Source organism: Phenylobacterium sp., from assembly GCF_037968635.1.
Classification (GTDB): Bacteria; Pseudomonadota; Alphaproteobacteria; order Caulobacterales; family Caulobacteraceae; genus Phenylobacterium.
The window spans coordinates 1-55,485 of sequence record NZ_JBBKVV010000120.1 but is presented as its reverse complement, the minus strand read 5'-3'; the positions used below and the strand labels follow the sequence as shown (position 1 = coordinate 55,485).

Genomic DNA, 55,485 nt, shown 5'->3' with positions numbered 1-55,485 from the left:
GGTCCTCCAGGGCCAACCGCCCCTCCTGCAGCATCGTCATGGCCGCGGCCGAGACGATGGGCTTGGACATCGAGGCGATGCGGAAGATGGAGTCCCGCTGCATCGGCAGACCGGCCTCAAGGTCGCGCCAGCCCACGGCGGCGACCTTCGCCGCCCCGTCCCGCCAGACCAGGGTCACCACTCCGGCCAGTTCCCCGGCGTCCACCACAGCGCTCAGCGCCTTTTCGATCGCGTCCATGCGCCCCGACTCCATAAAATAGGACTCCTATAAAATAGACTTCCTATTAATTGGCAACGCCCTAGATTCCCTACCATGACCGAAGAGATCCTCCGCAAGCCCAAGGGCGACAAGCGCGCCCGCACCCGCGCCGCCCTGATGCAGGCGGCCCGCCAGCTCGCCCGCGAGAAGGGCTTTGACGCCGTCACGATGGAGGACGTGGCCCGCCGTGCCGGCATGACCAGCGGGGCGATCTACGGCAATTTCAAGAACCGCCAGGACCTGTTCATGGCCATCGCCCAGACCGACTGGGCGGCCATCACGCCGGAGATCGCGCCGGGCTCGACCTTCCCACAGATCATGCACGCCTTCGCCCAGGCCACCCTGGCCGCCCTCCCCGACCGCCGCCTCGCCGCCGCAGCCCGCCTCCGGGGCATGGCCCACACCCTGACCGACGAAGCCGCCCGCGCCGAGGTGCGCGCGATCACCGCTGGGAGCTATGCCGGCGGCGCGGCCTGGCTAGCCGGCGTGCTGCGGGAGGGCGACAGCCCCATGCCGCCCGACGTGCTGGTGGTGGTCATCCACGCCCTGACCGAGGGCCTGGTCTTCCAGCGCCTGATGACGCCGGAACTGGTCCCGGACGAGGTGTTCTACGCAGCCTTCGCGGCCCTGGCGTCGAAGCCTTAGGTCCTATCGGATTCAGCGCGGCGCTCGGTTGACGCCTCCCCTACCCCTTACGGTGACGGCTGGAAGATCCTCCCCCAGGCGCGCAGCGCCGATGTGGGGGAGGTGGGCCGCCGTGAAGCGGCGGGTCGGAGGGGGATCGACGTCGTCGACACCTACCTCCCCAAAACAAGGGTCAAAGTCCCCCTCAGGCGCTTCGCGCCAGCTCCCCCGGAGGGGAGCATCCGCCTCAGTAGTCCAGCTTCGGATACCAGTCGCCGCCGCGCCCCTCGGGCGTCTGGTCCAGCACCGCCCACATCGGGCCGGGGTCGGGCGCGCCGCGCGGGTCCTGGCCGGGATCGGCGGTGGCTCCGGTCATCTCGCCCGACCAGAAGTGCCGGATCGTCCCGTCGCGCCGCGTGAAGACGTTGAAGGCCGGAATCTCCGACCCGTCCGCCAGCAGGCCGAAATAGTCGGTCGAATAGGCGTCGTTGAGGTCGGTATAGAGCCGCAGGTTCTTCCAACCGCGCTCCTGCTTCCAGGCGTTCAGCTTCTCGATCGGCGAGCGCGCCACCACCACCAGAGACATCCGCTGGTCCAGGTCGGCGGCGTTGCCCTCCCACGATCCCAGCAGGTTGGTGCACATGGGGCAGGGCCGCTCGCGCTGCGGCCCGAACATGTAGCTGTAGATCCCCAGGGTCGCCTTGTCCTTGAACAGGCCCTCGAAGCCCGTCTCGGCGCCGTCCTCGCCCCGGAACCGGTAGTCGCCCTTCACCGGCCCGCCCGGCGGCAGGGCGCGGCGCTCGGCGGCGACGCGCTCCAGCTGCCGGCGCAGGTCGATCTCATGCTCCAGCAGCACCCGGCGCGCGGCCCGGTACTCGGCGCTCTCATTGGGAAAACGGACGGGATTTTCGGCGGCCAGCTTGGCGGCCGGGATAAGGGTCTCGGTCTTGGCGTCCATCGGATGTCTCCGCTTTGGCTCACTCCCCGGCCCTCAGGATGGAACCGCGACCTGCCGAAAAACAAGCTGGGCGGGCGGAATTCTTTTTCTTCGACCCCCTGTCGGGCGCGGGCATACTCGTTCGTCCTAGCCTCGATCAGGGACGCCGAAATGCTCTACGCCATCCTCTGCTACAACTCCGAAGAGATCGTCTATTCCTGGAGCCAGGAGGAGGACGACAAGGTCATGGCCGACCTCGACGTGGTCCACCAGAAGCTGCACAGCCAGGGACGCCTTGGCCCCGCCCTGCGCCTGCTCCCCACCACCGCGGCCACCAGCCTGCACCGCGAGGGCGGCCTGATCACCGATGGCCCCTTCGTGGAGACCAAGGAGCAGTTGCTCGGCTTCTACGTCGTGGAGTGCAAGGACCTGGAGGAAGCCATCGAGACCGCCAAGGACCTGACCAAGGCCAACCCCGGCTCGGGCGGCGGCTATGAAATCCGTCCGGTTCGCCTGTTCCTGCCCGGTGGCGACGTGGCATGAGCGACCTGGCCTGGATCGAGCAGGCGATCACCGCCGCCCGGCCCCAGGCCGTGGGCGCCCTGCTGCGCTATTTCCGCAATCTCGACACCGCCGAGGAGGCCTTCCAGAACGCCTGTCTGCGGGCGCTGAAGAACTGGCCGGAGAACGGCCCGCCCCGCGATCCGGCCGCCTGGCTGATCATGGTCGGCCGCAACGCCGCCATCGACCAGGTCCGCCGCCAGGCCAGGCAGACGGCCCTGCCGCCCGAGGACCAGATCTCCGACCTCGACGACGTGGAGACCCCCCTGGCCGACCGGCTGGACGGCGCCCACTACCGCGACGACATCCTGCGGCTGTTGTTCATCTGCTGTCACCCCGACCTCCAGCCCACCCAGCAGATCGCTGTGGCTCTGCGGATCGTGTCGGGCCTCACCGTCAAGCAGATCGCCCGCGCCTTCCTGGTGGGCGAGAGCGCCATGGAGCAGCGGATCACGCGGGCCAAGGCCAAGATCGCCCGCGCCGACGTGCCCTTCGAAACCCCCGGCCCGGTGGAGCGGTCCGAGCGCCTGGGGTCCGTGGCGGCCATGGTCTACCTGGTGTTCAACGAGGGCTATTCCGCCGGGGCTAAGGAGCTCGCCGCCCGCAGCCCGCTGTGCGAGGAGGCCATCCGCCTGGCCCGCCTGCTGCTGCGCCTCTTCCAGGCCGAGCCGGAGATCATGGGCCTCACCGCCCTGCTCCTGCTGCAGCACGCCCGCGCCGCCGCCCGCTTCGATGCGGCCGGCGAGGTCATCCTGCTCGAGGACCAGGACCGCAGCCTCTGGAGCGCCCGCGACATCGGCGAGGGCCTGGCCCTGATGGACAAGGCCATGCGCCACCGCCGGCCCGGCCCCTACCAGGTCCAGGCCGCCATCGCCGCCCTGCATGCGCGGGCCGCCCGGTTCGAGGACACCGACTGGGCCCAGATCGACCACCTCTATGCGACCCTGGAAATCATGACCCCCTCCCCGGTCATCACGCTGAACCGCGCCGTGGCGGTGTCGAAGGTGCGCGGTCCCCAGGCGGCCCTGGACATGATCGAGCCCTTGGCCAACCGGCTGGGCGGCTACTTCTACTTCTTCGGCGCCCGCGGCGCCCTGCTGCTGCAGCTCGACCGCAACGACGAAGCCCGCGAGAGCTTCAACCAGGCCATAGCCCTGGCCAACACGCCGGCCGAAGCCGCCCACATTCGCATGCACCTGGACCGCCTGCAGCAGGACAACGCCAAGAGCGCCTGACGCCACAAAATCTCCGCGCCTCTGTCGGCCTGACCCCGGCCCCTTCGTCCTAGGACCAGCGCGCCACCCCGGCGCGAACCTGGAGAGCCGATATGAGCCAAGCCATCGACCCGGTGTTCAAGGGCGTCATCCCCTATCTCAACGTCGAGGGCGCCGGCGCGGCCTCCGAATTCTACCAGGCGGCCTTCGCCGCCAAGGAACTGCGCCGCATGCCCGCCGACGACGGCAAGCGGTTCATGCACATCCACCTGGAGATCAACGGCGGCTCCCTGATGCTCAGCGACGCCTTCCCCGAGAGCGGCTACGCCCATCAGCCCTCCCACAGCTTCACCATGCAGTTGGTGGTGCCCGACCTCGACGTCTGGTGGAAACGCGCCATCGCGGCTGGTGGCAAGGCGACCACCGAGCCCCAGGTGATGTTCTGGGGCGACTACTGGGGCGCCCTGGTCGACCCCTTCGGCGTCCATTGGGCCTTCAATCAGCCCGCCGAACAACCGGTCTGAAGCGCCCCTCCTCCCCTGGGAAACTCCAGGTCAGCACCCCCTCTCCCACGTGTGGGAGAGGGTAGGGTGAGGGCTCTTTCTGAGGCTCAGTGACCGCTCGGGGTCGGCTAGTGGCGCCCGCCGCCCCGCACGCGTTGCGCCAGATGCAGCACGCCCACGATCACCGCGCCAACAACCAGACCCACCACCGCTGAACCCGCCGCGAAGGCCAGCCAGCCGGTGATGGCGCCGACGCCGGGCACGCCGGCCGCCCAGTGGGACAGGCCCTCCACCAGGTGGGGAACCGCCATCCAGCCGTAGTGCTCCAGGCCGTGGACCAGGATGCCGCCCCCGACCCACAGCATGGCCGCCGTGCCGATGGTGGCCAGACCGCCCAGCACCGAGGGCATGGCGACCACCATCCCCCGCCCCAGCGCCCGCCCGGCGCGTGTTCCGCTCTTGGCCAGGTGCAGTCCGATGTCGTCCATCTTCACCAGCAGGCCGACCACGCCGTAGACCCCGATGGTGATTCCCAGGCCCACCACCGCCAGGGCCGCGGCCTGGATGGCGAAGGGGCGCTCGGCCACGTCGGCCAGGGCGATGAACATGATCTCGGCTGAGAGGATCAGGTCGGTGCGGATGGCGCCGGCCACCTTCTGGTCCTCCAGCTCCGTGGAGCTGAGCGCCAGTTCATCCAGCTCCCGGCCGGCCTCGTGCGGCAGGAAGACTTCCAGGATCTTCTCGCTGGCCTCGAAGGCGAGATAGGTCCCGCCGATCATCAGCAGCGGCGTCACCAGCCAGGGCGCGAAGGCGCTCATCGCCAGGGCGCCGGGCAGCAGGAAGATGAACTTGTTGCGCAGGGAGCCCAGCGCGATCTTCCAGACGATGGGCAGTTCCCGGTCGGGGGTGAAGCCCATGGCGTAGCCCGGCGTCACCGCCGCGTCGTCCACCACCACGCCCACGGCCTTGGACCCGGCCTTGCCCGCCGCCCCGGCCACATCGTCCATCGAGGCCGCCGCGATCTTGGCGATCGCCGCCACGTCGTCCAGCAGTGCGGCAAGGCCGGAAGCCATCTGTCAGTCCCTTCAGATCTCAGTCCGCCTCCAATCGGTGAAAACAGTCGCGGTTCCAAGCCCAAACCCCGCCCCTGACCCATGATCTGCCAGGTAATGGCGCCGCTTCCGCGCACGCCCTAGTCTGCGACCAGGCGAAACGGGAGGAAAATCCATGTCGGCGTTCTGGCGCAACTGGTTGACGGTCTGGGGCTGGGCGGTCGCCCTGTTCGGCCTGGTCCTGGCCGGCGCGGGGCTCGAGGCCACCGACGGTCCGACCCGCCTGCTGTTCGGATTGCTGAAGGGCCCCGAGGATCTGGTCCTCGATCCTCCGATGCGGTTCGCCATCGCCCTGATGGGCGCCGTCACCCTGGGCTGGGCCATCACCCTGCTGGTGACCTTCGACGCCGCCCACAAGCTGGGCGCGCAGGGCGGCGCGACCTGGCGGGGGGTGATGATCAGCGCCGCGGCCTGGTACGTGATCGACAGCGGGCTCTCCATCGCCACCGGCTTTGGCCTCAACGCGGTCCCCAACACCCTGCTGCTGGCGGGCCTTCTGCTTCCCTTGCTGGCGAGCGGCGTGCTCCGGAAGACATAGGACGCTTCCCCGTCCAGCCGGGCCGTAACGAACCGGGGCGGCGTCCCGGCGCTACGCGTCCTTCCAGCCGCGCGGCCCCTGGCCGGTCCACCGCTTGAAGGCCCGTGAGAAAGCACTGCGGTCGGAAAAGCCCAGCAGATACGCCGTCTCGTTCACCGACAGCCGGGCGAGGTAGGTCTTGGCCAATTCGCGGCGCAGCTCGTCCAGCACCTGGTCAAAACTCACCCCCTCGGCCTTCAGCCGGCGATAGAGAGTTGGGCGACTGAGGTTCATCATCCCGGCCGTGACCGCCATGCTCGCGGCCCCCAGGTGGAGGCGCGGCATCAGCAGGCGCTCCACCTCCCCGCGCACCGTGCGCGCGGCCTCCAGCCTCGCCAGCAAGGCGTCGGCCCGGTCATTGAAGATGCCGAACACATACTGGTTGGCGCCGTGGGTCTTCAGCGACAGCCAGGAGGGCTCGATCCGCAGGGCGTTGCGCGCCGCGCCGAACACCACGGGAGCCTTGAGCACCGCCGCGTAGGCGGCGGCGTGGTCGGGCCGGGCATGGGTCACCTCCACCGCGGTCACGAAGGCGACGTCCCCGTAGCTGCGCGCCACCTCGCACACGAAGCGGGCGAAGGTCTCCTCGGTAAGCTCGGGGAAGGCGTTCGGGTCGGGCCGCCGGTCCTCCAGCCACAGGTCGCCGTCCCGCGAGACGAGTTCGAACCGCTCCCCGCCCCCCAGGTCCACCTCGGCGATCAGCCGCCGGTAGCGGTTCAACTGCTGCAACGCCTCGCCCATGGTGCCGGCGGCGCGGCAGATCAGCCCCACCAGCGACACCTCCTCGAAGTTGGTGCCCGCGCCGAACCGCAGACCCAGGTCGGGGACGTCACAGATCACCTTGGCCGACCGCATAAGGGCGACGTAGTTCGCCAATGGCACGCGGTTGTCCCGGTCGCTCAGCACCTCCGGCGCGATCCCCGACCGCGCCAGCAGCTCCGCCCGCCCGGCCCCCTGCGCCACCGCGAAGTCCAGCAGGGCCTGGGCGTAGCCCGCCGAGACGGTGGGCCGGTCGGTACGGTTGATCCCTGCGGTCACAAGTCTGGCTCCTGCGGTCATCGACGCTGCGGCGCGCCAGCCTAGATTCCACCAGGGAATTCGTCGCGACCGGGAGAGTAGAGTCATGTCCACCGCGCCGAAAGCCGAACGGCTGCTGCGGGCCTCTGCGGTGCTCTGGTACGGGGTCGCGGCAGCCGGTCTCTGGGCCTTTGGAATCTACATCGCCGCCCTCTATGGCGTGGGCCTGCTCGGGGGCGACCTCAGCCGGTGGAACCGGGTGCTTCCGGACGGCCACGGCTATGTCGCCGGCGACCTGAGGGGAAACCTGGCCCTGGGCGCCCACCTCACCTTGGCTTTCATCGTCACCATCGGCGGGGCGCTGCAACTGGTTCCCCAGGTCCGCGCCCGCGCGCCTTGGCTGCACCGGTGGAATGGACGCCTCTTCGTCGTCGCTGCGGTCGTGGCGGCCGCGAGCGGCCTCTTCATCGCCCTCACCCGCGGCGCCGTGGCCGGGACCTATATGACCATCGGCAACGCCCTCAACGCCGCCCTGGTGGTGACCTTCGCCACCCTGGCCTGGCGCAGGGCGCGGGCTCGCGCCTTCATCAGCCACCGCCGCTGGGCCCTGCGCCTCTTCGTGGTGATCAACGCCGTCTGGTTCTACCGCCTGGGCATGATGCTGTGGTTCGCCGTCCACCGGGCGCCGGTGGGGCACACCGCGGCCTTCGACGGACCCTTCGACATCTTCCTGGCCTTCGCCCATGTGCTCCTGCCGCTGGCGGTCCTGGAGCTCTACCTCGCCGCCGGCGCGCGGAGCGGCGCGCGCGCCAAGGGCGCCATGGCCGCGCTTATGCTCGTTCTTAGTCTGGCGACCGCCGCGGGCGTCCTCCTGGTGGTGATGGGGATGTGGCTGCCACGCTTCTAGCGCCTTCACCGCGATGGCCACATGCTCGACCGCCGCCGCCCGTCTTCCTGCCCCTGGCGCTCGCCAAGGCGGTGGCGGCTAGCCGCTGATCCGTGCGGAGGCCAGGATCGATTCCACCTCCGGCAAGCTGGCCTGGAAATAGTGCTCCGCCGGCGCCAGATAGAGCATCAGGTAGAGCTTGCCCGAAACCTCGGCCACCACCCCCGTGCCCTTGATCTCCAGACCTTCACTGGTGGCGGCGTCCAAGTCGAAGCGGACTCCGGGGGCCGCCCCCAACTTGGCCGCGCGGAGATGGTTCAGGTCGACCCGCTGGTAGCCCATGGCCGCGATGCTGTCGGACATGAACTCCAGCCGCTCACTGGTCGACATCCCGGCCCGCACCAGCGGGGTCGGATGCTCCTTCACATAGGAGCGGATGAGGTTGTCACCGGGGACCAGGCCGCTGCCCACATAGAGGGCGTTGAGCACCGGGCCGTCGATCGACAGCACCCGGACCTTCTTGCCCCGGCTGACCATGATGGGACTGATGTCCGACCACATCCGGCCAAGGGTCACTTCCTGCCCGCCGCCGGCCTTGAAGGGGCCGGCCGGCGCGGCGGTCACGCTCGCGCAGCCTGTGACGACAAGCGCGACGAGCGCGGCGGCCAGGGGCCGAGTTCCGAGACGCATGGTCATTTCCCCGATGTCAGGCTGTTCAGGCTGTCTTGCACGATCCAGGCGTCCTCAGCGGTGGACGCCTTGGCGAGATAGGTTTCGTAAGCGGCCTTGGCGCCCGCCGCGTCGCTCGCCTTGCGCCGCAGGTCACCAAGCTCGCGCCAGACCGCGACCGGCGCATCGGGGTAGGCTGCGGCTGCCAGATAGGCATCTCGCGCCGAGGTGAGATCCCCCTCCCCGCGCCGCTGCCGATGGGCCTCGCCGCGATAGAAGTTCAACACCCCGAGGTCCTCTCCATCGGCGGCCAGCCGGCCGATCAGGTGCAGGGTCTGGCCGAAGTCGCGGCGGCGCAGGTCGTCACGCAGCCATGTGGCGAGGTGCGGCCGTATCGCGGCGCGGTGCCGCGCCCTGCCCGTCTCTCCCGTGTTGGGCAGGGACTTGAGATTTTCCTGCAGCGCCGCGATCCGCTCGGCGTCCAAGGGGTGGCTGGCGAAGATGTTGGTGCGGGTCCCAGAGGTGCGGACCCGCTTGAAGTCCGAGGCCTGGGTCTCCCCCATCTGCGCTCGCCAAAGCTCCGTCCCGGCGCTCGGGGCGTACCCGGCATGCGCCGCCCGGTCGAGGCCCAGACGATCAGCCTCCGACTCGTTCTCGCGACCGTACGCGAACAGCGACGCCATCCCGGTGAGGTAGACAACGTCGATCAGGCTACGGGTCGCGTCCAGGATTGAGCTCGCCCCGTCATAGGTCGTCGCGCTGCTGGCGGCTGCGACACCAACCACAGCCACGCCCGCCGAGAGCACCATCATGGCGTTGGAGGTCGACTTCTTGCGGCGCCAGGAAAGCAAGGAATGATTGCGGTCGAAGTGGCTGACCTCGTGGCCCAGAACGAAGGCGAGTTGGGCCTCGTCGGCGGCCCTCAGGAGGGTGCCCGACCAGACCTCCGTATAGCCGTTAGGGGCCATGGTGGCGTTGAAGAACGGCCGGTCCATGACATAGACCCGAATGTCGGCGCAGTGGTCACGCGCCACCTTGCACGCCACATCGCGCACATAGGCGTTGAGCGCCGGATCGCGGTCCAACTCGGCCGACTGTCGGGCCGAACCTTCGGTCTTGTCCGACACCGCCCACAGCCCACCCTCGTCGCTGGCGACATCAGGTCGAACGCCGGCCAACCGCTGCGCCTGGGCGGGCGCGCACAGAACCAGGCTTGCTACGGCGGCGAGGATCAGGGTTCGCATGGGCCGCTCAGAGCGGCGCGTCCTTCAGCATGGCCGCGACAAGGCTCTTGGCGCCCTGCGGCTGCCGCATGTCGGCGTTCGGGCCGGCCAGCGCGGTATTGTACCAGACGATGCGCCCTGTCCTGAGGTCCACCAGCGACGCCATGGCGTACTGGTTTCCAAGCGGCACGCTGACCCCCAGGGCCGCGAAGCCGATCATGGCCACCACGCGCCCACCGCTGGCGTAACTTCCACGCGCGGTGACGAACAAGGCGTAGTCGGCGTCATAGGCGCTTCCCAGCGCCTGAGCCCCGTCGCCGATCGTCCAGTCGAACGACCCCTTCTTGGTGGGGATGTAGCCATAGGGGATGGACTTCGTGACAGCCTCGTTGAGCCGCAGAAGTTGGCCGGTCCGGCCCTCCATCGCGCCTTCCGGATTGATCATCCGAAACTGGTGAGCGCGCGCCTGCAACGACGACGACATCTCGGCGGTGAGGTTGTCCTTGCCCTGCTGGCTCCAGTCCGCGCGAGGATCCTGAAGACCTGACGCGGTCAGGACAGCCAGATGCACATCGGGCTGGATCAGGATGATCCGCGCGCCGGCCGCCGGCTTGGGTCCATCCTTTACCGCGAGCTGTGTGCTGGTGGTGGTGCAGGCGGCCAGGAACAGGCAAGCGGCCATGGCCGCCAAAACGCGTCTCATTGAATGAAGCCCCCCGGCGTTTTACGAGCGACGCACTTGCCGCTGACGCAACCTAGACGCTTATCTCGGCGCCTGTCGATAGCGCCTCGACCGCCGCCTGCATAACTTCCTCCCCGAACAGCCGCAGCGCCAAACCAGCGCTTCACCCGATACGGCTCCGCAGCGTGATTTGACACGCCGTACCGCCCTGGGTACTTGCTCTTGCGACTCGTTATCGTTTGCAAGAAAGACCTGCCATGACCTCCTCCACCCGCGCCCTGCTGCTGGCTGGCGCCGCCCTCGCGGCCTTCTCGACTGGCGGCTCAGCCTGGGCCGATGACGACGCCGCGGCAGCCGCCGGCGGCACGCAGGTTGAAGCCCTGGTGGTCACCGGCGCGCGCACCCGCACCTCGGCGGTCACCGGCCTGGATATGAGCCTGAAGGAAACCCCGCAGTCGGTGACCGTCATCAACCAGGACCGCATCCGCGACTTCGGTCTGACCAACGTCAACGACCTGCTGGCCCAGGTCACCGGGGTCAATGTCGAGAAGGTCGAGACCGACCGCACCTATTATAACTCTCGCGGCTTCGACATCACCAACTTCCAGGTGGATGGCATCGGCCTGCCGCTGATCTGGGGCATCCAGTTCGGCGACCTGGACACCGTGCTGTTCGAGCGGGTCGAGACGGTGCGCGGCGCCAACAGCATGATGACCGGAACCGGCAATCCCTCGGCCACCGTCAACTATGTGCGCAAGCGCCCCACCGCCGCCTTCCAGGCGGGCGGCGCCCTGCAGGTCGGCGCCTGGGAGGACCACCGCCTGGAGGCCGACGTCGGCGGCCCGCTGAACGCCAGCGGAACGGTGCGCGGCCGGCTGATCTACGCCAACCAGGACAAGGCCTCCTATCTCGACTTCAACCACGTCAACCGGAACGTCTATTCGGGCATGCTGGCCTGGGACGTGACCCCCAGGCTCACCGCCACCACCGGCTATTCCCTGCAGGACAACCGGTCGCGCGGCGTGCTGTGGGGCGCCCTGCCGCTCACCTATTCGGACGGGACGCGGGTGAACTATCCCAACGCGGCCAGCACCTCGGCCGACTGGACCTATTGGAACGTCAAGGACCAGACCGCCTTCGGCGAACTGGACTACCGGCTCGACAACGGCTCGCGGATCAAGACGATCGCCACCTACAAGCGCTTCGACGAGCAGGCCAGGCTGCTCTACGCCTATGGCGCCCCGGACCCGGTCACCGGCCTGGGCGTGGCGGGCATGAGCGGCATCTATCCGTCGCAGTACGAGAGCTACATCCTCGACGCCTACGCCTCAGGCCCATTCGAGCTGCTTGGCCGCGCCCATGACCTGGTGGTCGGCGGCCAGGTCTCCCGCTCCACCGGCAAGGAGATCGAAGACTTCTCCACCGACACCATCGTCTTCCCGGCGGTCGGACAGTGGGGCCGCGTCCAGGTGGCCCAGCCCACCTATCCCGGCCCCTATGTCGCCGCCGAAACCACCGACCGCCTGGCCCGCGTCTACGCCGCCGCCCATCTCAACCTCACCGACGGCCTCAAGGCCGTGGTCGGGTTCAACGCCCTGAAGTTGACCTCCAAGGGCTACTCGTACGGCGCCGATCAGCACCGCGACGACTCCGAGATCAGCCCCTATGTCGGCGTGGTCTGGGACCTGACGCCCAATATCTCGGCCTATGCCAGCTACACCGACATCTTCAATCCGCAGTCCGAAGTGGATGTAAGCCACGCCACCCTGGCGCCCGCCCACGGCAAGGCCTACGAGGCCGGCCTGAAGAGCGACTGGTTCGACCACCGCCTGTACGTGACCGGCGCCATCTTCAGGTCCGAGCAGTCCAACCTGGCCGCCTATGCCGGCAGCTTCCCGGACGGCAAGAGTTACCATGAAGGGGTCGACACCACGGTCACCGGCTACGAGCTGGAGGCCTCGGGCGCGCTGACCGACCAGTGGACGCTCAGCGCCGGCTGGACCGACCTGAAGATCGAGGACGCCACCGGCGCCGACACCCGCACCTATGTGCCGCGCAAGACCTTCAAGGCCACCACCACCTACACCTTCCCCGAGCTGCGCAACCTGACCCTGGGGGCCGCCGTGCGCTGGCAGGATGAGGTCTCGGTGCGGGACATCGTGCTGATCGAGCAGAAGGCCTACGGGCTGGTGGACCTGGTGGCCGGGGTCGACGTCACCGACCAGATGCGCGCCACGCTCAACATCAAGAACGCCGCCGACAGGAAGCACCTCACCAGCCTGCAGTGGAACCAGTCCTACTACGCCGCCCCGCGCAGCGTGTCCCTGCGCCTCGACTACAGCTTCTAGAGGTCAGCCCGATGGACGCGCGCACGCCGGATTCCGAGATCGCCACCGCCGCCGCGCCCGCGTGGGGAACGGCGCGGATCGCCCCGCCGGCCCTGCGCCCGGCCCTGACCTGGGTTCACCGCTGGGTAGGTCTGATTATCGCGGGCTTCCTGTTCATCTCCGGCGTCACCGGGGCGGTTATCTCCTGGGACCACGAGCTGGACGACCTGCTCAACCCCCACCTGATGTACGCGACCTCCAAGACCGGGACCGCCCTGCCCGCCCTGGACCTGGCCAAGGCCATCGAAGCGCGCGACCCGCGGGTTCAGGTCACCTTCGTTCCCCTGGCGCCCGAGCCCGGCGGGACCTTCGCCTTCGGGGTCTCGCCCCGTCAGAATCCGGCCACGCGGAAGCTGTTCGAGCCTGGCTACAACCAGGTCTTCGTCGACCCGGTCACCGGCGCCGAGCAGGGCCGGCGAGAATGGGGCGCGGTCTGGCCGATCACCAGCGAGACCTTCGTCTCCTTCCTCTACGTCCTGCACTACACCCTCCACATCCCGGAGTTCTGGGGCATCGACAGGTGGGGCCTGTGGCTGCTGGGCGGGATCGCCATCCTCTGGACGATCGACTGCTTCGTCGGCTTCTACCTGACCCTTCCGCCGCGCCGGAAGGCCACCGAGGCGGCCAAGGCCGGTCGCGGCTTCTGGGCACGCTGGAAGCCGGCCTGGCTGATCAAGACCTCGGCCAGCGCCTACCGCATCAACTTCGATATCCACCGCGCCTTCGGCCTGTGGCTGTGGGGCGTGCTGTTCACGGTGGCCTTCACCGCCTTCTCCCTGAACCTCTATTCCGAGGTCTTCTATCCGGTGATGTCCAAGGTCAGCCAGGTGACGCCTGGCCCCTTCGACCTACGCAAGCCGGTGGACCACGACAGCCCGATCATCCCGGCCCGCAGCTATCAGCAGATCCTGACCACCGCCTCGACCGACGCCAGGTCGCGCGGCTGGGACGACCCGGCCGGCGGGGTCTTCTACAGCCCCGACTTCGGCATCTACGGAGTCGCCTTCCATGAGCCGGGCGGCGATCATGGCGCCGGCGGCGTCGGCCCGCCCTATCTCTATTACGACGGCGCGACCGGCGCCTTCCTGGGCCAGCGCGAGCCCTGGGTCGGAACTGCCGCCGACATCTTCCTCCAGGCCCAGTTCCCCCTGCACTCGGGCCGCATCCTGGGCCTGCCCGGCCGCATCCTGATCTCCATCACCGGCCTCGTGGTGGCCGCGCTCAGCGTCACCGGCGTGGTGATCTGGCAACGCAAGCGCGCGGGACGGGTGAAGCGGCGTGGGCTCAGGGCCGCCGCCTAGACCCTCGACGTCGGCGCCGGCCGCACTAAGCTGCCCCTCGCGTCTTGGGGAGCGGCGGCGGCATGAACGGTACGAAGTCCCGCGACGTCTTCCGCCTGCCGGGCTACCTCGCCTTCTGGAGCGCCGAGACCGTCTCGGAGTTCGGAACCTACATCACCACCCTGGCCCTCCAGGTGATGGTCGTGGTCACCCTGCAGGGCGGCGCCACCGATGTCGGCCTGCTGAACGCCTCGCGCTGGGCGCCCTACCTGGTGCTGGGTCTGGTGGTCGGCGCCCTCGTGGATCGCTGGCGGCGAAAGCCGCTGCTGGTGGGGACCGACCTCGGCCGCGCCCTGCTGCTGATCGCGATCCCGGCGCTGTGGTGGATGGGCGCGCTCAGCCTGCCGCTGCTGATGCTGTTCGTCGCCCTCTTCGGGGTGCTGACCCTGCTGAACGACGCGGCCTCGCAGTCCTTCGTCCCGCGCCTGGTTCCCGCCCCCCAGCTACTGGCCGCCAATGCGCGCCTCGATCAGGGCGCCACCGTCGCCCAGACCTCCGGCCCGGCGGTGGCCGGCGCCCTGGTCAGCGCGGTGGGCGCCCCCATCGCCGTCCTGGTGGACGCCGCCTCCTACCTGTTCTCGGCCCTGGTGATCGCCCGCATTCCGGTGGAGGAGCCCCGCCGCGACGCCGCCGCACCGCGTCCGCATCTGCGCCGGGAGATCGGCGAGGGCCTGGCCTTTGTCTACCGCCACCGCGTGCTGGCCCCCTTCGCGGTGGGAACCCACGGCTGGTTCCTGTTCAATTCCATGCTGGTGACGGTCTTCGTCCCCTTCGTCCTGCTGGAGCTGAAGTTCACGCCCTTCCAGCTCGGCGTCGCACTGGCCGCCGCTGGGGTGACCGGCTTCGTCGGCAGCCTGCTGGCCGCCCGCATCGGTCGGGCCTGGGGCGCCGGCTGGGCGGTCATCGCCTGCCGCGCGCTGATGCCGGGGGCCTGGGCGGTCATCGCCCTCGCTCCGGCCGCCGGCGTCTGGACCCTGGTGGCCCTGGCGGTCGGCCAAGGCCTCTACGGCCTGGCCATGGGCGCGTCGAACGCCAACGAGATGGGCTACCGCCAGGCCGTCACACCCGATGTCCTGCAGGCCCGCATGAACACCACCATGCGTTCGATCAACCGCGCCATGATCGTCGTGGGGGCGCCGCTGGGCGGCTGGCTGGCCGACACCATCGGCTACCGGCCCACCCTCTGGATCGCCATCGCGGGCTTCGTCGCCGTCACCCTCTATCTCGCCGCCAGCCCCTTCCGGACCGCAAGGCACGGGGACACCGCTTAGGCTGGCTCACCTCGATCAAGGCTCACCCCCAGCGCACCGCCGCCTCGTCCCGGAGTTGCCGCTTCAGGATCTTCCCAGACGCGATGCGCGGCAAGGGTTCGCTGGCGAAATGGAAAAACCTGGGGATCTCGAACCGCGCCAAACGCGGCCCCAGGAATTCCCGCAGCTCGGCCTCGTCGATGGGCGCGCGCGCATAGATCGTGGCCCCCACCTCCTCGCCCAGCCGCTCATCGGGCACGCCGTAGACGCTGGCCTCGATCACCTCCGGGTGCTCCAGCAACGCCGCCTCCACCGACCCGCAGCCGATGTTCTCCCCACCCCGGATCACCAGGTCCTTGATGCGGTCGACGATGTAGACGAAGCCCTCGTCGTCCACATAGGCCACGTCCCCGGTGCGCATCCAGCCGTCCACGAAGGTGTCGGCGTTGGCGTCGGGGCGGTTCCAGTAGCCGCGCATGATCGAGGCGCCACGGATCTGCAGCTCGCCCCGGGTACCCGCCGGCTGGGCCACGCCCGCCTCGTCGACGATGCGGATATCCAGCACGCCGGACACCCGCCCCGAGCTGGCCGGATGGGCCAGGTAGTCGGCGCCGGCGATGCTGGTGCCGATGGCGTTGGTCTCGGTCATGCCCCAGCCGGTGTTGGGGGCGGCGTTGGGGAAGGCCTTGTCGATGGCCCGCACCTGTTCCGGGGCGCGCGACGCCCCGCCGCCGCCCACGGCGATCAGCGAGCTCAGGTCGCGGCCCTCGCGCCTTGCGATCTCCACCAGGTCGCCGGTCACCGCCGGCGGGCCGTTGAAGCCGGTGATGTGCTCGCGCTCGATGATCTCGACAGCCTGGGCCGGGTCCCACTTGTACATGCAGACTAGCCGCCGCTGGGCCCGGAAGCTCTGCAGCAGGCTGACGTGCAGGCCCGAGACGTGGAACAGCGGGATCGACAGCAGCGCCGCCGGCTGCGGTCCGCCCACCACGGGCGCGAACCCGGCCAGCATCCCGGCCTGGGCGTCCAGCTCCCACGACAGCAGCGCCGAGAGGATGTTGCGGTGGGTCGAGACCGCCCCCTTCGGATGCCCCGTCGAGCCGGAGGTGTAGAGCATGATGGCGTCGTCGTCGGGCCCGACCGCGCGCTCCGGCGGCGCGGCGTCGCCCGCCCCGGCCATCACCTCGTCATAGCTCCGCACGCCCGCCGCCAGCGGCTTGGTGGCCCGCACCGCGATGACCGAAAGCCCGGCGGGCGCGTCCTCGCAGGCGGCCAGGCGGTCCAGGCGCTCCTGGTCGGCCAGCAGCAGCTTGGCGCCGCTATCCTTCAGCCCGTATTCCATCTCGTGCGGCTGCCACAGCGCGTTCATCGCCACCGCGATCGCCCCGATGGAGGTGGCCGCCATGAAGCCGAGAATCCATTCGGGATAGTTGCGCATGGAGATCGCGACCCGGTCGCCCTTGGCCACGCCATAGTCGGCGACCATCACCGCCGCCAGCCGCTGAGACCGCGCCCAGGCCGCCTCAAAGCTCAGCCGCTCGTCCTCGTAGACGATGAACGGCAGGTCGCTGCGGCCCGCCTCGAACAGGGCGCGCAGGTTCACGGGCGCATTCCTGAACGCCCGCACGCGCCGCCCCAGGGCCTCGGTCTCCACCAGCTCATAGGGCAAGCCCTCGCCGGTCAGCTGCGCCAGCGCCTCAATCCTGTTCACGTGTCTCAAATCCCCAAACTGCGCGCCCGGACTTGCGCCGGGCTGACGGGGCGTAAGCGCCAGAATTCGGGCGGGATGTCCAGCCGCCGCGGTCGGGGACGACGCGGGGACCCCACCCGGACACCTGGCGAAATATCCCTGGACAATGTCGATTTCGCCACTTCCGAGACGGCCGGCGCCCGGCGATCTTTCCGGCATGAACACACATCACACCCTGGGCCGATGCGCCTGCCATCGCCACGCCCGCCCCGGCGTCCTGACCATCTCCAATGGCGCGGCCTCCATGGGCGGCGCCGCCACCGTCCCGCGCGACGGCGCCCTGCCCGACACCCCGGCGGCCCGGGCGGCGGAGGCCTATCTGGCCGAGGTCTCCAACCTGACCATGGTGCGCCACTGCAAGCGCACCTTCCGCTTCGGCCAGGCCCTGGCCGAAAAGGCCGGCGCCAGGCCCGACCTGGAGATGCTCTATGTCGGCGCCCTGTTCCACGACCTGGGTCTTGAGCCGCTGTTCGCCGGCCCCGACGAGTTCGAATCCCTCGGCGCCCGCGAAGCCGAGCGCTTCCTCAACGCCCAAGGCTACGCCCGCATCGCCCAGCAGGTGGCCGCCGCCATCGAGCTCCACACCTCGCCGGACACCGCCAACGACCCCCGCCCGGAGGTCGCCTATCTCTGCATGGGCGCCCTGTGCGACGTGGTCGGCGCCCGCCTCGACCAGCTGGAACCGCGCCTCATCCAGCAGGTGGTCGCCGAATACCCCCGCGAAGGGACCAAGGCCCTGCTCACCGCCCTGCTGAAGATCCAGATCGACACCAAGCCGGCTTCCCGGATCGCCGTCGCCCAGGCCCGCATGGGCGTCCTGCAACGCATCGCCGACGCCCCCTTCAGCGGGTGACGGGCGGCCGAGGCGGGCGCCCAGGCAAACGCCCCGCCGGCGCCGCCGACGTCGTCTCGACCCTCACCCTGCCTCCGGATGGGCCTCGTCCAGGTGGCGCAGGCGGGAGAAGACCGCGACCGCGCCGACGATCACCAGCATCCCGAGCCCCGGAAACAGGATGGAGGCATGGGGCCCGATGGCGTGGGCCAGGACGCCGTAGAGCACCGCCCCCGCGGGCGCCCCGCCCATCATGCCCAGGGTGAAGATCGAGAGCACGCGGGCCACCTTGTCCGGCGGCGCATACTGCTGGACCAGGCTGCGGCCCAGGGTCATCGCCACCCCGCCCCCCAGACCCCAGACGAAGTTCAGGACGCACAGCAACCAGAACGGCATGGGAATGCTGCACAACACCAGGACGGCGGCGCCCACCAGCAGCGAGGCCAGATAGGCCATGCCCTTGCGGCGGATGTGCCCGAACCGGACCAGGACGGTGGCCGATATCATCGACCCCACCCAGAAGGTCAGGCTGAACACCCCCAGGGCGGTGGCGATCTGCGTCCGCGCGGGACCGACCAGGTCGGGGGGGAAGTAATCCTGCACGATCAGCGGCAGCAGCACCGCAAAGGCGCCCATGAAACACAGGCCCATCCCGATGCTGCACAGGATCACCGGGCCGATCACCGGCGAGGCGATCGCCGCGCGAAAACCGCCGCCGATCTCCCCGGCCATGAACCGCAGGACGCCGGTCGCCCGGATCCGGCGCTCACCACCAGGACGGGGCCGTATCCGGGTGGCCGAGACCGCCGCGGCGGCCATCAGGCCCGCCTGTCCAAACAGCAGCGCCGGAATGCCCAGCAGGGGCGCGGCCGTGGCCAGGGCCATGCCCAGGATCTGGCCTCCGAACTGCGCCAGGGAGGCGAAAGCCACGCCCCGGTGCAGGTCGCCGGGCGCGACACGGCTCAGCAACGCGTCCCGCGCCGGGGTCACGAAGGCGCCGATGGTCCCGATGATCAGGGCGTAGGCGATCAGGGCGCCATAGGTCAGTCGACCGCCCGCCACAAACAGCCCCAGCCCCGCGAAGCTCACCGCGCAGAGGCCGCAGCCCAGCAGCACCGTGCGCCGGATATCGGTGCGGTCGGCCACAAAGCCCCCCAGCAGGATCAACAGCACGGTCGGCGCCTGCATCGACATCTGGGCGAGACCAAAACGGATCTCGTTCTCCTGCAGCACCACCCGCACCAGATAGGGAAACAGCACCATCTGCAGCCCGAAGGCCAGGAACCAGGCCCCCTGGGTGAACAGGTAGCTGGAAAACCCGGTGGGCGCGGCGGCGGCGGCGGCGGCGGGCGCGCCCGGCGATGTGTCGATGGCCATGGCGGCTGTGCTGTCCCGGGTGGCTGTGAGAAACCGCCGAACTCGGCGACCGTCGCAGCTATGTCACCGCATTTCCCGCCCAGGGGAAGCCGCAGGAATATCGGTGCACTTAATGGCAGCGGCCCGCGACGGCTCCTGGTGAGTGCGTAATTGAATGCACTGTCACCGTTATCCCAGAGACCCTGTCACCGTTACCCACCGTTACCGTTACTACCCAATCTCCAGAGACCCCGCCTAACCTTCGCCCTCCGCCTCTTCGTCGGCGGCCTCGACCTCGCGAAGCGCGGCTTTGCCCTCGCTGAAACTCACAATGCTGGCAGGCAAACCGATCAAGAGCAGTGGACAAGGATTGCCGACGCCACGATGCACCCGGTCTTCGAGCTTGCGCCAATGGGTCGTCGCCTCGCCGAACTTGTCGGACACGAATTTGTCGACGAACACATCTCGGAAGCCCAGCGCTCCTTTGGATCGCTCGATCCGCTGCTCGATTGCGGCCTTCTGGCGGGGGGTGGGCTGGTAGCCCCATTCCACTAGCGCCGAGAGGTCGTCGATTCCGCGGTCGTCCATGAAGCGCCGCACCAGGGAGCGCATGTTGCCTTGCAGGCTGGCGCCGCGAGTGACGATAACCCCGACCGAGATCGCGCCGTCAGCGTGCAGGCGCTTATAGTTCTCAAGGTCCCGATCGTAGAACGGATCCTTGTTGTTCCATTCGATCTCCAGGGCGATGCGCCGGCCGCCCTCATAGTCGCGCACATGGTCGACCTCGTGGGACTGGCTCTCCCTCGGCACCCCGTTGATCCGCTTCTCGACGGTGAAGGTGGTCTTCAGCCAACCCAGGGCCGCGAGCGCACGCCGGAACCGCTGGGTGCCACGGGATTCCCCACCGCCGCCCGCGATAATTTCCTCGATCGGGATGGTGGCGGAGAGCAGCGCCATCTCCAGTTCCTCTGCTGCAGACGGGAAGTCCACGCTGAGGATCGCTCGCGCATGGCTGTGGAACTCCACCTGGAAGCCCTGCTCGACGAGCCGTTCAAACACCGATCCACCCCCTGGGTCGCAACCAGGAGACCCTCTCCTGAGTCGATGCCACCACCGAATCGAAGGACGGTAGACTGGACCATTGGAAGGAAGGCGAGCGGTTTGCGGATCGTCCAGCACTACTCGCATTTGAACGGCCTGGAGTTCCTGGAGGCGCGCAAGCCCGCTCTCTGGAAAGAAATCTGCCGCGTAATTGAGGAAGTCGACGCCGACAGCTGCCGCACCAAGGTCTCGAAGGAGGCCCGCATGCTCGGCAAGGTCCTCTACTCGCCTAGCGACATGAACGCCTCGTTCAAGGAGGGCTTTCGCCGCTGCAGCCCAGCCTGGAAGAGCGTGCAGACAAATTATTGGGTCTGCGAGGACCCCCAGACCAATCGGAAGATCATCGACCTGCCGTTCAAGGAGCAGGAGCGCGAGATCATCGAGGCCGGCTTCGAGCCGTTCCAGACCTTCAACCAAACGGATTTCGTCAAGGACCGTGTCGCCGTGGAGGTCCAGTTCGGCAAGTACGCCTTCGTCGCCTACGACCTCTTCGTAAAGCACCTAGCGTTCTATGTAGCGGACACCATCGATGTTGGTGTCGAAATCCTGCCTATGAAATCCCTACAGGCCGAGATGTCGTCAGGGCCCTCTTATTACGAGAAGGAGCTCCACAATCTCATCCGCGAAGGTCGTGGCGTGCCGGGCGTGCCGCTGATTGTGCTAGGCGTCGCGCCCTAGTCAGGCGGCTGCGCGTGCCTCATCGTGCCAGGCTAGGCCGTTGAACCAGTCGGAAACCAGGAACCCGCTGAGAATCCTGAGCGCGTAGCGTTCCAGCTTGCGTCTGTTTGGAAGCTTGCCAGCGCCAGCAGCCTCCTCGGCCACCACCACGACATATCGCTCGGCATCCGCCTCGATCGACGCGCCGCAGTCGGCCAGCAGGCGCGCGTGCACCTTCTCCGCCAGATCACCAAGGAGATCAACGACGCCGAAGGGCGCCAAGCCATCGGCGCGGTGGGTCCAGGTCCGCTGCAGACGCTCCGCATCGGTCCGCCCAAGTTCGGCCGCCGCCGCACGGAAGGCGCCCGAGAGCGTGCCCAGGGTCGCGCCCACAGGTGTGTCCTTGAACTCGTCCCAGATTGCGCCGTCGAACACGACTTCGCGCACATCCTTGGACGAACCGAAAAAGAACCTCATACGCCAACCGGGAACACCATCGTCGAAGGCGTTCGAAAGCTCGAAGCGCATGCCGCTCTTGAAACGGAGACCCGGCACGGCGGCGCGGAAGCTTCGTTTCTCCGGATAGGTCCGCCCTTCCCTGTCCGTCAAGGTGACCGGTGCGGGTAAGGCAGGCAATTCGAGTTGCCCGCCGGAATGGTCCAAACCCTTGAAAGTCCCAGGCGCCACGCCCTGCGCAGCCAGTGCCAATAGATGAGTGAAAGTGGGCGGGATGGCGTTGCCAATCATCTTCGCCTTCTCAGCGAACGACCGGCCATAGAACTGATAGGTGATCGGGAAGCCCTGCAGGCAGCCGCGCTCCCGGATCGTCAGGCGCCGGAAGGAGCCCGCAAATCGCGGATCAGAGATGACGATGCTCTCACGCGACACCCGGGTACAGGTCGCGGTCACGGTGCGGGCCGGCTCGTCCATCGGATCGGGGAAGGCCATGTTGTTGTAAACCGGGTGATAGGCCTTGGCCTCGCGGTTCATGCGCAGCTCTTCGCCATTGAGGGCCGCCTCCGCCTCCATCTCCGTCAGCTGGTTCGCGGAGATGGCGACGCCCCAGACAGGGTCGGTGACGACGTCCTTCGACGCCAGCGCCGTCACCACGCCGCCAAGGGTGGGCTTGCCCAGCTTAGGCTGGAACGCCCGGACAAGGTCCAGGGGGATGTTGCCGGCGATGCAGCGTCGGCGGGCCTGCGGCGCCCCGAACTCGGAGAAGTCCACAACCTCGATCTGCGGCGCGAGGTGCTTAAACCGGTAGAGCACATGCTGGGGATCACGCAGGCCCCGCTCCAGGACATCGGCGACGCGCGGCACGTTCTCGAGCGCCCACCACCGAGGCTTGAGGTGGTCGACCACCTCAAGGAACTTCACCAAGTCCTTGAGGCCCTCGACAATATCGCCGCTGCCGCCCCGATTTGCGTAGGAGAACTCAGTGCAGGGCGGGCTGCCGACCACCAAGTCGATATCGCTGGGAAGGTCGGCCAGGGCGAGCTTGCGAATGTCGACCGGCGCCAGGGTCCCGCCGTGGTTCCCGTTGTGGGTGTCGATCGCTGGCTGCCACCATTCATAGGAGGCGACGACCTCCACCCCCGCGAGACGAAGGCCGAGGCTCCAGCCTCCTATCCCTGCATAGAGGTCGATCGCACGCACGCGCCTACATCCTGTTTAGTTTGCAAGTTCAGCCTACGCGATTCTACCGCGAGTGGGCGGAGGAGCAAGAAAAAAGTTCTTGCATTGTTCTCTTTGCGTGCGCGTAAGATTAGGACTGTGGGATGTGTGGGGCGGAGCTATGCTTCTCGGCGGGGCTAGACGATTGCAAGACCGGCGAGCTGGACCTGGGCGAGACCGTGGTCGCCCTCGACAAGGGCCTGCCGCCCTGGCCCAAGGACCGCTACGAACAGCCGCTCGCCATCGAGGCCATCCTCACCGCCGCCGCCCGCCCCATGGACCCCGCCGAACTCTCCCGCGCCTTCAAGGGCGGCGGCAAGAAGATCGAGCAGCGCGTCCTCCAGGCCCTCACCAACCTTGCCCGCTATGGCCGCGTCACCGCCCTGCCCGACGGCCGCTACGCGGCGCGGCGCGCGGCGTGAGCGACGCTGCTTTCTTGAAAAATCGCTGGAACGTGCTATCTTACACGCAAGTGGACTGGGGTTTCTCGGTCGGCGCTGGGCTCCTGGGGAAACCTCGGGGGCCTTTCTGCTATGAGGCCCACCGGCTCATGGAAAGGTCTTCAGGCCCCCGTGAATGAGCTTGGGCCGCAAGACCTCGAAGGCGCGGTTCGGCTGTAAGGGGCGCAGCACCTTCAGGCCGATTGGCCTGGCCATCAGGTCCGCGAGCTGCAACCCGGAGGAATTGGACCGCTTGTCCACGAAGAGCGGCTCCCACTGCAGTTGCGTGAAGTCGGGTTGCCGATAGCCCCAATTCGCCTGATTGCTCGCGACGCGGCGAAAGAACAGTTCAAGCTCTCGGCTTCCCGTCTGCCTCGCGCCTCGAACAACACATGCACCAGCCTGCCCGTCTGGCCCAGCGCCACGAGGCGATCCAGTAGCGTCTCCAGGCAGAACTGAAGGCCGATCTCGTAGGGACTCCAAGGATGAGCGTATTTTTGCGCCAGCCGAACCTTGTGGATGACGGCCGCCGCGACCGTGACATCTGAGGTCTCGACCAGGGTGTTTATGCGCTCAAGAAAAGTCGCCCGAACCTCGGCGCCACGCTGCAGGAAGGCGAAATCGTTCTGCTGTCGGCGGATGTCCCGTTCATGCAAGATCAGCTGATCGTGGCCGACCGTCTCGAATTTCAGGGTTTGCAGGCTGGGAACGAGCTGCCGCGCATAGGCATCCTTCGCAATCAGCACGCAGTTGAGCACGAATACCGGAAAGGTGGGGTCGGGGTTGTCCAGAACGGGCGTGCCGCTTTCGTCAGCGAACACGATGAAGTCCGAAAAGGCCAACGACCGCCTCCCTGATTGGCGCACCTGAGGTTGCGCCTCATAGTCCCGCGTGGCTCATTTCACGTCTAGATCAAGGTCGTGGCGTCCTCGCGCCAGAGCCGCCCCCTACCCCACCTTCCCCGTAGACTCCCGCACCACCAGCTGCGGCTGCACCTCGTGGGCGTCGGCGCGCTTCTCGCGCAGGGCGTTGGGCACCAGCATCTCGCCGGCCATCCGGCCCATGTCGCGCAGGGGCAGCCGCACCGAGGTCATGGGGGGCCAGAGGCGCACGGCGATGGGGGCGTCGTCGTAGCCGACGACGGAGACATCCTCGGGGATGCGCAGGCCCGCTTCCCGGGCGGCGGTGTAGACCCCGGTGGCCATCTCGTCATTGAGGCAGAAGACCGCCGTGGGGCGGGCCTCCAGGGAAAAGAGTTCCTGGGCGGCGTTGACGCCGCTCTCATAGGTATAGGCGCCGATCTTGGCGAGGTCGGGGGAGAGCGTCAGGCCGGCCTCCGCCAGGCCCGCCTCGAAGCCCTTCTTGCGCTCCATCGACGAGCGGAAGGTGGGGGGGCCGGAGATGAGCGCGATGCGGGTGTGGCCAAGGTCGGCCAGGTGGCGGGCGGCTTGCGCCGCGCCCTTGCCGTCGTGGCTGACCAGCATGCGGTCGGGTTCGTCCAGGGCGACGGAGCCGATGCGCACATAGGGGACGTCCAGCTCTCGCAGCAGGGCGGCCAGGGCCTCGTCCTCCGAGACCGGCGAGGGCAGGACCACGGCGAACAGTTTCTGGCGCTCCACGAAGTCGCGCATGTCGGCCAGCAGGCGGGGGGAATTGCGGTCCACCGGGCGGACCACCAGCTCGAAGCCCGAGCCGGCCATGGCGTCCAGCAGGCCCTGCTGGTGGCTGATGGTGTGCTGGGGGTTGGGGTTGTCGTAGATCAGCCCCACCAGGAAGGCGCGGCGGAAGGCCAGGCCGCGGGCCTGCGGGTCGGGGACGTAGCCCGTCTCGCGCATGATCTCCAGGACCGCCTTGCGGGTCTCCTCCTTGACGAAGGGGCTCTCGTTGATGACCCGGCTGACGGTCTTCTTCGACACCCCGGCCAGGCGGGCGACGTCGTTGATGGTGTGGCGCTTGGCGGCGCCGGGGTCGCGTGTCGCCACGGGCAAATGTCCTCTTTTGTCCCGGTGTCATAACCTGTGCGGCGGGTTTGCGCCAAGGCCTATGCTCGCGGACATGACACCGGTATCATGAGGCATGAGCAGCCTGTTGCGCCTCGATCCCCGCGACGACGTGGCCACCGCCTTGGTGGGACTTCAACGGTCAAGCGTGGTCGATGGTTGGCCGGTGAACGCCGACATCCCCGCGGGCCACAAACTGGCGCTGCGCAAGGTGTTGGCGGGCGAACCGGTGTTGAAGTACGGCTGGCCCATCGGCCATGCGCGGGCGGACATCGAACCCGGCGAACACGTGCACAGCCACAATCTGGCGACCAAGCTCTCGGGGCTGGAGGACGACCGTTATCTTCCCTCCGTGGCGGCCGACATGTTGGGCGAGGAGCTGAGCTTCGACGGCTACCGGCGGGCCGGCGGCCGGGTCGGGACCCGCAACGAGATCTGATCCTCTGCACCGCACGCCCGCCACCGACGACGTGCTGCGGGCGCAAGTCGAGGCCGACACGGGCCTCACCGACGCCTGGCCCTAGACCCCGAAGGTCACGTGGCCGTCGGCGTCGATCTTCCAGGCCGGGTTGTGCGCGATCTCCCAGGCGTGGCCGTCCGGATCGGCGACATAGCCGCGGAAGCCGCCGTGGGGCGGCGCGTCGCCGGACCGCAGCACCTTGCCGCCCGCCGCCGCCAGCCGGTCGATCAGCGGCTGGACGTCGTCCTTGCCAGACACATTGTGGGCCAGGGCAAAGGCCCCCGGCGTCACCGTGGGCCGCTGCATGTCATCCTCCAGGCTGGTCTTCAGCCAGGTCCCCAGCACCAAGCCGTTCATCTGGTAGAAGGCGATCTCCTCGTTCTCGAACACCGGCGCCCAGCCGAAGCCGTCGCTGTAGAACCGCTTGGAGCGCGTGAGATCGGCGATGCCGAGGGTGATGACTGAAATCTGTTGCTGCATGGCGGCAGTCTAACGCCGAAACGCCGTGGCTAGGTTCCCTTCGCCTTGGCGCCGGAATCCAGCACCTCCGGCCGCTTGGGCGTCATGTCCTGCAGGTTCCAGTCGGCCTCGTGGAACCGCCGCGCCGTCGGCGTCTGGACCGGGTAGCCATGCAGGGCCTGCTCGGAATCGATGATCGTCCCACGCCCCTCGGCCACGTCGGCCAGCAGCCGGACATCGTCATAGTCCCGATCCCAGGGCCGGGCGCCGACGTTCATCAACACCGACTTCTGCACGTCGACGGCGGCCATCGGCTTGAAACCCTCGGGCCAGGTCGGCGGCGTCTTGGTCTCGATGATCCTGGCGGGCCCCGTGGTGTAGCGGCCCAGCATCGGCAGGGGCCGGCCGATCCGGTCCACGGCGATGTTGTCGCGGCCGTAGTACTCCACGTCGCCGTCGCCCCCGAGTTCGAAGAAGGCGAGTTGGTCGGGGGTTGAGATTCCGGCCCGCATGGCGTTGCCCACCGCGACGATCTGGCCGGTCTGATAGGGGTGGTCGCCCCACTCATTGGCCTGCAGGTTGTAGTGCAGCACCCGTTGGCCCGGATTGTAGATCAGATTGTTGGCCATCACCGCCCGCACCCCGCCCTTGAACAGCGCGTTGCGCTCGTAGTTGTGGGCGTAGAGGTTGCCGACGATCAGCAGATCCGACGCATTGTCGTGGATCAGGCTGCCCTTGGAATGCTCGATCTTGGCGTGGGTCGAATAGGCCAGGCTCTCGGCGATGATATTGTTGGAATAGGTGATCCTGTGCGAGGTCGCCGCCCGCCAATCGTCGGGGGTCTTGCCCACGAACCTCAGACCGGAGACCGACAGGTTCTCGTCGGTCGCCCAGGTGAAGGTGCAGTGGTCGACGATAACGTTGTAGGCCCCGCCGACCGTGGAGAATCCGTCCTCCTCCCAGCCGCCCTTCTTGGGCTGACCGGCCTCTCCGGGACGGACGCGGATGTGCTGCAGGATCACGTCATGGGCCGAGACGTCCATGCCCCCCCGGATCAGGGTGATTCCCGGCGACGGGGCCGTCTGGCCGGCGATGGTCAGGAATGGTTCGCTGATCTTCAGGGTCCTGCGGTCGAGATCGATGACCCCGCCCACCTCGAAGACCACGATGCGCGCGCCGTTTGCCTCCACCGCCTCCCGAAGGGAGCCTGGCCCCTCCGAGGCGAGCGTCGTGACCTTGATGATCCGCCCCCCGCGCCCGCCCGGTGTGGTCGCCGCCCAGCCCTGCGCGCCGGGGAAGGCCAGAGGTTCGGCCGCCCGGACCGCGCCGCCCACAAGCAGGATGGAAAACGCCGCGACTGCGGCAAGGCGCATGGCCATGGAGACTCTCCCTGACGTCCCCCGAAATTGCGAATTTGGGACTTGATTTGAAAATGACACCGGTTTCCTCTAGAGACAACAGCGCCTTTCGAGGGCGAGCGGGTGGGGAGGCAAATTCGCGTGAGCGTTCCGGCGGCAAGCATGGCCGATGGCTTTCCCACGGACGACGTGGCGGCGCGGTTCGTCCGCGCACGGCGTTCGGCGACCGCCCTTCCCGACTACCCTGGCCCCGTGCCGAGCGATCTTGCCACCGGTTACCGCGTCCAGGACGCGGCGCTGAAGCTCTGGCCTGATGAGGTCATCGGCTGGAAGGTCGGACGTGTGCCGCCCGAGCATGAGGCACGGCTGAAGAGCAACCGCATCTGCGGCCCGGTGTTCGCCAAGTCCCTCTGGCATGTGAAGCCCGGCGACGTGACGCCGTTCCCGGTTTTCGAGGGCGGCTTCGCGGCGGTCGAGGCCGAGTATGTGGCCCGGATCGCCTTTGACGCCCCCGCAGACAAGCTGACCTGGACCGCTCAGGAGGCCATCGAGCTGATCGGCGCCCTGCACATCGGCATGGAACCGGCGGGCAGCCCCCTGGCCAGTATCAACATACTGGGGCCGACCGTCGTGGTTTCGGATTTCGGCAACAACGCCGGGCTCATGGTGGGCGCGGAGATCGTCGACTGGCGCAGCCGCCGCATCGAGGATCTTCGATGCGAAACGGTGATCGAGGGCCGGGTCATGGGCCAGGGCGGGGCGTTTGTCCTGCCCGGAGGACCGGTTGAATCCATCCGTTTCCTGGCCGAGAACACCGCGCGACGCGGCCGCCCGTTGAAGGCCGGCATGTACATCTGCACCGGCGCCGCCGCCGGGATCCATGACATCGTGGCAGGCCAGAGCGGCGCGGTGCGCTTCGACGGCTATGGCGAAATCGCCTGCCGCGCTTACCGGGCGCCGCCCGCGGACTAGAGAGACAATCTCCCACGCTTGGCGATGGCGCGGGGGTCAAGAGATGTCGCCAAGGCGAAGAAACAAAAGGGCGTTTTGTCCATGACCACCACCACAGACACCGGCCCCGCCGTCGCGGCGGACGGCAAGATGACGCGCCGCCGCTGGGTGATCTGCGCCCTGCTCTTCACCGCCGTGGTGATCAACTATGTCGATCGCCAGATGCTGGGGGTCCTCAAGCCCTTCATGTCCAAGGAGATGGGTTGGAGCGAGACCGACTACGCCGACATCGTCTTCTACTTCCAAGCCGCCTATGCGACGTCCTACCTGCTGTTCGGGGCGTTCGTGGACCGGGTGGGCGCCAAGATCGGCTACGCCTCGGCCTTCATCATCTGGCAACTGGCCCACATCGCCCATGCCGGCGCCAGCAGCCTCAACCAGTTCTTCCTGGTGCGCATGGCCCTGGGTGTCGGTGAGGGCGGCAACTTCCCCGGCGGGGTCAAGGCGGTCACCGAGTGGTTCCCGAAGAAGGAGCGCGCCTTCGCCACCGGCATCTTCAACGCCGGGGCCAATATCGGGGCGGTGATCACCCCCCTGCTCGCCCCCATGATCATGCTGGCCTACGGCTGGCGGGCGGCTTTCGTCATCACCGGCGTCATCGGCATGCTGTGGATCGTGGCCTGGCTGGTCATGTACCGGTCGCCCGAGAAGGAGCCGAAGGTGAACGCGGCCGAGCTGGCCCACATCCGCTCCGACCCCGAGGATTCTGATCAGAAGGTCAGCTGGCTGAAGGTCGCGGGCAAGCGCGAGACCTGGGCCTATGCGCTCGGCAAGTTCCTGATCGATCCGGTCTGGTGGATGCTGCTGTTCTGGCTGCCCGACTACTTCAAGAAGACCTTCGAGCTGGACCTGACCACCTTCGGTCTGGTGCTGGCGGCGGTCTATCTGATCTCCGACGTCGGCAGCGTGGGCGGCGGCTGGATGTCCTCGCGCCTGATGAAGGCCGGTTACAGCCTCAACTTCTCGCGCAAGATCACCATGCTGCTCTGCGCCTTCGCCACCCTGCCCTACTTCTTCATCAATCAGATCCACGACCTTTGGACCGCCACCGCTGTCGTCGGCCTGGTGGCGGCGGCGCACCAGGCCTTCTCGGCCAACCTCTACACCCTGCCGGGTGACGTCTTCCCCAGAAGCGCCGTGGGTTCCGTCATCGGTATCGGCGGGATGCTGGGGGGCATCGGCGGCATGGTGATGGCCAAGTCAGTGGGCCAGGTGCTTGAGTCCGCCGGCGGCTACGGCCCGATCTTCGCGGTCTGTGGCTGCATCTACTTCCTGGCCCTGCTGGCGGTTCATGTGCTGTCGCCGAAGCTCGCACCCGCCAAGATCTGAGCGACAAACCATCGTGCGACCAGGGAGCCAGCGCCCTGGCCCCGTGGTCGCCGCCGAAACGCGGGCCTCAGGTTCCGCACGCACGCGCCACTGACCAGCATCCGGCGGCTTGACGGAAGATGGTCCTGCCGCTCACGGGGCTGTGTGACGCGACGGCGCCGTCACAAGTTGACGCCCCCGTCATTTTCCTTCAATGGGCTAGGCAACCGGAGGAACAGACATGAGCGACGGATCAATCGACCTGAACAGCGACGTGCGCGCGAAGGTCTATGCGACGCCCCTCGAACTGCTGGATCCGGCGCAGCCCGAGCTGTTCCGCCAGGATGCGCACTGGGCCCTCTTCGAGCGCCTGCGGAAGGAAGACCCGGTTCACTACACGGCCGACCATGAGTTCGGCCCGTACTGGTCGATCACCAAGTACAACGACATCATGACCGTGGACACGAACCACGAGGCCTTCTCCTCCGAAGGCGGCATCACCATCGCCAACCAGACGGCCGGCGAGGGCCCCCTGCCGATGTTCATCGCCATGGACCCGCCCAAGCACGACGTGCAGCGCAAGACGGTCAGCCCGGCGGTGTCGCCGATGAACCTGGCCCTCCTCGAACCGCTGATCCGCGAGCGCGCCGCCGCGATCCTCGACAGCCTGCCGATCGGCGAGGAGTTCGACTGGGTCGACAAGGTCTCCATGGAACTGACCGCCATGACCCTGGCGACCCTGTTCGACATGCCGCAGGAAGATCGCCGCAAGCTGACCTACTGGTCCGACGTGGTGACCGCGGCGCCTGGCCAAGGCCTGATCGACACGATCGAACAGAAGATGGAGATTTTCGTCGAGTACCACGGCTACTTCACCAAGCTGTGGAACGAACGGGTCAATGCGCCGCCGAAGGGTGACCTGATCTCCATGCTGGCCCACGGCGAGGCCACCCGGAACATGGAGCCGCGCGAGTATTTCGGGAACGTCGTGCTGCTGACCGTCGGCGGCAACGACACCACCCGCAACACCATCACCGGATCTGTCCTGGCGCTGAACCAGAACCCCGACCAGTACAAGAAGCTGCGCGAGAATCCGGGCCTGATCCCTTCGATGGTCTCAGAGACCATTCGCTGGCAGACCCCCCTGGCCCACATGCGCCGCATCGCGACGCGGGACTTCGAGATCGGCGGCAAGACCATCAAGGCCGGCGACAAGGTCGTCATGTGGTATGTCTCGGGCAACCGCGACGACGAAGTGATCGAGAACCCGAACGCCTACATCATCGACCGCGAGCGTCCTCGCCAGCACATCTCCTTCGGCTTCGGCATCCACCGCTGCGTGGGCAACCGCTTGGCCGAACTGCAACTGAAGATCATCTGGGAAGAGATCCTTGCGCGCTTCCCCGATATCCAGGTCGTGAGCGAGCCAAAGCGGGTCTATTCCAGCTTCGTGAAGGGCTACGAAAGCATGAAAGTGGTCATTCCCACCCGTTACTGATCAAACCTGAGTTCTGACAGTATAGCGCAACAGGCACGCCGCCCCCCGAATTGGGGGGCGGCGTTTCGCTGTCACGGCCAACGCGGAGCGAAATCGTTCCAAACCAGTCGCCTTCGGAACCTTGTTCATATAACGACGTTCGACATTCGCCAAGATTTACCAAGATGACGATTGGTGTAACGTCGTTTTATTGACGTATGCGCACAACAATCTCCCCGATTTTCACCTCATAGCGGGTAGGATCATTACCCAAGGTCAATTGGAACATTGAATTTAAACACAAATTGACCCCTATCCGAACGCAGTTCGAGTCTGCTATCTCAAAGTATTGCCGCCGAGAGCCGTACAAGAGCTCCGGACGCGTTGGGAGGTACTAGGATGAGGAATTCTCTGCTTATGCGGAGCGCGCTGGTTGCCGGCGTCTCCGCCGCCGCTCTGGCTTGCGCCGGTTCGGCCATGGCGCAAGCTGGCGCCCCTCCGGTCACGATCGAGGAACTGGTGGTCACCGCTGAAAAGCGTGAAGCCAGCCTGCAGGACGTGCCGGTGGCGATCACCGCCTACACCAGTGAGAAGCGCGACCTGCTCGGCGTCGCCACGGTCGAGGATCTGGCGCGCATGACGCCCAGCCTCAGCTACACCAACAATGACCGCCTCTCGATCCGCGGCTTTGGTCGCCTGACCAACTCCATCGGCACCGACCCGTCGGTGGCGCTGTATTCGGACGGCATCTTCTCCAACTCCATGGCCGACGCCTCGACCCCGTCGCTCTTCATCGAGCGGACGGAAATCCTGCGCGGGCCCCAGGGCACCCTGTATGGCCGCAACTCCATCGGCGGCGCGCTGAACATCATCGCCAAGCGTCCGACCGAAGAGTTCAACGGCGAAGTCCGCGCCACCGTGGGCAACTACGGCGTTTGGCGCACCGACGCCCTGATCCGCGGCTCCGTCGTCGACCACCTGCGCTTCCTGCTGGGCGGTTCGCTGGAGCGCCGCGAGGAAGGCTTCATCAACAACCGCGGCCCAGCCGGCGACACCGGCGCGGTCAAGCGCTACATGGTCGAAGCCCAGGTCGAAGCCGACCTTGGCGAGAACATTGTCGCCCGCCTGCGCTATTCGAAGTTCGACTGGGACGACAGCTACGGGGTCGGCAACGTCTTCGAAGCCGGGATCTCGCCCTATGACACCACCGCTCTGGTGGGGCTCGGCAACCCGGCGCTCTATTACAACGCCACCCTCGGCTACACCGGGACCAACCCGGCCATCGCCGATCCCTATGAGATCAACACCAACCGCACCAACTACGGCAAGCTGTCGGATCACAACCGCCTGCACTTCGACCTGACCTGGGACCTGGGCGACTACACCCTGAAGTACCTGGCCGGCTATCAGGCCTATGTCTACGACACCGGCGGCGATCAGGACGGCACCCCGCGCACGGGCAACTTCAGCGTCCCGGCCGCGACCCCGTTCGGCGCCTATACCGCCAACAACGTCTCGCCCGACCAGGCCTTCTTCTATCAGGAGCGCCAGAAGTGGTTCTCCAACGAGATCAACCTGTCCACCAACTGGGACGGCCCGCTGCAACTGATCGGCGGCGTCTATCAGTACCATCAGACCTATGACCAGCCGCAGGGCCTGCGGGTGCTCGGCGATCCGTCGGTGCAGAACCCCATCAACCTGGCCACCGGCGGCGCGGCGGCGCCGAACCCCGAGGGCAACTACCTGAAGGTCGACGGACACCTGGAGGTCGACTCCTACGCCGCCTTCGCACAGGCCGACTGGGAGTTCGCCGACACCTGGAAGCTGACTGCGGGCCTGCGCTACACCAAGGACGAGAAGGAAGGCACCGACTTCGCCCGCTACGTCTCGCGGTCTCCGACGACCACGACCGTGCTGGCCTTGGGCGGCGTTCCCGGCGCGGCCGGCGGCCAGGCGGCGGTGGACTTCACCACCTTCGTGGTCTGCGGCGGCGCGACGATCGCGTCGTGCCTGTCCAACCCGCTCTATGCCAACGTGACCCAGCTGCCCACGGGCGGCCTGCAACGCAATCTCTCGGGGTCCTGGGACGCCTGGAGCGGCACCTTCGGCGTGCAGTGGCAGCCTGACTCCGACACCAACGCCTACCTGCGCTACAGCCGCGGCTACAAGTCGGGTGGCTGGGTGGCCTCCAACGGCCTCTCGCCGCAGCCCTACGCCGATCCGGAATATGTCGACAGCTACGAGCTGGGCCTCAAGAAGACCTGGGGCGGCCGTCTGCAGGTGAACAGCGCCCTGTTCTACAACGACTATCAGGGCTTCCAGACTCCGTTGAGCGTGGTTCTGAACCCGACCACCGGCTCCACCGGCACCCAGTTCCTGAACCTCGACGCCGAGGTCTACGGCCTGGAAGTCGAAGGCCAGTGGTCGCCGATCGACAACCTGGTGCTGTCGGCCAGCTACGCCTATCTCCACACCGAGATCACCAAGGGCTGCTGCTTCGTCGACACCACCGACCCCAGGGCCCTGCAAGCGGGCGCCCGCCCGGTTGGTCCGGTCGCGGTCGGCTCCACGACGATGAACCAGACCCTGGTGGGCAATCAAATGCCGCTGGCGCCTGAGAACAAGTTCAACTTCAACGCCAACTACACCTGGCACTTCGACGCCGGCTCGCTGACCGCCGGCGCCAGCTACACCTATACCGACGACCAGCAGACGACGATCTTCGCGTCGCCGCTGTACACCGCGCCCTCCAACAGCATCACCGACGCCCGGTTGATCTGGAAGGACGGCGAGGACCGCTTCACGGTCATCGGGTTCGTCAAGAACCTGACCGACGAGGTCGCCTATCAGTCCTCGACCCCGACGGTGCCGTCGCCGCAGGTGGGTAACCGCCGGACGGTGAAGCTCAACTTCCCCCGCACCTACGGGCTGGAGCTGCAGTACCGCTTCTAAGCCGCGGCTTTTCCTTCCGCGAAACGACTGGGGCGGCGCCGATTTCGGCGCCGCCCTTTTTCGTGGCTGATCACCTGTCGCGAGCGTGACCGACGCCCAAACGTCGCGGTCAGGCTCAGCTCAGATTGCGTTTGAATAGCGCCAGCAGGCGTTCCCAGTGGCGCTCGCCGGCCAGCTTGTCATAGGCGGCGCGCTGCGGGAAGGCGAAGCCGTGCTGGACCTGAGGGTAGATCTCCACCTCGCCGTTGACCTGGTTGGCGGTGACCGATTGGGCCAGCGCCTCCACCATCTCCAGCGGGGCGTAGGGGTCGATCTCGGCGCAGGCGAAATAGACCTCGCCCTGGACCTTCTGAGCGGCCAGGTGGGGGCTGTCATGCGCGTCAGTGACCAGGGAGACTCCGTAGATCGAGGCCGCCGCCTTGACCTTGTCCGGATAGTAGGCGGCCGCGTTGATCGCGTACTGCCCACTCATGCAGTAGCCCACCGCCCCCATCGGCCCCTTGCTCGCCGCGGCGTCGGTGTCGATGTAGGTCAGCAGGGCGGCGGTATCGGACATGATCAGCCCGATGTTGATGGACGCCATCAGGTCGAACATCTGCTTGCGTTCGTCCTCGGTGGCGAAGCCCGCCAGTTCCAGGACGCCGGCCCGGTAATAGAGGTTGGGCAGCACCACATAGTACCCTGAGCTCGCCAGCCGCCGGGCCATGTCGCGCAGCTCCTCGCGGATGGCCGGGGCGTCCATGTAGAACAGGATCACCGGATGGGGTCCGTTCCGCTCCGGGTGGACGATGAAGGTGGTGGTCGCGCCGTGCGGGGTCGGGATCTCGACGGTCTGTTCGATCATGGCGTCCTCAGGGAACAAGTTGGCAGGCGCGAGCGAGGGAGACTCGCGTGAGCTCCCGGCGCCGGGCGAAAATCTGCATGGCCGCGGACGTGGGATCGCGGGAGTTCTGCCACTCGCCGAGGTCGCGGTAACGGGTCATCAGCAGCAGGCGACGCGCCCCTTCCGACAGGTCCGCCGCGCTCTCATCGGCCAGGAAGAGACCGAATATCCGGGCGTCGAACCGCGCCTCGAAATCGGGCCAGGCCTCACCCGACAGATGCACGAACTCGTCGACCGCCGACCCGTCGATCGTAAACCAGTTGTGGACATAGACACCCCCGGCGAGGGGTGACGCCCCGTCGGCGGGACGGAGGGTCGGGGTCAGGTGATGGGTTTCCTGCGCCACCAGGCCCGGCATGGTCGCCACCGCCTCGGCTCCCTGCCCCTCAGGGAAGAGAACCAGGGCGGTGTTGGATGCAAATCCCAGGATGGGCGAGAAGAGGCCCGTCACCTCGACATCGAGGCGGGCCTCAAGATGTTCGGCCAGCACCTTATGCGCCGTACGTTCACGCCCTAGGGTCAGGACATAGTATTCGTAGGCCAAGGCGTTCTCCTCAGAAGTTCACGCGGGCGCTGATGGCGCCGTCCACCAACATGTTGATGCCGGTGGTGAAGGCCGAGCGCGGGCTGGCCAGGAAGACGGTGGCCGCGGCAACCTCCTCCGGGGTCGCCATGCGGCCGGTGGGGTTGCGCTTGATCATCTGGTCGAAGAAGGCCGGCATGCCCGCCTTCACATTGCCCCAGACACCGCCCTCGAAGAACACCGTGCCCGGCGAGACGACATTGCAGCGGACGTGCTTGGCGGCGCCCTCCTTGGCCAGGCCCTTGGCGTAGTGAATCTGGGCGGCCTTCATGGCGCCATAGGCCGAGGCGCTCGAGGCTTCGGCCGCGGAGACCGACGAGGTGATGACCATGCAGGCGTCGCCCTTGTCCTCGGCGGCCCTTTCCAGGAACGGCTTGGCGGCCTCGAAGGCGTTGACGGCCCCCATCAGGTCGATGTCGAACATCGCCTTCCAGTCGGCTTCCTTGGCGCCCTGAACCAGCGCGCTGGCGTTGGAGACCAGGATGTCGATGCCACCCAGGGTCTCACCGGCCTTGGTGACAAAGGCCTTCAGGGCCGGGCCGTCGGCGATGTCGACGACGTCACCCCAGGCGTTGACGCCCCTGGCCTTCAGGGCCGCGACGGTCTCGGCCACCTGGTCGGCGTTGCGGGCGCAGATGGCGACATTGGCGCCCTCCTCGGCGAACAGGTCGGCGATCGCCCGGCCGATACCCCGCGTCGCGCCGGTGACCACCGCCGTCTTGCCCTTGAGTTGCAGATCCATGGTCGTCTCCCGTTTTGGTTTGTTGCAGCCTTTCTAGCGCGGGCGGCGCGGGTCGCGAGGTCTTTCTGATCTTAGCGTTCAAGTGATTGACGCCCCTGCGGCGCCCGGACCAAGAAGGGTGATGCTCGATCAGTTCGACGCCCGCCTCGACGCCGATTTCGCCCCGGTCGATCCCGCGCGCTTGATCGCGGCGCTCGCGCCCCTGCTGCCGCCCGAGAACCTGAAGACGGAGCTTGAGGCCCTGCGGCCCTACGAGACCGACGGCCTGGCCGCCTATCGGTCCCTGCCTGCCGTCGTGGCCCTGCCGGAAACGGTGGCGCAGGTGCAGGCGATCCTGCGGGTCTGTTCCGAACTCGGCGTGCCCGTGGTGGCGCGCGGCGCGGGCACCGGGCTGTCCGGCGGCGCCCTGCCCTATCCCGGCTGCGTGCTGCTGAGCCTGGCCAAGTTCAGCAAGATCCTGAGTATCGACGCCCAGGCGCGGACCGCGCGGGTCCAACCCGGCGTGCGTAACCTGGCCATTTCTGAAGCCGTGGCGCACCTGGGCCTGTTCTACGCCCCGGACCCCTCCTCCCAGATCGCCTGCTCCATCGGCGGCAATGTCGCGGAGAACGCCGGCGGGGTGCACTGCCTGAAGTACGGCCTGACGGTGCACAACCTGCTGAAGCTGGAGATGGTGACCCTGGAGGGCGAGGTGCTGCACCTGGGTTCCGACGCCTATGACGCGCCGGGCTTCGACCTGATGGCTCTGATGACCGGGTCGGAGGGCCTGCTGGGGGTCGTCACCGAAATCACTGTCAAGCTGACGCCCCTGCCCGAGACCACCCAGGTGTTGCTGGCCGCCTTCGACGATGTGGCCGTCGCCGCCCAGGCCGTGGCCGAGATCATGGCCGAGGGCATCGTCCCGGCGGGACTTGAGATGATGGACGGCCCGGCCCTGCGGGCGGCGGAAGACTTCGCCCTGGCGGGTTATCCCAAGGACGCCGCGGCCATCCTGTTGTGCGAACTGGACGGCGCGGGTCCCGACGTGGCCGAGGAGATCGCCCGGGTGTCGGCCCTGCTCTCGGCCTGCGGGGCCACCGAGGTGCGGCAGGCCCGCGACGAGGATGAACGCAAGCGGTTCTGGGCCGGGCGCAAGGGCGCCTTCCCCGCCGTGGGGCGGATCGCGCCGGACTATTACTGCATGGACGGCACGATCCCCCGCCGCGCCCTGCCCAATGTGTTGACCGAGATCACCCGGCTGTCGGTCGTCCACGGCCTGGCGGTGGCCAATGTATTCCACGCCGGAGACGGCAACCTGCACCCTCTGATCCTCTATGACGCGGCCAAGGACGGCGACCAGGAGGCGGCCGAGGCGCTCGGCGGGGCGATCCTGGAGCTCTGCGTCTCGGTGGGCGGCACCATCACCGGCGAGCACGGGGTGGGGCGCGAGAAGATCAACCAGATGTGCGTCCAGTTCAGCACCGCAGAGATCGACGCCTTCCACGCCCTGAAGGCCGCCTTCGATCCCAGGGGCCTGCTCAATCCCGGCAAGGCGATCCCGACCCTCGCCCGCTGCGCCGAGTTCGGCGGGATGCACATCCATCACGGGGAACTGCCGTTTGCGCACCTCCCCCGGTTCTGACCTCACGCAGGCCCTGGCCGAGCGCGTCCGCGCCGGGAGTCCGTTGCGCCTTGAGGGCGGCGGGACGCGGGCCTTCTATGGCCGGAGGGTCGAGGGCGAGACCCTGTCGCTGGCCGGCCATCGCGGCGTGGTGGACTACGACCCCAGCGAACTGGTGATCACCGCGCGAGCGGGCACGCCAGTGGCGGAGATCGAGGCCCTGTTGGCGGGTGAGAGCCAGATGCTGGCCTTCGAACCGCCGGTGTTCGGGCAGGCGAGCACCCTGGGGGGCGCGGTGGCCTCTGGCATGTCGGGGCCGCGCCGGCCCTTCGTCGGTCCGCTGCGGGATTACGTTCTGGGCGCCCGGCTGATGACCCCACGGGGCGAGGTTCTGCGGTTCGGCGGCACGGTGTTCAAGAACGTCGCCGGCTTCGACGCCTTCCGGTTGATGGCCGGGTCGCTCGGCTGTTTCGGGCCGATCCTGGAGGTCTCCCTGCGGGTCACGCCTCGGCCACGCGTGGAACTGGCCCTGGTCTTCGAGATGGAGAGCGACGCCGCCCAGACCTGGATGAGCGGTTTGATGGGCCGCCCCCTGCCGCTGTCGGGCGCCTTCCACGACGGATCGCGCCTGCACCTGCGGCTCTCGGGCGGCGAGGCCGGAGTGGCCGCGACCAAGGCCGAACTGGGCGGGGAGGACGAGCCTCTGGCGACCTGGGACGCCATCCGTCACATGACCCATCCGGTGTTCGAGGCGCCGGTGCTGTGGCGCGTCTCCCTGCCGCCCACAGGCCCGGCTGACAGCTTCGAGGCCACGCCCTGGGACTGGGCCGGCGGCCAGCGCTGGCTTGCCGCCGACACCGTCGAACTGGATGTCTGGGAGCGGGCCGCACGGCTGGGCGGCCACGCCACCCTGTTCAAGGGTGAGGCGCCGAACGGCGAGGTTTTCCAACCGCTTGCCTCCGCTGTCTTCAACCTGCACCGGAGGGTCAAGGCGGCGCTGGACCCGGCGGGGATTTTCAATCCTGGCCGAATGCACGAGGGGCTCTAGATGAAGACCGTCATCCAGGGACCGTTGGCCGGGACCACCGGCGCCGACATCGCCGCCCAGGCCCTGCGCGCCTGCGTCCACTGCGGCATGTGCAACGCCACCTGCCCCACCTACCAGATCACCGGCGATGAGCTGGATGGCCCCCGCGGCCGCATCTATCTGCTGAAACAGGCGCTCGAAGGCCAGCCGGTCAGCCAAACGACCCTGAAGCACCTCGATCGCTGCCTGAGCTGCCGGGCCTGCGAGACCACCTGCCCCTCCGGCGTCCAGTACCACCGGCTCTACGACATCGGCCGCGAAGCGGTGGTGGACCAGGTCGGCCGCCCCTGGACCGAGCGCCTCACGCGGACAGTGATCCGCCGGGTGACCCGCTCCGCGGCCCTGCTGGGCGCGGCGTTGACCGTGGGCCACCTCGTCCGCCCGCTGCTGCCCAAGGCTCTGCAGGCCAAGGTCACGCCGCGCGTCGACGCCGGCCCGCGCCCCACGACCCACCATGCCCGCCGGATGCTGATGCTCACCGGCTGCGCCCAAGCGGCGGCGGCCCCGCACTTCAACACCGTCACCGCCCGCATCTTCGACCGGCTGGGAGTGAGCCTGGTGGAGGCGCCCCGCGCCGGCTGCTGCGGGGCGGTGAGCTTCCACCTCGATGCGCCGCACGAGGCCGCCGACGCCGCGCGGGCCAATATCGACGCCTGGTGGCCCGACATCGAGGCGGGCGCGGAGGCCGTGGTGGTCAATTCCAGCGGCTGCGCGGCCTTCATCAAGGACTATCCCGACGTCCTGCGGGACGACCCGGCCTATGCGGAGAAGGCCCGGGTGGTGGCCTCGCTGGTGCGCGACCCGATCCAGCTGCTTTCAGTCGCCAACCTCGCCGCACGCCGCGCGCCTGCAAAACCTCGCATTGCGGTCCACGAGCCCTGCACCCTGCAGCACGGCCTGCGCCTGACGGGCCGTATCGGGACCCTGCTGCGCAGCCTGGGTTACGAGCCCCAGCCGGTGGCTGACGCCCACATCTGCTGCGGCTCGGCCGGCGCCTATTCGCTGCTGCAGCCGGAGATGTCGGGCAGGCTGAAAGCCGCCAAGCTAAGCGCCCTCAACGCCCACCAGCCGGCCGCCATCTACACCGCCAACATCGGCTGCTGGATGCACCTGGCGCCGGAGTCCACCGCGCCCGTCCGCCATTGGCTCGAGGCGGTCGACGAGGTCACCCGGCCCTAGGCAGGCCGTTGACAGCCTGCCGCCACGGCAGTCTCATGTCGCCATAAGCGGGCGGGCTCGACCACGTCGGCGCAAAGACATTTAGGGAAACGACCATGGCTGATTTTGGCGGCGCCGATCTCGACGCCTTCCGCACCGAAGCCCGCGCGTGGCTGGCGGAGAACTTCCCCGCATCCTTGAAGAACCGCAGCGACATCGCCGCCGCCGAGGCGCCGGTGGCTGTCGAGGGCGACTACAAGCTCTGGAAGGAGCGCATGGGCGCCAAGGGCTGGGGCGTTCCCACCTGGCCGTCGGAGTATGGCGGCGGGGGCCTGAACAGCTCAGAGGCCCGCGTACTGCGCGAGGAGATGGCCGCCGTCGGCGCCTGGAACCCTATCGGCGGCATGGGGGTGATGATGTTCGGCCCCACCCTGTTGGAATACGGCACCGAGGAACAGAAGCAGCGACACATCCCGCCGATCGTCCGCGGCGAGCTGCGCTGGTGCCAGGGCTATTCCGAGCCGGGGTCTGGTTCGGACCTCGCGAGTCTGCAGACCAAAGCTCAGGATAAGGGTGATCATTTCCTCGTAAATGGTTCAAAAATATGGACTTCTGGAGCGCAATATGCCGACTGGTGCTTCTGCCTGACGCGGACCGATCCCAGCAAGAAGCATGAGGGGATCAGCTTCCTGCTCATCGACATGAAGACGCCCGGCGTGGAGCCGCGGCCGATCCTGCTGATCTCCGGGTCCTCGCCCTTCTGCGAGACCTTCTTCACCGACGTGAAGGTGCCCAAGGAGAACCTGGTGGGGCCGCTGAACGGCGGTTGGACCGTGGGCAAGCGGCTGCTGCAGCACGAGCGCAACGGTCTGTCGGGCGGTGGCGGGGCGCCGGCGCGGAGCAATCCGGCGACGCTGCGGGAGATCGCCAAGGCGTACATCGGCGTGGACGACAGCGGCCGGCTGGCCGACCGCGACTTCCGCACCCGCCTGATCGAGCAGGACATGAACGCCCGCGCCTACCAGCTCACCAACGCCCGAGTGGCCCTGGAGGCGCGCAACCAGAGCGGCCCCAGCGCGGCCACCTCGATCATGAAGAACGCTTCGTCGAGCATCAATGTGAACCACGCCGAGATGGTGGTGGAGGCCATGGGCTATAACGGCCTGGCCTGGGCCGGCGACGAGTTCAGCGCCGACGAACTGGCCGCCGCGCGGGCCTTCCTGCGGGTGAAGTCCGGGACCATCGCGGGCGGCTCCTATGAGATCCAGAACAACATCATTTCCAAGCGGATCCTGGGTCTGCCCGACACCAACATCCACACCTACTGATTGACCGCCACAGGCCCCGCCGCTAAGGCGGGGCCATGGCCACCTCGACCGCCACTGTTGCAATGACCGACCTGCGGAGCGTGCTGAACGCCCGCGGCGGCCGAGGTCTGCGCGTCTTCGGATAGACTGCGGGATCAGGCTTGAGCCGTTCCCGGGCGCTCCGGGGACGTGAAACCACCGCCTGACATTCCCAAAACCTATCTAGAGGAGCCGCTGTGCTTTCCCTCTACCAATCCAATGGGTTGGTCCACTGGACCGACCGTGAGATTCGCCTGCGCGACATGATGCAGGCCCACTTCGCCGCCGAGGTCGCAGCCTTCCTGACGACCGCCAATCCCGCCTGGGACATCCGCCGGGTGGAGGCGCCGCAGCTGACGCCCCGCGAACTGGTGTCTGAGGCCTACGGCCCCGAGGACATCTTCTTCGTCGAGCGCCTGGGCGAGCATAACGCCCAGCTGGTCCTGCGCCCGGAGACCACGCCCTCGACCTACGCCTACATGCAGCATCTGCTGAACAGCCACGCCAAGGTGCGCATGCCTCTGTGTGTCTGGCAGTCGGGCAAGTCGTTCCGCCGCGAGCAGGACCAGGTGAGCAAGCACATGCGGCTCAAGGAGTTCTGGCAGATGGAGTTCCAGTGCGCGTACACGATCGACACCGCCAACGACTACCACGCCGCCAGCCTGGAACCGGTTCGCCGCATGATCGAGGCCATGGTGCGGCTGCCCACGCGGCTCGTGCCCTCCGACCGGCTGCCGGCCTATTCCCAGGTGACGATGGATGTGGAGGTGGACAACGGCGACAAGTGGATGGAGGTCTGCTCCATCTCCCGGCGCACCGACTTCCCGCAGGCCGCCCGCTTCGCCACCAAGGGCGGTGAGACCCGCGAGGTGGGCGTGCTGGTGCTGGAGATCGCCATCGGCCTGGACCGTTGCGTCTACAACTGGGGCGTCGCCGACGCACGGTAGGTCCCTGCCCTGGCCGGTTCGCCGGCCAGGGAAAAAGGCGCCCTGACTTACCCGACGTCAGTCCTGACAAGGCGTCCAGGTTGGCTCATGGTCCGTATAACGGAGCGCGCCCGCGGAGAGCGCCGCCCTTGCGGAGGACGACGTCATGGCCATCTCACATCCGGCGATCTGGGGCGCGGCCCTGGCGGCTGTCCTGCTCGGCGCCGCCGCCGAGGCCAAGACCCTCACGGTCAGTCCAGGCCCCGACGCCCAGGAACGAGTGCAGACCGCCCTCCTCGACGCCAAGCCGGGGGATGTGGTGTCCCTGGAAGCCGGCACATTCGCCTTCACGGACGGCCTGTCCCTCGACATCGACAACGTCACCGTGACCGGTGCGGGCCAGGGCAAGACCGTGCTCTCCTTCGCCGGGCAGAAGGGCGCGGGCGAGGGCCTGCTGATCACCTCCGACGGCGTCACCGTCCGCGACCTGACGATGCAGGACAGCAAGGGCGACGGCATCAAGTCCAAGGGCGCCGACCGCATCAGCTTCGTGGCCCTGACCGTGGAATGGACCGGCGGCCCCAAGGAAACCAACGGCGCCTATGGCGTCTATCCGGTGTCGTCGACCAATGTGCTGATCGACAAGGTGACGGTGCGCGGGGCCTCCGACGCCGGGATCTATGTCGGCCAGTCGAAGAACATCATCGTGCGCAACAGCCGGGCGGAGTTCAACGTCGCCGGGATCGAGATCGAGAACTCCACCGACGCCGACGTGTTCGACAATGTCGCCACCCACAATACCGGCGGCATCCTGGTGTTCGACCTGCCCGGCCTGCCGGTGATGGGCGGGCATTCCACCCGCATCTTCCGCAATCAGGTGGTGGACAACGACACCCCGAACTTCGCGCCCAAGGGCAATATCGTCGCCAATGTGCCGATGGGGGTCGGGGTCATGCTGATGGCCAATCGGGACGTCCACGTCTTCGAAAACGAGATTTCGGGCAACCAGACCAGCGCGGTCATGCTGGTGAGCTACAGCCGCGCCTTCGACGACAAGGCCTACAACCCCCTGCCCCGCGACATCGTGGTGCGCGACAACAGGATCGGCCGCAACGGCTGGCTGCCCAGCCTGCCCGGCGGCAAGATGCTGGCCCAGGCCATGGGCGGCGCCGTGCCCCCGGTCCTGTGGGACGGGATCACCAGCTATCCCGGCATCGAGGGGCCGGCTCCGCGGCTCTACGTGAAGGACGGTCCGGTGCTGAACCTGAACCTGGCCAAGCCCGGCGAGGTGGAAGGCGCCAAGCCGACGGTGACCGCGACCCTCGGAACACCCGGCCTGCCGGAACGGGCCGCCGTGGTGCTGCCCGGGAGCCAGGACAAGCCTGCCTCATGAGGCGGCTGGCCGCAGTCCTGGCGGCGCTCCTGTCGCTGGGCGCGGCGCCCAAGCCCGCGCCTGTGTCGCTGGACGAACTGTTGGCCGAGACCCCCGCGCCGACCCTGGATGCCTATGGACTGTTCACCGACGCCGGCGCGCGGACGCCCAATGCCGGCCTGACGCCCTATGCCCTGAACACGCCGCTGTTCACCGACTATGCCGAGAAGTCGCGCTTCGTCTTCCTGCCGCCGGGGACCCGAGCGACCTATACGCCCACCGGCGCCTTCGCCTTCCCCGTGGGCGCGACCCTGGTGAAGACCTTCGCCTATCCGGCCGACCTGCGACGCCCCAAGGCGCCGCTGCGCTTCATCGAGACCCGCCTGCTGATCCACAAGCCGCAGGGCTGGGTGGCCCTGACCTATGTCTGGAACACCGAGCAGACCAAGGCTGTGCTGAAACGCGCCGGCGCGCGGGTTCCGGTCGCCGTGATCGACCGGCGCGGCCAGCCCCTGACCATCGACTATGCCGTCCCCAACACCAACCAGTGCAAGGAGTGCCATTCGCTGTCGGGCGAGCTGGCGCCCATCGGCCCCAAGGCGCGCAACCTCAATGGCGACCTGGCCTATGGTGGGAAGCGGGAAAATCAACTGGCCCATTGGACCCGGACCGGCCTGCTGGTCGGTGCGCCCGCCCCAAGGGCGGCCCCCCGCACCGCCGTCTGGAACGATGCGCGCGAGCCCCTGGCCGACCGCGCGCGGGCCTATCTCGACGGCAATTGCGGCCACTGCCACAACCCCCAGGGCATGGCGAGCAATTCGGGTCTGTTCCTGCACCTGGAGGAGACCGACCCCGCCAACCAGGGCATTCGCCGCCGACCGGTGGCGGCCGGGCGCGGCTCCGGCGGGCTGGAATTCGACATCGACCCCGGCAGCCCCGAAACCTCGATCCTGCTGCACCGGATGAACTCGGTGGAGCCCGGGGTGATGATGCCGGAACTCAGCCGCACCCTGGTGGATGAGGAAGGCGTCGCCCTGATCGCCAACTATCTGCGGAGCCTTCCGGCGACGCGTTGACAGCAAACCAACCGACGCCTCTTGTCGCTTCAACGGCGACGACCAAGAAGAGCGCCACGAGAGGAAAGAACGAGATGGTCTATATCCTGGGCGGCTGGCAGAGCGACTTCTCCAAGAACTGGGCGCGCCAGCAGATGGACTTCGCCGACGCCTTCGCCGAGGTGGTGGGCGAGGGCCTGGCCGCCGTCGACCTCGAGCCCAAGGACATCGACACCGGCCACGTCGGCAACTTCGTCGGCGACCTGTTCGCGGGGCAAGGCCTGCTGGGCGGGTTCTTCGGCCTGGTGCATCCCGATTTCGACGGCATGCCCACCTCCCGCCACGAGGCGGCTTGCGCCTCGGGCAGCGTGGCGATCCTGGCGGCCACCGCCGAGATCGAGGCCGGACGCTACGACACCGCCTGCGCGGTGGGTCTAGAGATGATGCGCAACGTCTCGGGCCAGCAGGCCGCCCAGAACCTGGGCGCCGCGGCCTGGGCCGGGCACGAGTTCCAGGACGCCACCTATCTGTGGCCCAAGGCCTTCTCCGACCTCGGCGAGGAATACGACCGTCGCTGGGGCCTGAAGTACGAGCACCTGATGCGGATCGCGGAGATCAACTTCGCCAACGGCCGCAAGAACCCCAACGCCCAGACCCGCCAGTGGGCCTTCAACGACAAGAGCTTCACCAACGACGACGAGGCCAATCCGGTCGTCGAGGGGATGATCCGCAAGAACGATTGCGGCCAGGTGACCGACGGCTCGGCCGTGGTGTTCCTGGCGTCGGAGAAGGCCGCCAAAGCCTATGCCGACAAGCGCGGCCTGCCCCTGGAAAGCCTGCCGCAGATCAAGGGCTGGGGCCACCGCTCCGCCCCCATCAGCTATGACCGCAAGGTCCGCGCCAGCGCCGGCGGCCCCTATGTCTTCCCGCAGGTGAAGCGGGCCATCGACGAGGCCCGCGCCCGGGCCGGGATCGACGACCTGAGCCAGATCCACGCCGTCGAGACCCACGACTGCTTCACCACCACCGAATACATGGCCATCGAGCATCTGGGCCTGACCGCGCCCGGCGAGGCCTGGAAGGCGGTGGAGGACGGCACCATCGAGATCGGCGGCCGACTGCCTATCAACCCCTCCGGCGGCCTGATCGGCGGCGGCCACCCGGTGGGCGCCACCGGGGTTCGCATGACGCTGGACGCCTACAAGCAGGTGACCGGCAAGGCGGGCGACTATCAGGTGGAAGGCGCCAAGACCGTCCAGACCCTGAACATCGGCGGCTCCACCACCACCACGGTCAGCCTGGTGGTGGGCCTGTGAGCGCCAAGCTCGAGGCGATGAAGGCCCTGATCGCCGCCTGGTCCAAGGGCGACGTGGACGGGGCGCTCGCCCACATGCATGAGGGCATCGTCTGGCACTACGCCGCCAGCGTCGCCCCGCCGCTGAAGGGCAAGATCAAGGCCCGCAAGTTCCTGGAGAACTTCAAGAGCCAGATCAGCGAGGTGCGCTGGCGCATCTTCGACTACGCCGAGAACGGCGACCGGCTGTTCGTGGAAGGGGTCGATGAATACCTCTCCAAGGACGGCGGGCTGGTGGCCGCGCCCTATGCCGGGGTGATCGAGTTCAGCGGCGACCTGATCATCGGCTGGCGTGACTATGTCGACATGGGGGTCATGGAGTCGCAGAAGGCGGGCGAGCCGCGCAAGGCCTGGGTGGACGCCCTGATCGACCGGGTGGCCCTGTGAGCCACGCCCCGGAGATCCAGGCCCCGCTGGACAAGCAGGCGATCACCGAGGTCCTGGCCAGCTACTGCCGCGCCGTGGACCGCGCCGACCTGCCCTTGCTGAAGGCCTGCTATCACGACGACGCCACCGAGGATCACGGCGGCACGTTCAGCGGGTCGGCCACCGCCTATATAGAGAGTATCGCGCCGATCCTGCCGCGTGGTGGGGTGATGACCCACACCACCACCAATGTCCTGATCGCCCTCGATGGCGACAACGCCGACGTCGAGAGCCATATCCTGGCCTTCGCGCGGCTGAAGAAGGACGGCGAGAAGTTCGACACCCTGACCCTGGCCCGCGCCGTCGACCGGTTCGAGAAGCGCGACGGGATCTGGCGCATCGCCGCGCGCCGCATGGTCTGGGAGTGGAACCACGAGATGCCCATGGCCGAGACCTGGGGGCGGGGAATCATCGCGCCCGACGCCACGGTGCTGGTGCGGGGCCGCAAGACGCCTGACGACCTGATCTACGCGGGCTAGGACGATGGAGCTCAAGGACAGCGTCGCCCTGGTCACCGGCGGCAATCGCGGCATCGGCGAGGCCTTCGTGCGCGCCCTGCTGGCGGCCGGCGCGGCCAAGGTCTATGTCGGCGTCCGCGACATCGCCAGCGCCGCTCACCTGGCGGCCGAGGCGCCGGGCCGCGCCGTGCCCATCGAACTGGACGTCACCAAGCCGGACCAGATCGCGGCGGCCGCGACGGCCTGCGGCGATGTCCAGGTCCTGATCAACAATGCCGGAGCCTTCCACAACCAGACCCTGATGACCGCGCCAGACCTCACCGCCGCCCGCGACGAGATGGAGGTCAACTATTTCGGCCCCCTCACCCTGGCGCGGGCCTTCGCGCCGACCCTGGCGAAGAACGGCGGCGGCGCGATCTGCAACGTGCTGTCGTCGGGCGGCATGGTGGCCGTGCCGGCCATGGGCGGTTACAGCCCGTCGAAGTTCGCGGGCCGCGCCGCGGCCACCTGCATCCGCGCCGAGCTGGCCGGCCAGGGGACCACCGTCACCGCCCTGATCGTCGGCTCGGTGGACACCCGCATGGCCGCCCACGTGGCCGGCGCCAAGGAAGACCCCGCCGACATCGCCAAGGCGGGGCTTAACGCCATCCGTCGGGGCATCGACGAACTGGACACCGACCGCATGGCCATCGAGGTGCGCGCGTCGCTCGCCCGCGACCCCAAGGCCCTGGAACGCAGCATGGCCAAGATGCTCACCGCCACCCACGTCACCACCGGACGCTGACACCCATGGAAATCGCCCAACTCCTGCTGCTGAACGCCGGGGTCTCAATCGCCCTGTTCATCGGGCTGTGGCTCTATTCGATCCGCATCCAGGACCCGAGCTTCATCGACAGCTGGTGGCCGCTGGGCATGGTGGTGATGGCCTGGACCAGCTACGGCATCACCGGCGGCCGCGGGCCCCACGCGGCCCTGCTGACCGGGCTCTGCGCCATCTGGGGTCTGCGGCTGGGCCTCTATCTGCTGTGGCGCTGGCGCAAGCACGGCGCCGACCGCCGCTACGCCACCATGATGGGCAAGGCCAAGCTGGAGCGTGGCTGGGGCTATCCCAAGGCCTCCCTGCTGCTGGTCTTCGCCTTGCAGATGCCGTTGCAGTTCGTGGTCTGCCTGCCGGTGCAACTGGGCCAGATCCACGCCACCACCGACCTGGGGCCGATCGCCTGGGCGGGCGTGGCCCTGGCCGTCATCGGCATCGCCTTCGAGAGCCTCGGCGACTGGCAGCTGGTGCGGTTCAAGGCCGACCCCGCCAACAACGGCAAGGTTCTGGACACCGGCCTATGGCGCTACACCCGCCACCCCAACTATTTCGGCGACTGCTGCGCCTGGTGGGGCCTCTGGCTGATCGCCGCCGACACCGGCCTGATCGGCGCGCTGACCGTCGTCGGCCCGATCCTGATCACCTTCCTGCTCACCAAGTGGAGCGGGGTGCCCACGGTGGAAGGCCGCATGCGCCGCAAGCGGCCCGACTATGAGGCCTATGTGGCGCGCACCTCGGGCTTCATCCCCATGCCGCCGAAGAAGGTGGTGACGAGCTAGGCGCCGAGCATGTCCCGCGGCGCCCACACAGCGTGGGTGCCGCTGCACAGCTTGTGCGGCAGCCGGATGCGGCAGACGGGGCCGGCGGCGATGTCTTTGGCGTCCAGCAGGATGCACTCAGAGGTCCCGGCGTTCTCGTCGGTGAGGAAGCTCACCAGATAGCCGTCGTCCTCGTCCACGGCGCCGACGCGCGGGCAGAAGGGGGCCTCGCTGGCATAGACGCCCTGCGGCAGGATGAACTCGCTGCTTTCGCCCGTCTCCAGGTCGTGCTTCACGAAGCCCCGGAACAGGAACCAGCCCACCTCGGCCACCGTGGAATAGGCGTAGCGGTACTTCCGCCCGGCATAGCGGGCGTTGATCATGCCGAATTCCAGGATGCGGTCGTCCAGGTGGCCCTCGGTGGTCTCGCCGGTCTTCAGGTTGAAGCGCCAGCGGTGCAGCTTGGGTTTGAAGCTGTACTCGTCGAGATAGGCCATCATGTGCTCGAAGCCAGGGGGCGCTTCGGCGTTGGGTTGCGGCGTGGGGTCTTCCTGGAAGTAGCCGTCCAGCACGATCTCATCGCCCTCCTCATAGGCGTTCAGCCAGTGCAGGACATAGGTGGGCGCGGCTTCGAACCAGCGGATGTCGCCGCCGTGGCGCGGGACGATGGCGAAACGCGAGGGGATGCCCTCGTGCAGGCGCACCGCATGGATGTTTCGCTCCAGCAGTTTGGCGTCCCAGAACACCGGCAGGTCGTTGAGGATCGAATAGTTGGTGGTGAAGGCCATGTCATGCGGCAGGCGCGGGCCCGGCAGGGGGATGGGGATATAGGTCTTCAGCCGGTTGTCGGGGCCGACCACGCCATAGTGCATGTAGGGCGCGTGCTTGGAGTAGTTGAAGAACATCAGCTCGCCGGTGGCTTCATCCACCTTCGGGTGGGCGCTTATGCCGTCGATGGGCACCCAGCTCTCCAACCCCTCCTGCTCCAGGGTCAGGGGATCGAGGCGGTAGCCCTCCCCGCACTGGTAGAAGGTCGAGAGCGCCTTGCCGGCGTGGACCACGACATCGGTGGAGGACGAGTCCTTCAGCGAACCATGCGCACCCCAGCCCGGCCGCTTGGCCAGTTGGACCGGATCGGCCAGGCCGCCCCACAGCGAACCCGCCGCCTCCTGCTCGGCCTCGAAGCCGCGGGTGCGGACGAAGCGGTTACGGTAGCTGGCCTGGCCGTTCCTGAAATCGATCTGGTGGATCATCCCGTCGCCGTCGAAGGGATGGAAGCGTCCCAGCGGCTGCTGCACCTGGTTCTCGGTGTTGCGCAGATAGACGCCGTCCAGGTCGGTGGGGATGGCCCCGGAGATCACCTCCAGGTCGCTGGCGTTGACCTCCTCGTGCAGCGGCGTCCAGGCCCCGTTGAGATAGGGGTGGTTGCTGGGCAGCAGCGACGTGACGACGGGAGCAAGCCGTTCGACCTTCATGGATAGGCGTCCTCGGTTGGCGGCCTTTCTGAGACGAGGCCATGGGCTCACCCTAGCCCCGCGCACGCGGGCGCGCGAGGGCGCCGTGGCGGCAACTTGCGTGCGGGCGTTGGAGGGCGGAAGCTCATGCCATGCTTACCGAAATCGACCGCGTCCTGCTGGCCACTCCCGACGCCGAGGCTACCGCCGCCAGGTGGAAAACCCTGCTGGGGGCGCAAGAGGTGTCTCGCGACGCCCTGCCCGGCCTGGCGGCCCGGCGCCTGACCCTGCGACTGGGCACCTCAGACATCGAGCTGCTGGAACCAGACGGGACCGGCGCGGTGGAAACCGCCCTGAAGCGACGGGGCCGGGCGCACATGTTCGCCGCCGGCGCAGCCTCCCCCGATCCCGGCCAGGTGGCGGAGACGGCGCGAGCGCAGGGGGCGGCGCATCGAGCCGAGGACGGGCGTCACTACCTGACCCTGACCATCGAGAACGCGCCTATCGCCTTCGTGATCTCCGAGCCCGCCGAACGGCAGCCCGCCGGCCTGGTGGACTTCCTCTATGAGGCCACCGTACTGGCCGCCGACCAGGCGGGCGCGGTGAAGCAGATTTCCGACGCCTTCGGCCTGGATCCCGCGACCTTCACCACCATCACCTCCGAGGCCTTCGGCTATACCGGCGTTCTGACCCTGTTCGAGGCGGGCAAGCTGCACCGGTTCGAGGTGATCACCGCCACCGACCCCGACAAGACCCTGGGCCGCTATCAGGCCCGCGAGGGCGCCGGCTTCTATATGGGCTTTGGCGAAGCCTCCGACATGGGCGCCATCGAGCGGGCCTGCGCGGCCAATGGCGCGGGGATCACCGTCGACCGGCCCCAGGCGCGGCCCCCTGCCCTCAATTCCGACCAGCTCTGGCTGCACCCGCCCAGCCTGGGGGGCGTGATGCTGGGGGTGTCGCGGCCGACCATGGCCTGGAACTGGTCGGGGCATCCCGAGCGGGTCGAAAGGATCGACGCATGAGCGAGCCTGTCCTGAAGATCGCCGACGAGGGCCGGGTGCGCATCCTGACCCTGAACCGCCCGGCCCAGCTCAACTCGATGAACGACGCCCTCTATGACGCCTGCGCCGTCGCCCTGATGGACGCCGCCGACGATCCGGGGGTGGCCGTCGTCATCATCACCGGCGAGGGCCGCGCCTTCTGCGCAGGCCAGGACCTGGCCGAGATGGCCGACCGTCCGGTCTATCCCAAGGGCGAGCGCCACGGCTTCGTGCCGTTCATGGAGGCGCTGGAAAGCTTCCCCAAGCCGCTGATCGCCGCGGTGAACGGGCTGGGGGTGGGCATCGGCCTGACCATGCTGCCCTATTGCGACCTGGTGTTCATGGATCCCACCGGCCGCCTCCGGGCGCCCTTCGTCACCCTGGGGGTCACGGCCGAGGCCGGGAGCACCGTGCTGCTGCCGGCCCTGATCGGCTGGGCCAACACCGCCGAGGTTCTCTATACCGGCCGCTGGGTCGATGCGCCCACCGCCGTGGCCTACGGCCTGGCCCGGGAGGTCAGTGAGCCCGGCAAGGTGCTGGACCGGGCGCGGGAGGCCGCGGCCCTGATCGCCCCCAACCCCATCGTCTCCCTGGTGGCCACCAAGCAGTTGCTGACGGCCGCCAGGTTCGACGCCGTGCGCGCCGCGCGGCTGCGCGAGAGCGCGGTCTTTGACGGATTGGAGGGCGGGCCGGCCAATCTGGAGGCCCTGGCGGCGTTCCGCGAGAAGCGTCCAGCGGACTTTTCGGGCCTCTAGTCCGCCAAAATAAGAAATTTCGCCGGTCGCTGAGAAAAATCGGACCGCCCTCGTGGCGCGACGTGCTTAACAGCCGCGCCCTCGCCGACCAGGTCAGAGTCACGCTGAATCGCCCGCGAGTCATGGGCCGCAGTCCCGCCGCCTCCTTTGACTCTTGTGGCTGTTCGTTATGACTCTTGGTGAATCAAACTTAAGGAACACCCTGAGTATTCCCGCGATTCATGACTCGGAAATCTTCACGTAACGATTCAAGAACCCTGCCCCACTACAAAGGTCACAGAGCAAAAATGCTTGCGGTCACCAAAACGGTGAACGAAACCTAAAAGTGGGGTTTTCTACGATGCCGAATAGCGTCAATACCAACATCGGGGCCATGGTCGCCCTTCAGAACCTGAACCAGACCAACTCCGAGCTGATGACGGTCCAGAACCGCATCAACACCGGCAAAAAGATCGCTTCGGCGAAGGACAACGGCGCCATCTGGGCCATCGCCCAGAACCAACGCGCCACCTCCGGCTCCCTGAACGCCGTCAAGGACTCCCTGCAGCGCTCGCAGTCGACCGTGGACGTCGCCATCGCCGGCGGTGAAGCCGTCTCCGATCTGCTTCTGCAAATGAAGGAAAAGGCCTTGGCCGCCTCCGACACCAGCCTCGACACCGCCTCGCGGACCGCTCTGAGCGATGACTTCACCGCCCTGCGCGACCAGATCGCCAAGTCGGTTTCCAACGCCACCTTCAACGGCGTGAACATGATCAACGCGGGCGGCACCGAAATCGCCGCCCTGGCCAACGATACGGGCAGTTCGAAGATCACCGTCCAGGCGCAGGATCTGTCCCTGGCCGGCCTCGGCCTGGCCACCGCGACGATTTCGACCCAAGCGGCGGCCGACTCGATGATCGCCACCATCGGCACCGCGATCTCCTCGGTTTCGACCGCGCTGTCCAAGCTGGGTACGGGCTCCAAGTCGCTCGGCGCTCACCTGACCTTCGTCAGCAAGCTGCAGGACTCGATCGACGCCGGGGTGGGTAACCTCGTCGACGCCGACCTTGCCAAGGAAAGCGCCCGACTGACCTCCCTGCAGACCAAGCAACAGCTTGGCGTGCAGGCCCTGTCGATCGCCAACAGCTCTTCGTCGGGTCTGCTCAGCCTCTTCCGCTAAGCCCGACCAGACCTCCAGTATGCGTACAGGAAGGGAGGTCCCGCTTGGGGCCTCCCTTTTTGCTGCGCGCGAATGAAAGCGCTTTCACCCTTCCAGTTCCCCGACATCTCGCGTCACACGCCCCAGGGCCGGGCGCGGCTTCAACTGGTGGCCACCCTGGCCCAATTCCCCGGCGCGACCCTGGACGACCAGCTGAAAGGCTTCGTGATTGGGGTGTTGTTCTGCTCCGACCCTGATCAGGTCGAGGACCTCGTCCGTGGACCGGACATCGCCGAACGAGCGGTAGACGTTGTAGAGCGCGGCGTTGTGGTCCTGATCGCGACGGGCCGCATTGCCATCGGCCACCATGATCACCCGCAGGCCCAGAGTGCTGGCGTCGCGAATGGTGGATTCACAGCAAATGTTGCTCAGGGTCCCCGTCACCAGCACGGTGTCGATCCCGCGCGCCTCCAGCAGCGGCGGCAGGGTCGAGCGACCGGGGAAGAAGGCGCTGGTCGCCGACTTCTCGGCCAGGACGTCGCCCTCATGGATCTGGAACTCATGCCAGAGCCGTTCGGAGAGGGTCCCCTCCCCGCCGCTGGCCGCATACATCTTTGCGACCATCTCACCATAGAACTCGGTGGAGGCCCGTGTCGGCGCGCTGTTGGTGGGCAGGACCCAGGCCACCGTTCCCCCCGCAGCGCGCAGGCTATCGGCGATCCGGCTGATGTTGGGGACGATGCCGCGGGTATAGGGAAGCTCGTTCAGGAAGAACGGCACCATGTCGATCACCAACAGGGCCGTCCGCTCCGGAACGATCGCCTCATAGGCATGGCGGCGGCCCCGGCGGTCTTCCTGGCGCGCATACTCCCGCGCCTCGATGCGCCAGTCGTGCAGCAAGGCTTCCATGACGTCCTCCCTTTCGGAAAGGAGGACATGATTCGCGGTCGCGCGAACAGATCACGAACATGGGTTGGGATCGGGTGGGGAACCGCCACAAGGACGGACGAGCGATGGTACCGCCTCTCAGGCTTGAACTGAGGACCTCCGGTTCCACAAACCGGCGCTCTAACCAACTGAGCTAAGGCGGCGCATCGCGAAGGCGTGTTCTAGTCGGGCGCGGCAGCCGGATCAAGCGCGCGCGACAGCACGCCGGCGCGAAATCTCCGGCTTCCCGTCAAGGTCTCGCCGGAGGTGAGCCGGATGGCGAAGTCCCCCGAGGATCTCGTCTCCACCTGGACGACGGCGGCGCGGTTGACCAGGCGCGAACGGTGGATGCGGACGAAGCCGTGGTCTGCGAGCCGTCGCTCCATCTGGGTGAGGGATGCGCGATGAAGGACGCCGACCCCAGGGGTGTGCAACTCCACATAGTTGCCGGCCGCCTCGACCCAGAGGATATCGGCGACGGGCAAGAAAACACGCCGCGCGCCATCTCGCACCTCCAGGACCTCCGGCGCCGTGCTCGAGGCTGGCCGGAGCGCGCGCAACGTCCTCCACAGGGGGTAGAGCCCCACTATGCCGGCATAGATCAGCAGGTCCTTGCGCAGTTCATAGGGCCAGTCCGCCAGCGGCCCGAGCGGATGATAGACGCGCCCGACCGAAGCGTAGACGCCGCTACGCAGCAGACCCATGGCGACAACATGCGCCAGGGAGAAGGTCAGCCCCCCGGCGATGTGGACCACCACCCAGCCGAAGGGCGGCGAGAGGCGCGGCGGGGCCCTGCGGATCAGCCACAGCACACCCGGCAGCAGCCCGGTCAGGACCAGGCCGCTGGACAGTTCCCAGACCGCCGGCTCCCACCAGGGCACGGGCCGACCGAACCGCGCGCGGTCGTGCAGGATGCTGAAGATATCGACGATGATCACACAGCCGGCGGCCAGGACGATCAGCGCCGTGAACAACAGGTCGCCCCGCCGGTCACCCGCCCCTGCCCTGATCGGTTCCTGCATCGTCATGGCGCCAGCATAGCGCAAAGAAAAAGCCCCGGAGGCGAACCTCCGGGGCCAATTCGTTTTTGCAGGGGAGCCCGGAGGCTCAGCCCTTCGGCAGAACCCAACGAAGGGGGATACGAACCGTACCGCCCTCAATCGGGGAGCCGTCCAGGGTCTTCGGCTTCATCCTGAAGAGCTTGGAAGCCTTCAAGGTGGCGTCACCGAAACCGTAGTCGGCCGGATCTTCGGAAACGACCGAACAGCCCTCGAGCGTACCCTTGGACGTGACCGAGCAACTGATTGTCGCGCGGCCTTCGACGTTCATCCGCTGAGCCCTGTCCGGGAAGTACCGGGCCAGATCTTCGGCGTTGGGACGGCGCGACCAGTCAGGGTTGCTGATGACCGACGGACGCGGAGGCGTCACGGGAGCCGGAGCCGGAGGCTTCGGTTCCTCGATCCGCTTCTCGACCGGCGGAACCGGCAGAGGGGGGATCGTCGGCATGTCCGCCGGCACATTCACCGGAGG

General features: G+C 67.7%; 54 protein-coding genes and 1 tRNA gene (1 of these 55 only partly in view). 32 read left to right on the top strand and 23 right to left on the bottom strand.

From position 1 onward, the window contains the following. Positions 1–238: the 5' portion of a serine hydrolase domain-containing protein gene (locus AAC997_RS14575; RefSeq protein ID WP_340646425.1), read on the bottom strand. Its footprint begins 956 nt before the window's first position; 238 of the gene's 1,194 nt are visible here — the first part of the coding sequence; the start codon lies at positions 236–238; its stop codon lies off the left edge, out of view. 75 nt (positions 239–313) lie between these two features. Here AAC997_RS14575 and AAC997_RS14570 point away from each other — a divergent pair, with 75 nt between their 5' ends. Next, entirely contained in the window at positions 314–904 is a 591-nt protein-coding gene (locus tag AAC997_RS14570) for a TetR/AcrR family transcriptional regulator (RefSeq protein ID WP_340646424.1), read from the top strand. 226 nt (positions 905–1,130) lie between these two features. Here AAC997_RS14570 and AAC997_RS14565 read toward each other — a convergent pair whose 3' ends face one another. Continuing rightward, positions 1,131–1,841, bottom strand: a complete 711-nt coding sequence (locus AAC997_RS14565) for a DUF899 family protein (RefSeq protein ID WP_340646423.1) — start codon at positions 1,839–1,841, stop codon at positions 1,131–1,133. A 150-nt stretch (positions 1,842–1,991) separates the two neighbouring features. On the opposite strand from AAC997_RS14565, the gene AAC997_RS14560 reads away from it, so the two are divergent. The 3 genes from AAC997_RS14560 (at position 1,992) to AAC997_RS14550 (ending at position 4,119) form a co-directional block, all read left to right on the top strand. Then, positions 1,992–2,363 (top strand): YciI family protein, encoded by a 372-nt coding sequence (locus AAC997_RS14560; protein ID WP_340646422.1) that lies wholly within the window; start codon positions 1,992–1,994, stop codon positions 2,361–2,363. After that, on the top strand, positions 2,360–3,616 hold the full coding sequence (locus AAC997_RS14555; protein WP_340646421.1) for an RNA polymerase sigma factor: 1,257 nt from the start codon (positions 2,360–2,362) through the stop codon (positions 3,614–3,616). Before AAC997_RS14560 ends, AAC997_RS14555 begins: the two co-directional genes overlap by 4 nt. A 92-nt stretch (positions 3,617–3,708) precedes the next feature. Beyond that, positions 3,709–4,119, top strand: coding sequence for a VOC family protein (locus tag AAC997_RS14550; RefSeq protein WP_340646420.1), 411 nt, complete (start codon positions 3,709–3,711; stop codon positions 4,117–4,119). A 107-nt stretch (positions 4,120–4,226) separates the two neighbouring features. Here the strand turns inward: AAC997_RS14550 and AAC997_RS14545 are convergent, their stop codons facing one another. Continuing rightward, positions 4,227–5,171: a DUF808 domain-containing protein gene (locus AAC997_RS14545; RefSeq protein ID WP_340646419.1), complete on the bottom strand. Its 945-nt coding sequence runs from the start codon at positions 5,169–5,171 to the stop codon at positions 4,227–4,229. A gap of 154 nt (positions 5,172–5,325) precedes the next feature. Here AAC997_RS14545 and AAC997_RS14540 point away from each other — a divergent pair, with 154 nt between their 5' ends. Continuing rightward, positions 5,326–5,748 (top strand): hypothetical protein, encoded by a 423-nt coding sequence (locus tag AAC997_RS14540; RefSeq protein ID WP_340646418.1) that lies wholly within the window; start codon positions 5,326–5,328, stop codon positions 5,746–5,748. A gap of 51 nt (positions 5,749–5,799) precedes the next feature. On the opposite strand, the gene AAC997_RS14535 is transcribed toward AAC997_RS14540, so the two are convergent. Continuing rightward, positions 5,800–6,825, bottom strand: coding sequence for an AraC family transcriptional regulator ligand-binding domain-containing protein (locus tag AAC997_RS14535; RefSeq protein WP_340646417.1), 1,026 nt, complete (start codon positions 6,823–6,825; stop codon positions 5,800–5,802). 85 nt (positions 6,826–6,910) lie between these two features. Here AAC997_RS14535 and AAC997_RS14530 point away from each other — a divergent pair, with 85 nt between their 5' ends. Further along, the gene (locus AAC997_RS14530; protein WP_340646416.1) at positions 6,911–7,711 is read left to right on the top strand and encodes a DUF2306 domain-containing protein; all 801 of its coding nucleotides are present in this window, start codon (positions 6,911–6,913) and stop codon (positions 7,709–7,711) included. A 78-nt stretch (positions 7,712–7,789) separates the two neighbouring features. On the opposite strand, the gene AAC997_RS14525 is transcribed toward AAC997_RS14530, so the two are convergent. Genes AAC997_RS14525 through AAC997_RS14515 form a run of 3 tightly spaced genes read right to left on the bottom strand, consistent with a single transcriptional unit; the run spans position 7,790 to position 10,285 of the window. Beyond that, positions 7,790–8,380, bottom strand: a complete 591-nt coding sequence (locus AAC997_RS14525; RefSeq protein ID WP_340646415.1) for a hypothetical protein — start codon at positions 8,378–8,380, stop codon at positions 7,790–7,792. 2 nt (positions 8,381–8,382) lie between these two features. After that, positions 8,383–9,603, bottom strand: coding sequence for a M48 family metallopeptidase (locus AAC997_RS14520; protein ID WP_340646414.1), 1,221 nt, complete (start codon positions 9,601–9,603; stop codon positions 8,383–8,385). 7 nt (positions 9,604–9,610) lie between these two features. Continuing rightward, positions 9,611–10,285, bottom strand: a complete 675-nt coding sequence (locus AAC997_RS14515; RefSeq protein ID WP_340646413.1) for a hypothetical protein — start codon at positions 10,283–10,285, stop codon at positions 9,611–9,613. 236 nt (positions 10,286–10,521) lie between these two features. Here AAC997_RS14515 and AAC997_RS14510 point away from each other — a divergent pair, with 236 nt between their 5' ends. The 3 genes from AAC997_RS14510 to AAC997_RS14500 all read left to right on the top strand — a co-directional run bounded on the left by AAC997_RS14510 (position 10,522) and on the right by AAC997_RS14500 (position 15,262). Continuing rightward, positions 10,522–12,612, top strand: coding sequence for a TonB-dependent siderophore receptor (locus tag AAC997_RS14510; RefSeq protein WP_340646412.1), 2,091 nt, complete (start codon positions 10,522–10,524; stop codon positions 12,610–12,612). Positions 12,613–12,623: 11 nt separating this feature from the next. Then, positions 12,624–13,952, top strand: coding sequence for a PepSY-associated TM helix domain-containing protein (locus AAC997_RS14505; RefSeq protein WP_340646411.1), 1,329 nt, complete (start codon positions 12,624–12,626; stop codon positions 13,950–13,952). A gap of 62 nt (positions 13,953–14,014) precedes the next feature. After that, positions 14,015–15,262, top strand: coding sequence for an MFS transporter (locus AAC997_RS14500; RefSeq protein ID WP_340646410.1), 1,248 nt, complete (start codon positions 14,015–14,017; stop codon positions 15,260–15,262). 22 nt (positions 15,263–15,284) lie between these two features. Here the strand turns inward: AAC997_RS14500 and AAC997_RS14495 are convergent, their stop codons facing one another. Continuing rightward, positions 15,285–16,952, bottom strand: coding sequence for a class I adenylate-forming enzyme family protein (locus AAC997_RS14495; RefSeq protein WP_340646409.1), 1,668 nt, complete (start codon positions 16,950–16,952; stop codon positions 15,285–15,287). A gap of 196 nt (positions 16,953–17,148) precedes the next feature. On the opposite strand from AAC997_RS14495, the gene AAC997_RS14490 reads away from it, so the two are divergent. Then, a complete protein-coding gene (locus AAC997_RS14490; RefSeq protein ID WP_340646408.1) occupies positions 17,149–17,844 on the top strand; it encodes an HD domain-containing protein in 696 nt (231 codons plus the stop codon). A gap of 63 nt (positions 17,845–17,907) precedes the next feature. Here AAC997_RS14490 and AAC997_RS14485 read toward each other — a convergent pair whose 3' ends face one another. Together AAC997_RS14485 and AAC997_RS14480 are read right to left on the bottom strand one after the other, a co-directional pair. Then, positions 17,908–19,200 (bottom strand): MFS transporter, encoded by a 1,293-nt coding sequence (locus AAC997_RS14485; RefSeq protein ID WP_340646407.1) that lies wholly within the window; start codon positions 19,198–19,200, stop codon positions 17,908–17,910. Positions 19,201–19,434: 234 nt separating this feature from the next. Then, complete coding sequence (locus AAC997_RS14480) at positions 19,435–20,136, bottom strand: BglII/BstYI family type II restriction endonuclease (protein ID WP_340646406.1); 702 nt, start codon at positions 20,134–20,136, stop codon at positions 19,435–19,437. Between the two features lie 51 nt (positions 20,137–20,187). Between AAC997_RS14480 and AAC997_RS14475 the strand changes: the two genes are divergently transcribed. Next, positions 20,188–20,958 carry a BglII/BstYI family type II restriction endonuclease gene (locus AAC997_RS14475; protein ID WP_340646405.1) on the top strand — a complete coding sequence of 257 codons (771 nt, stop codon included), beginning with the start codon at positions 20,188–20,190 and terminating at the stop codon, positions 20,956–20,958. Here the strand turns inward: AAC997_RS14475 and AAC997_RS14470 are convergent, their stop codons facing one another. Further along, positions 20,959–22,593 carry a DNA cytosine methyltransferase gene (locus AAC997_RS14470; RefSeq protein ID WP_340646404.1) on the bottom strand — a complete coding sequence of 545 codons (1,635 nt, stop codon included), beginning with the start codon at positions 22,591–22,593 and terminating at the stop codon, positions 20,959–20,961. A gap of 122 nt (positions 22,594–22,715) precedes the next feature. Here AAC997_RS14470 and AAC997_RS14465 point away from each other — a divergent pair, with 122 nt between their 5' ends. Next, entirely contained in the window at positions 22,716–23,033 is a 318-nt protein-coding gene (locus tag AAC997_RS14465; RefSeq protein ID WP_340646403.1) for a hypothetical protein, read from the top strand. Positions 23,034–23,266: 233 nt separating this feature from the next. Here AAC997_RS14465 and AAC997_RS14460 read toward each other — a convergent pair whose 3' ends face one another. Together AAC997_RS14460 and AAC997_RS14455 are read right to left on the bottom strand one after the other, a co-directional pair. Continuing rightward, positions 23,267–23,893, bottom strand: coding sequence for a DUF3800 domain-containing protein (locus AAC997_RS14460; RefSeq protein ID WP_340646402.1), 627 nt, complete (start codon positions 23,891–23,893; stop codon positions 23,267–23,269). Between the two features lie 105 nt (positions 23,894–23,998). Next, positions 23,999–25,033, bottom strand: a complete 1,035-nt coding sequence (locus AAC997_RS14455) for a LacI family DNA-binding transcriptional regulator (protein ID WP_340646401.1) — start codon at positions 25,031–25,033, stop codon at positions 23,999–24,001. Between the two features lie 94 nt (positions 25,034–25,127). Here AAC997_RS14455 and AAC997_RS14450 point away from each other — a divergent pair, with 94 nt between their 5' ends. Beyond that, a complete protein-coding gene (locus AAC997_RS14450) occupies positions 25,128–25,490 on the top strand; it encodes an SAF domain-containing protein (protein WP_340646400.1) in 363 nt (120 codons plus the stop codon). An 81-nt stretch (positions 25,491–25,571) separates the two neighbouring features. Here the strand turns inward: AAC997_RS14450 and AAC997_RS14445 are convergent, their stop codons facing one another. Then, entirely contained in the window at positions 25,572–25,991 is a 420-nt protein-coding gene (locus AAC997_RS14445) for a VOC family protein (protein ID WP_340646399.1), read from the bottom strand. Positions 25,992–26,020: 29 nt separating this feature from the next. Continuing rightward, positions 26,021–27,349 carry a pectate lyase gene (locus AAC997_RS14440; RefSeq protein ID WP_340646398.1) on the bottom strand — a complete coding sequence of 443 codons (1,329 nt, stop codon included), beginning with the start codon at positions 27,347–27,349 and terminating at the stop codon, positions 26,021–26,023. Between the two features lie 141 nt (positions 27,350–27,490). Between AAC997_RS14440 and AAC997_RS14435 the strand changes: the two genes are divergently transcribed. The 4 genes from AAC997_RS14435 (at position 27,491) to AAC997_RS14420 (ending at position 34,076) form a co-directional block, all read left to right on the top strand. After that, the gene (locus tag AAC997_RS14435; protein WP_340646397.1) at positions 27,491–28,300 is read left to right on the top strand and encodes a 2-keto-4-pentenoate hydratase; all 810 of its coding nucleotides are present in this window, start codon (positions 27,491–27,493) and stop codon (positions 28,298–28,300) included. Positions 28,301–28,381: 81 nt separating this feature from the next. After that, positions 28,382–29,668, top strand: a complete 1,287-nt coding sequence (locus AAC997_RS14430; RefSeq protein ID WP_340646396.1) for an MFS transporter — start codon at positions 28,382–28,384, stop codon at positions 29,666–29,668. Between the two features lie 220 nt (positions 29,669–29,888). Beyond that, positions 29,889–31,145, top strand: a complete 1,257-nt coding sequence (locus AAC997_RS14425; protein ID WP_340646395.1) for a cytochrome P450 — start codon at positions 29,889–29,891, stop codon at positions 31,143–31,145. A 396-nt stretch (positions 31,146–31,541) separates the two neighbouring features. Then, positions 31,542–34,076: a TonB-dependent receptor gene (locus tag AAC997_RS14420; protein WP_340646394.1), complete on the top strand. Its 2,535-nt coding sequence runs from the start codon at positions 31,542–31,544 to the stop codon at positions 34,074–34,076. A gap of 115 nt (positions 34,077–34,191) precedes the next feature. On the opposite strand, the gene AAC997_RS14415 is transcribed toward AAC997_RS14420, so the two are convergent. Genes AAC997_RS14415 through AAC997_RS14405 form a run of 3 tightly spaced genes read right to left on the bottom strand, consistent with a single transcriptional unit; the run spans position 34,192 to position 36,284 of the window. Next, positions 34,192–34,920, bottom strand: a complete 729-nt coding sequence (locus AAC997_RS14415; RefSeq protein WP_340646393.1) for a dienelactone hydrolase family protein — start codon at positions 34,918–34,920, stop codon at positions 34,192–34,194. A gap of 7 nt (positions 34,921–34,927) precedes the next feature. Beyond that, positions 34,928–35,503 carry a hypothetical protein gene (locus AAC997_RS14410; RefSeq protein WP_340646392.1) on the bottom strand — a complete coding sequence of 192 codons (576 nt, stop codon included), beginning with the start codon at positions 35,501–35,503 and terminating at the stop codon, positions 34,928–34,930. Between the two features lie 10 nt (positions 35,504–35,513). Beyond that, positions 35,514–36,284: an SDR family oxidoreductase gene (locus tag AAC997_RS14405; RefSeq protein WP_340646391.1), complete on the bottom strand. Its 771-nt coding sequence runs from the start codon at positions 36,282–36,284 to the stop codon at positions 35,514–35,516. A gap of 121 nt (positions 36,285–36,405) precedes the next feature. Between AAC997_RS14405 and AAC997_RS14400 the strand changes: the two genes are divergently transcribed. The 12 genes from AAC997_RS14400 (at position 36,406) to AAC997_RS14345 (ending at position 48,662) form a co-directional block, all read left to right on the top strand. After that, positions 36,406–37,905, top strand: coding sequence for an FAD-linked oxidase C-terminal domain-containing protein (locus AAC997_RS14400; protein WP_340646390.1), 1,500 nt, complete (start codon positions 36,406–36,408; stop codon positions 37,903–37,905). After that, positions 37,883–38,932, top strand: coding sequence for a glycolate oxidase subunit GlcE (gene glcE / locus AAC997_RS14395; RefSeq protein WP_340646389.1), 1,050 nt, complete (start codon positions 37,883–37,885; stop codon positions 38,930–38,932). Before AAC997_RS14400 ends, glcE begins: the two co-directional genes overlap by 23 nt. After that, on the top strand, positions 38,933–40,150 hold the full coding sequence (glcF, locus tag AAC997_RS14390; protein ID WP_340646388.1) for a glycolate oxidase subunit GlcF: 1,218 nt from the start codon (positions 38,933–38,935) through the stop codon (positions 40,148–40,150). 95 nt (positions 40,151–40,245) lie between these two features. Continuing rightward, the gene (locus tag AAC997_RS14385; RefSeq protein ID WP_340646387.1) at positions 40,246–41,457 is read left to right on the top strand and encodes an acyl-CoA dehydrogenase family protein; all 1,212 of its coding nucleotides are present in this window, start codon (positions 40,246–40,248) and stop codon (positions 41,455–41,457) included. Between the two features lie 215 nt (positions 41,458–41,672). Next, positions 41,673–42,422, top strand: a complete 750-nt coding sequence (locus AAC997_RS14380) for an aminoacyl--tRNA ligase-related protein (RefSeq protein ID WP_340646386.1) — start codon at positions 41,673–41,675, stop codon at positions 42,420–42,422. A 145-nt stretch (positions 42,423–42,567) separates the two neighbouring features. Beyond that, a complete protein-coding gene (locus tag AAC997_RS14375; protein ID WP_340646385.1) occupies positions 42,568–43,794 on the top strand; it encodes a parallel beta-helix domain-containing protein in 1,227 nt (408 codons plus the stop codon). Next, positions 43,791–44,849: an SO2930 family diheme c-type cytochrome gene (locus AAC997_RS14370; protein ID WP_340646384.1), complete on the top strand. Its 1,059-nt coding sequence runs from the start codon at positions 43,791–43,793 to the stop codon at positions 44,847–44,849. Before AAC997_RS14375 ends, AAC997_RS14370 begins: the two co-directional genes overlap by 4 nt. A gap of 74 nt (positions 44,850–44,923) precedes the next feature. Then, positions 44,924–46,144, top strand: coding sequence for an acetyl-CoA acetyltransferase (locus AAC997_RS14365; protein WP_340646383.1), 1,221 nt, complete (start codon positions 44,924–44,926; stop codon positions 46,142–46,144). Next, entirely contained in the window at positions 46,141–46,569 is a 429-nt protein-coding gene (locus AAC997_RS14360) for a nuclear transport factor 2 family protein (RefSeq protein WP_340646382.1), read from the top strand. Before AAC997_RS14365 ends, AAC997_RS14360 begins: the two co-directional genes overlap by 4 nt. Continuing rightward, positions 46,566–47,087, top strand: coding sequence for a nuclear transport factor 2 family protein (locus AAC997_RS14355; RefSeq protein ID WP_340646381.1), 522 nt, complete (start codon positions 46,566–46,568; stop codon positions 47,085–47,087). Before AAC997_RS14360 ends, AAC997_RS14355 begins: the two co-directional genes overlap by 4 nt. Before the next feature lie 4 nt (positions 47,088–47,091). Continuing rightward, positions 47,092–47,850 (top strand): SDR family oxidoreductase, encoded by a 759-nt coding sequence (locus AAC997_RS14350; protein ID WP_340646380.1) that lies wholly within the window; start codon positions 47,092–47,094, stop codon positions 47,848–47,850. A 5-nt stretch (positions 47,851–47,855) separates the two neighbouring features. Further along, entirely contained in the window at positions 47,856–48,662 is an 807-nt protein-coding gene (locus AAC997_RS14345; protein ID WP_340646379.1) for a DUF1295 domain-containing protein, read from the top strand. Here AAC997_RS14345 and AAC997_RS14340 read toward each other — a convergent pair. Beyond that, entirely contained in the window at positions 48,659–50,116 is a 1,458-nt protein-coding gene (locus AAC997_RS14340) for a carotenoid oxygenase family protein (RefSeq protein WP_340646378.1), read from the bottom strand. The two genes, AAC997_RS14345 and AAC997_RS14340, sit on opposite strands and share 4 nt — an antisense overlap. Before the next feature lie 131 nt (positions 50,117–50,247). On the opposite strand from AAC997_RS14340, the gene AAC997_RS14335 reads away from it, so the two are divergent. The 3 genes from AAC997_RS14335 to AAC997_RS14325 all read left to right on the top strand — a co-directional run bounded on the left by AAC997_RS14335 (position 50,248) and on the right by AAC997_RS14325 (position 53,049). Further along, positions 50,248–51,117 (top strand): hypothetical protein, encoded by an 870-nt coding sequence (locus AAC997_RS14335; protein WP_340646377.1) that lies wholly within the window; start codon positions 50,248–50,250, stop codon positions 51,115–51,117. Continuing rightward, complete coding sequence (locus AAC997_RS14330) at positions 51,114–51,890, top strand: enoyl-CoA hydratase-related protein (protein WP_340646376.1); 777 nt, start codon at positions 51,114–51,116, stop codon at positions 51,888–51,890. Before AAC997_RS14335 ends, AAC997_RS14330 begins: the two co-directional genes overlap by 4 nt. A 340-nt stretch (positions 51,891–52,230) precedes the next feature. After that, the gene (locus AAC997_RS14325; RefSeq protein ID WP_340646375.1) at positions 52,231–53,049 is read left to right on the top strand and encodes a flagellin; all 819 of its coding nucleotides are present in this window, start codon (positions 52,231–52,233) and stop codon (positions 53,047–53,049) included. 84 nt (positions 53,050–53,133) lie between these two features. Here AAC997_RS14325 and AAC997_RS14320 read toward each other — a convergent pair whose 3' ends face one another. The 4 genes from AAC997_RS14320 to AAC997_RS14305 form a co-directional block, all read right to left on the bottom strand. Then, a complete protein-coding gene (locus AAC997_RS14320; protein WP_340646374.1) occupies positions 53,134–53,937 on the bottom strand; it encodes an isochorismatase family cysteine hydrolase in 804 nt (267 codons plus the stop codon). A 105-nt stretch (positions 53,938–54,042) separates the two neighbouring features. Continuing rightward, positions 54,043–54,119, bottom strand: a tRNA-His gene (locus AAC997_RS14315). A gap of 18 nt (positions 54,120–54,137) precedes the next feature. Beyond that, on the bottom strand, positions 54,138–54,977 hold the full coding sequence (locus AAC997_RS14310; RefSeq protein ID WP_340646373.1) for a LytTR family DNA-binding domain-containing protein: 840 nt from the start codon (positions 54,975–54,977) through the stop codon (positions 54,138–54,140). A gap of 85 nt (positions 54,978–55,062) precedes the next feature. After that, positions 55,063–55,485, bottom strand: a 423-nt coding sequence (locus tag AAC997_RS14305) for an energy transducer TonB (protein WP_340646372.1), incomplete at its 5' end; no start/stop codon positions are given.

What these genes read in the sequence shown, in the direction of transcription:
- AAC997_RS14570 (WP_340646424.1), top strand. Translation starts at nt 314, where the DNA reads ATGACCGAAGAGATCCTCCGCAAGCCCAAGGGCGACAAGCGCGCCCGC.
- AAC997_RS14565 (WP_340646423.1), bottom strand. Translation starts at nt 1,841, where the DNA reads ATGGACGCCAAGACCGAGACCCTTATCCCGGCCGCCAAGCTGGCCGCC.
- AAC997_RS14560 (WP_340646422.1), top strand. Translation starts at nt 1,992, where the DNA reads ATGCTCTACGCCATCCTCTGCTACAACTCCGAAGAGATCGTCTATTCC.
- AAC997_RS14555 (WP_340646421.1), top strand. Translation starts at nt 2,360, where the DNA reads ATGAGCGACCTGGCCTGGATCGAGCAGGCGATCACCGCCGCCCGGCCC.
- AAC997_RS14550 (WP_340646420.1), top strand. Translation starts at nt 3,709, where the DNA reads ATGAGCCAAGCCATCGACCCGGTGTTCAAGGGCGTCATCCCCTATCTC.
- AAC997_RS14545 (WP_340646419.1), bottom strand. Translation starts at nt 5,171, where the DNA reads ATGGCTTCCGGCCTTGCCGCACTGCTGGACGACGTGGCGGCGATCGCC.
- AAC997_RS14540 (WP_340646418.1), top strand. Translation starts at nt 5,326, where the DNA reads ATGTCGGCGTTCTGGCGCAACTGGTTGACGGTCTGGGGCTGGGCGGTC.
- AAC997_RS14530 (WP_340646416.1), top strand. Translation starts at nt 6,911, where the DNA reads ATGTCCACCGCGCCGAAAGCCGAACGGCTGCTGCGGGCCTCTGCGGTG.
- AAC997_RS14525 (WP_340646415.1), bottom strand. Translation starts at nt 8,380, where the DNA reads ATGCGTCTCGGAACTCGGCCCCTGGCCGCCGCGCTCGTCGCGCTTGTC.
- AAC997_RS14520 (WP_340646414.1), bottom strand. Translation starts at nt 9,603, where the DNA reads ATGCGAACCCTGATCCTCGCCGCCGTAGCAAGCCTGGTTCTGTGCGCG.
- AAC997_RS14515 (WP_340646413.1), bottom strand. Translation starts at nt 10,285, where the DNA reads ATGAGACGCGTTTTGGCGGCCATGGCCGCTTGCCTGTTCCTGGCCGCC.
- AAC997_RS14510 (WP_340646412.1), top strand. Translation starts at nt 10,522, where the DNA reads ATGACCTCCTCCACCCGCGCCCTGCTGCTGGCTGGCGCCGCCCTCGCG.
- AAC997_RS14505 (WP_340646411.1), top strand. Translation starts at nt 12,624, where the DNA reads ATGGACGCGCGCACGCCGGATTCCGAGATCGCCACCGCCGCCGCGCCC.
- AAC997_RS14500 (WP_340646410.1), top strand. Translation starts at nt 14,015, where the DNA reads ATGAACGGTACGAAGTCCCGCGACGTCTTCCGCCTGCCGGGCTACCTC.
- AAC997_RS14490 (WP_340646408.1), top strand. Translation starts at nt 17,149, where the DNA reads ATGAACACACATCACACCCTGGGCCGATGCGCCTGCCATCGCCACGCC.
- AAC997_RS14485 (WP_340646407.1), bottom strand. Translation starts at nt 19,200, where the DNA reads ATGGCCATCGACACATCGCCGGGCGCGCCCGCCGCCGCCGCCGCCGCC.
- AAC997_RS14480 (WP_340646406.1), bottom strand. Translation starts at nt 20,136, where the DNA reads ATGGCGCTGCTCTCCGCCACCATCCCGATCGAGGAAATTATCGCGGGC.
- AAC997_RS14475 (WP_340646405.1), top strand. Translation starts at nt 20,188, where the DNA reads ATGGCTGTGGAACTCCACCTGGAAGCCCTGCTCGACGAGCCGTTCAAA.
- AAC997_RS14465 (WP_340646403.1), top strand. Translation starts at nt 22,716, where the DNA reads ATGTGTGGGGCGGAGCTATGCTTCTCGGCGGGGCTAGACGATTGCAAG.
- AAC997_RS14450 (WP_340646400.1), top strand. Translation starts at nt 25,128, where the DNA reads ATGAGCAGCCTGTTGCGCCTCGATCCCCGCGACGACGTGGCCACCGCC.
- AAC997_RS14445 (WP_340646399.1), bottom strand. Translation starts at nt 25,991, where the DNA reads ATGCAGCAACAGATTTCAGTCATCACCCTCGGCATCGCCGATCTCACG.
- AAC997_RS14440 (WP_340646398.1), bottom strand. Translation starts at nt 27,349, where the DNA reads ATGGCCATGCGCCTTGCCGCAGTCGCGGCGTTTTCCATCCTGCTTGTG.
- AAC997_RS14435 (WP_340646397.1), top strand. Translation starts at nt 27,491, where the DNA reads ATGGCCGATGGCTTTCCCACGGACGACGTGGCGGCGCGGTTCGTCCGC.
- AAC997_RS14430 (WP_340646396.1), top strand. Translation starts at nt 28,382, where the DNA reads ATGACCACCACCACAGACACCGGCCCCGCCGTCGCGGCGGACGGCAAG.
- AAC997_RS14425 (WP_340646395.1), top strand. Translation starts at nt 29,889, where the DNA reads ATGAGCGACGGATCAATCGACCTGAACAGCGACGTGCGCGCGAAGGTC.
- AAC997_RS14420 (WP_340646394.1), top strand. Translation starts at nt 31,542, where the DNA reads ATGCGGAGCGCGCTGGTTGCCGGCGTCTCCGCCGCCGCTCTGGCTTGC.
- AAC997_RS14415 (WP_340646393.1), bottom strand. Translation starts at nt 34,920, where the DNA reads ATGATCGAACAGACCGTCGAGATCCCGACCCCGCACGGCGCGACCACC.
- AAC997_RS14405 (WP_340646391.1), bottom strand. Translation starts at nt 36,284, where the DNA reads ATGGATCTGCAACTCAAGGGCAAGACGGCGGTGGTCACCGGCGCGACG.
- AAC997_RS14400 (WP_340646390.1), top strand. Translation starts at nt 36,406, where the DNA reads ATGCTCGATCAGTTCGACGCCCGCCTCGACGCCGATTTCGCCCCGGTC.
- glcF (WP_340646388.1), top strand. Translation starts at nt 38,933, where the DNA reads ATGAAGACCGTCATCCAGGGACCGTTGGCCGGGACCACCGGCGCCGAC.
- AAC997_RS14385 (WP_340646387.1), top strand. Translation starts at nt 40,246, where the DNA reads ATGGCTGATTTTGGCGGCGCCGATCTCGACGCCTTCCGCACCGAAGCC.
- AAC997_RS14375 (WP_340646385.1), top strand. Translation starts at nt 42,568, where the DNA reads ATGGCCATCTCACATCCGGCGATCTGGGGCGCGGCCCTGGCGGCTGTC.
- AAC997_RS14370 (WP_340646384.1), top strand. Translation starts at nt 43,791, where the DNA reads ATGAGGCGGCTGGCCGCAGTCCTGGCGGCGCTCCTGTCGCTGGGCGCG.
- AAC997_RS14365 (WP_340646383.1), top strand. Translation starts at nt 44,924, where the DNA reads ATGGTCTATATCCTGGGCGGCTGGCAGAGCGACTTCTCCAAGAACTGG.
- AAC997_RS14350 (WP_340646380.1), top strand. Translation starts at nt 47,092, where the DNA reads ATGGAGCTCAAGGACAGCGTCGCCCTGGTCACCGGCGGCAATCGCGGC.
- AAC997_RS14345 (WP_340646379.1), top strand. Translation starts at nt 47,856, where the DNA reads ATGGAAATCGCCCAACTCCTGCTGCTGAACGCCGGGGTCTCAATCGCC.
- AAC997_RS14340 (WP_340646378.1), bottom strand. Translation starts at nt 50,116, where the DNA reads ATGAAGGTCGAACGGCTTGCTCCCGTCGTCACGTCGCTGCTGCCCAGC.
- AAC997_RS14335 (WP_340646377.1), top strand. Translation starts at nt 50,248, where the DNA reads ATGCTTACCGAAATCGACCGCGTCCTGCTGGCCACTCCCGACGCCGAG.
- AAC997_RS14330 (WP_340646376.1), top strand. Translation starts at nt 51,114, where the DNA reads ATGAGCGAGCCTGTCCTGAAGATCGCCGACGAGGGCCGGGTGCGCATC.
- AAC997_RS14325 (WP_340646375.1), top strand. Translation starts at nt 52,231, where the DNA reads ATGCCGAATAGCGTCAATACCAACATCGGGGCCATGGTCGCCCTTCAG.
- AAC997_RS14320 (WP_340646374.1), bottom strand. Translation starts at nt 53,937, where the DNA reads ATGGAAGCCTTGCTGCACGACTGGCGCATCGAGGCGCGGGAGTATGCG.
- AAC997_RS14310 (WP_340646373.1), bottom strand. Translation starts at nt 54,977, where the DNA reads ATGCAGGAACCGATCAGGGCAGGGGCGGGTGACCGGCGGGGCGACCTG.